Origin of the sequence: Cupriavidus sp. USMAHM13, from assembly GCF_001854285.1 — a bacterium.
GTDB lineage: Bacteria > Pseudomonadota > Gammaproteobacteria > Burkholderiales > Burkholderiaceae > Cupriavidus > Cupriavidus malaysiensis.
Map to the genome: position 1 here is coordinate 2,201,835 of NZ_CP017751.1, position 57,399 is coordinate 2,259,233.

Here is a 57,399-nt window from a genome sequence, read left to right on the forward strand (position 1 = left end):
CAGGATGTGCTGGTCCACGGTGTAGACGTGGAACAGGTCGTGCTGCATCTGGCCGACGATGCGGCGGAAATTGATCAGGTAGCGGCCCAGCACGCTGGTCTGGTTCATCAGGCGCAGCGCGTGGGTGATGCCCTGCGGCTCCTGCACGATGGCGAGGAACTGCCGGCGGTTCTCCGGATCGTTGCGCCAGCGCGCGTCCATCACGGTGCGGGCGTTGTAGAGGCCGCGCAGCGTGCGCGGCGACAGCCCTTTGATGCCGGGCGTGCGCTCGTACAGCAGGAAGGTCTCGAGGATGGCGCGCGGCTCACGCTCGTAGAGATCGTCGCTGGTGATCTCGAGCATGCCCTGGCGCTCCTCGAAGCGCTCGTTGAACACGCGCGTCACCTTCGATTCGCTGGGGAAGAGCAGGGCCTCGATGTTGAGCAGCAGCACGCTGTTGAGCTGGGTGACGGCCTTGGCCGCCCAGTAGTAGCGGCGCATCAGCTGCTCGCTGGCGCGCTTGTTGGCGTTCTGGCGGTAGCCGAAGGCTTCGCCCAGGGCCGTCTGCAGGTCGAACACCAGCACGTCCTGGCGACGGCCTGCGACCAGGTGCAGGCGCGCGCGGATAGTCTTGAGCAGGCGCTCGTTGTGCGACAGCTCCTGGGCTTCGCGCTGCGTCAGCAGACCCTTCTGGAACAGTTCCTTCCAGCTGTCTCCCAGCCCCGCCGCCTTGGTCATCCACAGGATCACCTGCAGGTCGCGCAGGCCGCCCGGGCTTTCCTTGCAGTTGGGCTCGAGCGAGTACGGCGTGTCCTGGTACTTGGCGTGGCGCTGGCGCATCTCCAGCAGCTTGGCCTGGAAGAAGGCCGCCGGATCGAGCTCGGCCAGGTAGTGCTCGCGCAAGACCGTGAACAGCTGGCGGTCCCCGGTCAGCAGCCGCGCCTCCAGCAACGAGGTCTGGATGGTGATGTCCTGGCGCGCTTCGCGCAGGCAGTCCTCCACCGTGCGCACGGAGGAGCCGATCTCGAGGCCGAGGTCCCAGCACAGCCCGATGAAGCGTTCGAGCCGCTCGATGGTATCGGCATCGGGCTCGCGCGACAGCAGCAGCAGCACGTCCACGTCGGAGTGCGGGAACAGCTCGCCGCGCCCGTAGCCGCCGACCGCCACCAGCGCGGCATCCTCGGGCAGCGACAGTTCGCGCCAGGCCGTGACCAGGGCAATGTCGACCGCGCGGCGCAGCTGCGACAGCAGTGTGCCGACCTGGCCGCCCGCGGCGAAGGCATCGAACAACGCCTGCTTGTCGGCCTTCAGCTGGTCGCGGATGCGCGCGCCGAGCTGCGCTTCGGACGAGGCGGACATCGGAGTGGGGAGAGGATGGGCGGACACGGCGGCGGGCGGTGGATGTAAGAAGGGCGCCGATCCGGCGCCCGTTGCAGTGGTCAGACCGCGAGGGACTCGGTGACGAAGGCCGGCGGCGCTTGCGTGCCGGCGGAGACCGTCAGCACGTCGAAGCCGGTCTCCGTGACCAGCACCGTGTGCTCCCACTGCGCCGACAGGCTGCGGTCGCGCGTCTTGACGGTCCAGTGGTCCGGCATGGTGCGGATGTCGCGCTTGCCGGCGTTGATCATGGGCTCCACCGTGAAGATCATGCCGGCCTGGATTTCCATGCCGGTGCCGGGGCGGCCGTAGTGCAGGACCTGCGGATCCTCGTGGAAGTTCTTGCCGATGCCGTGGCCGCAGTACTCGCGCACCACGCTGTAGCCGGCGCCTTCGGCGTGGACCTGGATGGCGTGGCCGATGTCGCCCAGCCGCGCGCCCGGGCGCACCTGGGCGATGCCCTTCCACATGCACTCGAAGGTGACCTGGGCCAGTCGCTTGGCCAGGATCGAGCCCTCGCCGGCGATGAACATGCGGCTGGTGTCGCCGTAGTAGCCTTCCTTGGTGATGACGGTGATGTCGAGGTTGACCGCGTCGCCGCTCTTGAGCACGCGGTCGCCCGGGATGCCGTGGCAGATCACGTCGTTGACCGAGGTGCAGATCGCCGCGGGGAAGGGCGGGTAGCCGGGCGGCGCATAATTCAGCGGCGCCGGCACCGTGCCCTGCACGTCACGCATATAGGCATGGCAGAGCCGATCCAGTTCGCCGGTGGTGACGCCCGGCTTGACGAAGGGGGTGATGTAGTCGAGGACTTCGGATGCGAGGCGGCAGGCCACCCGCATGTGGGCGATGTCTTCGGCCGTTTTCAGATGGATGCTCATGCTGCGGCGGGAAGAAGGTGACGAAAGCGACGGCCGTGGCGTTGCCCCGGGTCGTGCAGTCAGTCGATTCGTAAATGCGAATTATCGCACCTTCGGCGGTGGACCGCAGCCCGGAATGCAGGATCTGGCGCGATTCGTGGCGCGTCCCGGCCTGCCGGCCGTGCGTTGGCCATGTACCGGCTGCGCAGCTCGGTCTGTGTTGCGTGTAAATCTCTTTTCCTGCCCGCATCCGGCATTTGTGCCGGCCTTGTGCCGGCGTGCCGGACTGCCGAACCCCTCTTCTGGGCCCGTGCTTGCACTTGAGCGCGGGCGCCATTGTTGCTACAATCGTTGGCTGTCCTGATCTCGGTTCCAGCTCCTGCGCCGCTTTCCGCTGTGCGTCGTCCGCTGCCGGGGCAGGCAGTTCATTGGTAAGTAAATCGCGAGCCCGTCCTTCCGGGGTGTTCCTGTTGAGGAATGTCTGGGCGGGCTTCAGACCCAACCCTTATGGAGAATCCCATGTCCGTCACGATGCGTGAAATGCTGGAAGCCGGTTGCCACTTTGGCCACCAGACCCGCTTCTGGAACCCGAAGATGGCCCCCTTCATCTTCGGTCATCGCAACAAGATCCACATTATCAACCTCGAAAAGACCCTGCCGATGTTCCAGGACGCGCTGAAGTACGTGCGTCAACTGGCAGCGAACCGCGGCACCGTCCTTTTCGTGGGTACCAAGCGCCAGTCGCGCGAGATCCTGGCTGAGGAAGCCGGCCGCGCCGGTATGCCGTACGTCGACGCCCGCTGGCTCGGCGGCATGATGACCAACTTCAAGACGGTCAAGATCTCGATCAAGCGCCTGAAGGACATGGAAGCCGCCAAGGAAGCCGGCGCGCTGGAAACCATGAGCAAGAAGGAAGCGCTGATGTTCGAGCGCGAGATGGAAAAGCTGGAAAAGTCCATCGGCGGCATCAAGGACATGAACGGCATCCCCGACGCCATCTTCGTGGTCGACGTCGGCTACCACAAGATTGCCGTCACCGAAGCCAACAAGCTGGGCATCCCCGTGATCGGCGTGGTCGATACGAACCACTCGCCGGAAGGCATCGACTATGTGATCCCGGGCAACGACGACTCGAGCAAGGCTGTCGCGCTGTACGTGCGCGGCGTGGCTGACGCCATCCTGGAAGGCCGCGCCAACGCGGTGCAGGAAGTGGTCGAAGCCGTGCGCGAAGGCGACGAGTTCGTCGAGGTCCAGGAAGGCTGAAGCCCTTTCGCCGCGCGGCCCCTGGTGGTGCCGCGCTGCGGCGGGCAATGACGATCGTTTGCTGCCGGCCGCAAGGCTGGCGCACCAGGCAGGCCGGGCAAGGCAGGATGGGCCGGCGGCCGGAGCGCCAGGGTGCGCCCTGAGACAAGGCGACAGGAAAGGGGGCACATTGGCGCCCCCTTTTTTTGAATTGTTGTCATCCGCCTCGTGCAAGATCCGATGCGGATGAAATGCATGCATCCGGACCGGACGTGGCCAGTTCGAAGTGCCTGTCCGGCGAGAACCAATCAAGGAGTGACAAATGGCGGCAATTACCGCAAGCATGGTGGCTGAACTGCGCGCGAAGACCGACGCGCCGATGATGGAATGCAAGAAGGCCCTGACCGAGGCCGAAGGCAACATGGAAAAGGCCGAAGAGCTGCTGCGCGTGAAGCTGGGCAACAAGGCCAGCAAGGCTGCGTCGCGCGTCACGGCCGAAGGCGTGGTCGCCTCCTTCATCGACGGCACCGTCGGTGCCCTGGTCGAGCTGAACTGCGAGACCGATTTCGTATCGAAGAACGACGACTTCCTGGCATTCTCGGCCAAGGTCGCCGAGCTGGTGGCCACGCAGAGCCCGGCCGACGTGGCTGCCCTGTCGGCCCTGGAAATCGACGGCGTGAGCGTCGAGGCAACCCGTACCGCCCTGATCGGCAAGATCGGCGAGAACCTGGCCATCCGCCGCTTCGTGCGCTACGCCGACGGTGGCAAGCTGGTGTCGTACCTGCACGGCACGCGCATCGGCGTGATGGTGGAATTCGACGGTGACGAAGCTGCCGCCAAGGACGTGGCGATGCACGTGGCCGCGATGAAGCCGGTGTCGCTGTCGTCGGCCGACGTGCCGGCCGAGCTGATCGCCAAGGAGCGCAGCATCGCCGAGCAGAAGGCAGCCGAATCGGGCAAGCCCGCCGAGATCGCCGCCAAGATGGTGGAAGGCTCGGTGCAGAAGTACCTGAAGGAAGTCTCGCTGCTGAACCAGCCGTTCGTGAAGAACGACAAGCAGACCGTCGAGCAGATGCTCAAGGCTGCCAACACCAGCGTCAAGGGCTTCACCCTTTACGTGGTGGGCGAGGGCATCGAGAAGAAGCAGGACGACTTCGCTGCGGAAGTGGCTGCCCAGGTAGCCGCGGCGCAGAAGGCCTGATGCCGGACGGGTCACCTGTCTCGGAAGCGAGGCAGGGCGGCCCCGTATAATGCCGAGAGGGGCGCCGCAAGGTGCCCTTCTGCACAAATGTGGTCTGGCAGGCGCATGCGTCTCCGGACTGCGACAGACGGCTTCCGCCGTCGCCTGCGCTCGCGGTACCACCGCGCACGGAGCAGACGACGGCGAAAACCAGTCTTTCCTGCGCGGCGGCGCGCCGATCCGCGCCGCGCGCTTTCAAACATCCGTTCGAACCAGCGTTCCGAACCAGCCCGAGGGTGAACATGCCAGCCTATAAGCGCGTCCTTTTGAAACTGTCCGGTGAGGCCCTGATGGGCGACGATGCCTTTGGCATCAACCGTGCCACCATCGAAGGCATGGTCAACGATATCGCCGAGATCGTGAAACTCGGCGTGCAGGTGGCGGTGGTCATCGGCGGCGGCAATATCTTCCGCGGCGTGGCTGGCGGTGCCGCCGGCATGGACCGCGCGACGGCCGACTACATGGGTATGCTGGCGACCATGATGAATGCCCTGGCCCTGCAGGATGCCATGCGCCACGCCAACATCGAAGGCCGCGTGCAGTCCGCGCTGCGCATGGACCAGGTGGTCGAGCCCTATATCCGCCCGCGTGCCATCCGCCAGCTCGAGGAGGGCAAGGTGGTGATCTTCGCCGCGGGCACCGGCAATCCCTTCTTCACCACCGACACCGCAGCCGCGCTGCGCGGTTCCGAGATCGGCGCGGAGATCGTGCTGAAAGCGACCAAGGTGGACGGCGTCTATACCGCCGACCCGAAGAAGGACCCGAGCGCCACGCGCTACACCACGATCACCTTCGACGAGGCCATCTCGCGCAACCTGCAGGTGATGGACGCCACCGCCTTCGCGCTGTGCCGCGACCAGAAGCTGCCGATCAAGGTGTTCTCCATCGTCAAGCCGGGTGCGCTCAAGCGCGTCATCCTGGGCGAGGACGAAGGTACGCTGGTGCATGTGTAGTAAACGGCCGGCGGGCCGCCGCAGTGGCGCCCGCGCCGGCAAAGAGTAGAATGGTTCATTTTCGGCCCCGCCGTGCGGGGCCACGATTGGCATTTGGAGGTAATGATGAGCGTCGCCGACATCAAGAAGAGCGTCGAGCAGAAGATGCAGAAATCGATCGAGGCATTCAAGGCCGACCTGGCCAAGATCCGCACCGGTCGCGCGCATACCGGTCTGCTCGACCACATCCAGGTCGATTACTACGGCTCCATGGTGCCGGTCAACCAGGTGGCCAACGTCGGCCTGGCCGACGCGCGCACGATTTCGGTGCAGCCGTGGGAAAAGAAGATGGTCGGCGCCGTCGAGAAGGCCATCCGTGACTCGGACCTGGGCCTGAACCCCTCGACCATGGGCGACGTGATCCGCGTGCCGATGCCTGCGCTGACGGAAGAACGCCGCAAGGAACTGACCAAGGTGGTCAAGTCCGAGGGCGAGAGCGCCAAGGTGGCGGTGCGCAACCTGCGCCGCGATGCCAACGAGCAGTTCAAGAAGCTGGTCAAGGACAAGACCATTTCCGAGGACGACGAGCGCCGCGGCCAGGACGAGGTGCAGAAGCTGACCGACAAATACGTGGCGGAAATCGACAAGATGGTCGCGGAAAAGGACAAGGAGATCATGACGGTCTGAGCGGGCGGCCGGCGGCCCGCCGCCGGCACCGCGGACGATCGTCCTACACCATGCAGCACATCAGTTCCACGCTAGGCGTACCCGATACCAGCTACGTGCCCCGGCATGTCGCCATCATCATGGATGGCAACGGCCGCTGGGCGACCCAGCGGCATCTGCCGCGTATCGCCGGCCACACGCGCGGCCTGGAAGCCGTCCGGGCCGTGGTGGAGGCGAGCGCCGCGCGTGGCGTCCAGTACCTGACGCTGTTCGCCTTCAGCTCCGAGAACTGGCGCCGTCCGGTCGAGGAGGTCTCGTTCCTGATGCGGCTGTTCATGTCCGCCTTGCGCCGCGAGGTGGTCAAGATGCACGCCAACAACATCCGGTTGAAGGTGGTGGGCGACCTGAGCCGCTTCAGCGCGCGTATCCAGCAGTTGATCCGCGATGCCGAGGCGCGCACGGCGGGCAACACCGGCCTGACCGTGACCATCGCCGCCAACTACGGCGGCCGCTGGGACCTGCTGCAGGCCATGCGCAAGATGCTGGCGCGATCGCCGATGCTCGACGTGGATAAGATCGAAGAGGGGGAGCTGACGCCCCACCTGGCGATGGCCTACGCGCCGGAGCCGGACTTGTTCATCCGTACCGGCGGCGAGCAGCGCATCAGTAACTTCCTGCTCTGGCAGCTCGCCTATTCCGAGCTGTATTTCACCGACGTCTTCTGGCCCGACTTCGACGCCGCGGAACTGGACAAGGCCTTTGCCTCGTACCGCCAGCGCGAGCGCCGCTTCGGGCGTACCAGTGCGCAGGTGGTGGCACCTTCGGGTCTGTCCGGCACGGCCTGAGGGCCGGGGACCGCCGCCGCGCATCGCACTGCAACCGCTCTTCGGGAACCCGCGGTACATGCTCATCACCCGTGTTATCACCGCGCTGTGCCTGCTGCTGGTGCTCCTGCCCATCCTGTTCCTGGCGCCGCCGGTCGCGCTGGCCGGCCTGGTGGCCGTGATCGTGCTGCTCGGCGGCTGGGAATTCGGCCGGCTGATCGGCTTGCCCGGCGCCTGGGCCTGGGGGTACGGCGCCGCCTGCCTGCTGGCGTTGCTCGGCTGGCAGGCGCTGTCGGATCCGGCACTGCTGGTACGCCTGCTGCAGGCGGCGGTGGTGTGCTGGGGCATCGCGCTGGTGCTGCTGGCGCGCGGCGTGCGGCGTGCCACGCCGGGCTTCACCGCGCTCGGCGCGTTGCTGGGCCTGGTGATGCTGCCCGCGTTCGGTCATGCCACCATGGTGCTGCGCCAGGCGGGCATCGGCGTGCTGCTGTCCGTGGCGGTGCTGGTGTGGGCCGCCGACATCGGTGCCTATTTCGTCGGCAAGGCCGTCGGCCGCCGCAAGCTGGCGCCGACCATCAGTCCCGGCAAATCCTGGGAAGGCGCGCTGGGTGGCTGGCTGCTGGCCTCGCTGATCTCTCTGTGGCTGGCTGCCAGCCACGTGCTGGCGCCGACCTGGTTCTCGCGCGGTGCCGATGCCATGGGCCTGCTGCCGGTGGCGCTGCTGGTGACGCTGCTGGTCGCAGCCAGCGTGATCGGCGACCTGTTCGAATCGCTGCTCAAGCGCCAGGTCGGCATGAAGGACAGCAGCGCGCTGCTGCCGGGCCACGGTGGCGTGCTCGATCGCATCGACGCCCTCCTGCCCGTCTTCCCGCTGGCCGCGCTGCTGGCGACCTTTTTCTAAGTTCAAGCTGATATGCATCGCGTTACCATTCTCGGAGCCACCGGCTCGATCGGCGAGAGCACGCTGGACGTGGTCAGGCGCCACCCCGGCCGCTATTCGGTCCATGCCCTGTCTGCGCACCGCCAGGTGGACAAGCTGGCGGCCCAGTGCCTGGAATTCCGCCCCGAGCGCGCCGTGATGGGCTCGGCCGAGGCCGCGCGCGAACTGGAGGGCCGGCTGCGCGCAGCCGGCCTGAAGACCGTGGTGGAGTGGGGCGAGTCGGCGCTGGAATCGATCGCTGCCGACGGCCCGACCGATGCCGTGATGGCGGCCATCGTCGGTGCGGCCGGGCTGCGGCCGTCGCTGGCGGCGGCGCGCGCCGGCAAGCGCGTGCTGCTGGCCAACAAGGAGGCGCTGGTGATGTCCGGCGCGATCTTCATGGACGCGGTGCGCGAGCACCGCGCGACCCTGCTGCCGATCGACAGCGAGCACAACGCCATCTTCCAGTGCCTGCCCGCCGACGATCCGCGCTGCCAGGGCGGCGTGTCCAGGGTGCTGCTGACCGCCTCGGGCGGGCCCTTCCGCACGCGCGATCCGCATACCCTGCACGATGTCACGCCGGACCAGGCCTGCGCCCATCCGAACTGGTCGATGGGCCGCAAGATCTCCGTCGACTCGGCCACCATGATGAACAAGGGGCTGGAGGTGATCGAGGCGCACTGGCTGTTCGGCGCTCCCGCCGACCGGATCGAGGTGCTGATTCATCCGCAGAGCATCGTGCATTCGATGGTGGCCTATACGGACGGCTCGGTGCTGGCCCAGCTCGGCAACCCCGATATGCGTACGCCGATCGCCTATGGCCTGGCCTACCCGGAGCGGATCGATTCCGGGGTGGCACCGCTCGACCTAGTCAAGGCGGGCAGCCTGGTGTTCGAGCACCCTGATTTCGAGCGCTTTCCCTGTCTGGCGCTGGCCTTCGACGCCCTGCGCGCGGAAGGCGTGGCGCCGGCGGTGCTGAACGCCGCCAACGAGGTGGCCGTCGAGGCGTTCCTGCAGGGCGCGATCCGTTTCACGGACATCGCCCATGTTGTGGCGCGCGTGCTGGAGCTTCCGGCCGAGGGCGACGCCGCCTCGCTGGAGGGTGTGCTGGCGGCCGACGCCGGCGCGCGCCGCCAGGCGCACAAGCTGCTGGGCGCGCAGCCCGCCTGATGCGCGGGTGCGCAGCTGGCTTCTGCCACAATAGCGATGACGACGCCGTGCCGGCGGTGCCCGCCAAGCGCAACCCTGTGACGAGCCGCAGCCCATGCAGACCCTGATCGCTTTCCTTGTCGCCCTGTGCGTGCTGATCTTCGTGCACGAGATGGGGCATTACCTCGCCGCCCGTGCCTGCGGGGTCAAGGTGCTGCGTTTTTCGATCGGCTTCGGCCGGCCGCTGCTGCGCCGGGTTTCCAAGGGGCGCGACCGCACCGAGTGGACACTGGCGGCAATCCCGCTGGGCGGCTACGTCAAGATGCTCGACGAGCGCGAGCTGGAGCCGGGCGAGGCGGCGACCGTCGATCCCGCCGAGCTGCCGCGCGCTTTCAACCGCCAGCCGGTCGGCAAGCGCTTCGTCATCGTGGCGGCCGGGCCGATCGCCAATTTCCTGCTGGCCATCCTGCTGTATTTCCTGTTGTTCGCCGGTGGCATGCGCGAGGCGGCGCCGCTGCTGGCCGCACCGGCGCCCGGCAGCGTGGCCGCCCAGGCCGGCCTGCGCGCCGGCGACCGCGTGCTGTCGCTGAGCGCGAACGGCAGCACGGAAGCGGTGCGTTCCTGGGGCGACCTGCGCATGGCGGTGTTCGCCGAGGGCTTCGGCGGCGCGCGCGCGGTGCTGCGCGTGCGCGGCACCGACGGCGCGGAGCGGGACGCGGTGCTGCCGAAGCTGCCCGATACCGGACGCGACCCTGAACAGGATCCGCTGGCCTTGCTCGGCCTCGCCCTGCAGGGCGGTCCGATCACCATCAGCGAGGTGCTGCCGGATTCCGCGGCCCGGCGCGCCGGCCTGCGCGCCGGCGACCAGGTGGTTGCCCTGCAGGGGCAGGCGCTGACCCAGGCCGGCGAGCTGATCCGCGCGGTACGCGCGCGGCCTGGCCAGGCGGTGACGCTGGGCATCGTGCGTGACGGGCAGCGGCAGGAAGTCGCGGTGACCCTCGACACGGCGCCGGCCACCGGCAGTGCGGCGGCTTCCGGCAAGCTCGGCGCTGCCCTCAGCCAGGCGGTGGAAATGGAGACGGTACGCTACCGGCCGGACCAGGCGCTGCTGCGCGCCGCCGGCCAGGTCTGGTCGACCAGCACGCTGTCGCTGAAGCTGCTGGCCAAGATGCTGGTCGGCCAGGCCTCGCTGCAGAACCTGAGCGGGCCTCTGACCGTGGCGGACTACGCAGGGCGTGCCGCGAGCCTGGGCTGGCAGCCCTTCGTGGGCTTTCTGGCGCTGGTCAGCGTCAGCCTCGGTGTGTTGAATTTGTTACCTATTCCGGTACTGGATGGGGGTCATTTGCTGTATTATTGCGTGGAATTTTTGACCGGCAGGCCAGTACCAGACCATTGGCAGGCAATGCTACAGAGGGTCGGCATCGCCTGCATTCTGCTCCTGACATCGCTCGCCCTGTTCAATGACGTCAGCCGGCTGCTGTTCGGGCGCGGCTAGAACAAGAGGCGGGCGGCGCAGCCGTCGCCGACGATGTCAGGCATGCCGATGCCCAGGCGCAGCCCGGGGGCATCGGAGTCCAATCCTGCATGGAACCAAAGAGGGGATCAAGATTGATCAGACATAAGCGCATCTCGCTGAGCGTTCTGGCTAGCGCCATGATTGCCGCCTGGACGCCAGCGGGTTGGGCCGCGGAGCCCTTTGTCGTCAAGGACATCCGTGTCGAAGGGCTGCAGCGGGTCGAGCCGGGCACCGTGTTCGGCTACCTGCCGGTCCGGGTCGGCGAGACCTTCACCGACGAGAAGGGCGCCGACGCGATCCGCGCGCTCTACAATACCGGCTTCTTCAAGGACGTGCAGATCCGATCCGAGGAAGGCGTGCTGGTGGTCCGCGTCGAGGAGCGACCGGCCATTTCCCAGCTCGAGTTCGTCGGCATCAAGGAATTCGACAAGGACACCCTGCGCCGCTCGCTGCGCGCCGTGGGCGTGGCCGAAGCGCGCTACTACGACAAGGCGCTGATCGACAAGGCCGAGCAGGAACTGAAGCGCCAGTACGTCTCGCGCGGCTACTATGCCGCCGACGTGCAGACCACGGTGACGCCGGTCGATCGCAACCGCGTGTCGGTGGTGTTCAACGTCGACGAAGGTCCGGTGGCCAAGATCCGCCAGATCAATATCGTCGGCAACAAGGCCTTCAAGGAAAGCACGCTGCGCGACGAGATGCAGCTGTCGACGCCGAACTGGCTGTCCTGGTACACCAAGAACGACCTCTATTCGAAGCAGAAGCTGACGGCCGACCTGGAGGCGCTGCGCTCGTTCTACCTGAACCGCGGCTACCTGGAGTTCGCCATCGAGTCGACCCAGGTGTCGATCACGCCGGACAAGAAGGACATCTTCCTGACGCTGAACATCAAGGAAGGCGAGCAGTACAAGGTGTCGGACATCCGCCTGGCCGGCGAGATGCTGGGCAAGCAGGACGAGATGGAGAAGCTGCTGAAGCTTCACAAGGGTGAAGTCTTCTCGTCGGAGAAGCTGACGCAGAGCACCAAGGCCATCACCGACCTGCTGGGTACCTACGGCTACGCCTTCACCACCATCAATCCGCAGCCTCAGATCGATCGCGAGAAGCGCGAGGTGGCGCTGACCCTGATGGTCGATCCGGGCCGCCGCGTCTATGTGCGCCGCGTCAACGTGATCGGCAACAGCAAGACGCGTGACGAGGTGGTGCGCCGCGAGATGCGCCAGATGGAGAGCTCGTGGTTCGACAGCGAGAAGCTGACGCAATCGCAGGCCCGCATCAACCGCACCGGCTATTTCACCGACACCAACATCACCACCGAGGACGTGCCGGGCGCGCCCGACCAGGTCGACGTCAACGTCAACGTGACCGAGAAGCCGACCGGCCAGATCAGCCTCGGCCTGGGCTTCTCGTCGACCGACAAGCTGGTGCTGCAGGCCGGCCTGCGGCAGGACAACGTGTTCGGTTCGGGCACCAGCCTGGGCCTGGACATGAACACCGCCAAGTCCTTCCGCACGATCTCGCTGACGCAGTACGACCCGTACTTCACGGTGGATGGCATCAGCCGCACGACCGACGTCTACTACCGTACCGCACGGCCGCTGTACTACACCGGTGACTCGGACTACAAGATCGTCACCATGGGTGGCAGCTTCAAGTTCGGCGTGCCGTTCTCCGAGGTCGACACGGTGTTCTTCGGGGTGGGCTTCGAGCGAACCCAGGTCTACACCGATGTCAATACGCCCAGCCAGTACGTGACCTGGCTGAACAAGATCGGCAAGGGTAGCGGCGATCCGATCAACAATATCCCGTTCACCATCGGCTGGGCGCGCGACCGCCGTGACAGCGCGCTGGTACCGACCAAGGGCCCCTACACCCAGGCCAACCTGGAAGTCGGCCTGCCGGGCGGCGATACGCAGTACTACCGCGCCAGCGTGCAGCAGCAGTACTTCTACCCGATCTCGAAGTCGTTCACGCTGGCGTTGAACGGCGAGGTCGCCTACGGCCACGGCTACGGCAACACGCCGTTCCCGGTGTTCAAGTACTTCTACGCCGGCGGTATCGGCTCGGTGCGCGGCTACCAGACCAGCACGCTGGGTCCGAAGGACCAGAACGGCAACCCGGTGGGCGGCGCCTCCAAGATGATCGGCAACGCCGAATTCATCTTCCCGCTGCCCGGTTCGGGCGTGGATCGCACGCTGCGCCTGTTCACGTTCTTCGACTTCGGCAACGTCTACCAGGAAGGCGCGCCGCTGAACTTCGGCCAGCTCAAGTACTCGACCGGCTTCGGCATGTCTTGGCTGTCGCCGATCGGCCCGCTGAAGATCAGCATGGGCTTCCCGCTGCGCCTGGCACCGGAAGACAGGACCCAACGCTTCCAATTCCAGATGGGTACGGCATTCTGAGTACGGCATTCTGAAGAAGGGATACAGTTATATGAAAACCACTTCCCCATTGATCAAATCCCTGGGCGCGCTGGCACTGGCCGCCGCTGCCGTCGCCGCAGCACCCGCCTTCGCCCAGGAGGCGCGCATCGCCGCCGTGAACTCCGAGCGCATCCTGCGTGATTCGCAGCCTGCCAAGCAGGCGCAGGTCAAGCTGGAGCAGGAGTTCTCCAAGCGTGACCGCGAGTTGCAGGACATGGCCCAGAAGATCAAGACCATGGCCGACAAGCTCGACAAGGACACGGCCGTGCTGGCCGATACCGACCGTCAGCGCCGTCAGCGCGAGGTGGCCGATCTCGACCGTGAGTTCCAGCGCAAGCAGCGCGAGTTCCGCGAGGACCTGAACCAGCGCCGCAACGAAGAGCTGGCCCAGGTGCTGGAGCGCGCCAACCGCGTGATCCGCCAGCTGGCCGAGCAGCGCAAGTACGACCTGATCGTGCAGGAAGCGGTCTACGTCAACCCGCGCATCGACATCACCGACGACGTGATGAAGGCCCTGAACGCAGGCGGTGCCGCCACGGCCCCGGCCGGTAAGTAAGGCGCTCGCGCCTGCTGTTTTTCCCTCCTGGAAGTACTGCCATGAAGACGCCCACACTGGGTCAGCTCGCCACCGAAAACGGCGCGCAGGTTGTGGGTGATCCCGACCTCGCCGTGCGCGGCCTCGCGCCGCTCGACCAGGCGGGGCCGGACCAGCTCTCCTTCCTTTCCAATCCGCTTTACCTCGCGCAGGCGGCCTCCAGCACCGCCGCGGCGGTGATCGTGTCGCCGGCCGACCTGGAGCGCCTGCGCGCCGAGGGCCACGCCGAGGGCCGCCACTGGATCGTGGCGCGCAACCCTTACGTCGTGTTCGCCCGCATCGCGCAGCGCTTCGACCGCGAGGCCAATGCCGACCTGCGTACCGGTATCGACGCGCGCGCCAGCGTGGCAGCGGATGCGGTGGTGCCGGCGTCCTGTTTCATCGGCCCGAATGTGGTGATCGAGAGCGGGGCCAGGCTGGGCGAGCGCGTGCGCATCCTGGCCAACAGCTTCGTCGGTGCCGGTGCGCAGGTGGGCGACGACACGCTGGTCTACGCCAATGTATCGATCTACCACCGCTGCGTGGTGGGTGCCCGCTGCATCCTGCACAGCGGCGTGGTGATCGGTGCGGACGGCTTCGGTTTCGCGCCGGACATCGGCCCCGCTGGCGTGGAGTACGTCAAGATCCCGCAGACGGGCAGGGCGGTGCTGGGCAATGACGTCGAGGTCGGCGCCAATACCGCCATCGATCGCGGTGCCATGGCGGACACCGTGATCGAGGACGGCTGCAAGCTGGACAACCAGGTGCAGATCGCGCACAACGTGCGTGTCGGCGCCCATACCGTGATCGCGGGCTGCGCCGCCATTGCCGGCAGCACGCACGTGGGCCGCTTCTGCGTGATCGGCGGCTCGGCCAATTTCGCCGGACACCTGAATATCGCCGATCGCACCACGGTATCGGGCGGCACCTCCATCACCAAATCCATTACGAAACCCGGCGGGCACTACACCAGCGTCTTCCCCTTCCTGCCGCACGGCGAATGGGAAAAGAACGCCGCCATCGTGCGCGGGCTCTCCAAGCTGCGTGAGCGCGTCATGCAGATCGAGAAGCGCTTGCGCGGCGAGGGCGCCGGAAACCGCAACACCCAAGAAATCGAAGGGAAATCATCATGACCGCAGCCGACATCGACATCCGCAAGATCCTCAAGCTGCTGCCGCATCGCTATCCCATCCTGCTGGTGGACCGGGTACTCGAGTTCGAGCCGGGCAAGCGCATCAAGACGCTGAAGAACGTCACCATCAACGAGCCCTACTTCATGGGGCATTTCCCCGAGCAGCCGGTGATGCCCGGCGTGCTCATCCTCGAGGCGCTGGCGCAGTCGGCCGGCCTGCTGACGTTCGGCGCGGAACTCGAACGCAAGGAAGGCGCGCTGTACTACTTCGTCGGCATCGACGGCGCTCGCTTCAAGCAGGTCGTCTATCCGGGCGACCAGCTCCACCTGAACGTGACCGTCGAGCGCTACATCCGCGGTATCTGGAAGTTCAAGGCTTTTGCCACCGTCGACGAGAAGGTCGCGTGCGAGGCCGAACTGATGTGTACCGTCAAGCAGGCCGAGGCCTGATGGGCAGGGGTGCCGCCGCGCTCTGTAGCGCCGGCGGACCCTGCATGAATGCGCTTTATCAGACCATAGGACAGGACGCATGACGCAAATCCACCCCACCGCACTGGTCGATCCGAAGGCCGAACTGGCGGACGACGTGAGCGTCGGGCCGTTCTCCATCGTCGGCCCCAACGTACGCGTCGGGCGCGGCACCCGCATCGGAGCCCATACCACCGTCGACGGTCACACCACCGTGGGCGCCGACAACCGTATCGGGCCGTATGCTTCCGTCGGCGGCGCGCCGCAGGACATGAAGTACCGCGACGAGCCGACGCGCCTGGAGATCGGCGACCGCAACACCATCCGCGAGTTCACCACCATCCATACGGGGACCGTGCAGGACCAGGGCCTGACCAGCATCGGCAACGACAACTGGATCATGGCCTACGTGCACATCGCGCACGACTGCCGCGTCGGCAACCATACGGTGTTCTCCAGCAATGCGCAGATCGCCGGCCACGTGCAGGTTGGCGACTGGGCCATCATCGGCGGCATGAGCGGCGTGCACCAGTTCGTGCGCATCGGCGAGCATGCCATGCTGGGCGGAGCCTCGGCGCTGGTGCAGGACGTGCCGCCCTACGTGATCGCGGCCAGCGACAAGAACGGCAACAAGGCGGCGCCGCACGGCGTCAACGTTGAAGGACTGCGCCGGCGCGGCTTCGATGCCGCGCAGATCGCGGCGCTGCGCCAGGCCTACAAGCTGCTCTACAAGTCGGACCTGAGTTTCGACCAGGCTCGCGTGGAGATTGCCGATCTCGCCGCCCAGACCGATGCCGGCACGTCGCAGCCGCTGCACACCTTCCTTGCCTTCATCGCCGCCACGCAGCGCGGCATCGTGCGCTGAGGCGGCCGGGGTGACGGCCGTCGGCGCAAGGCAGGACGCCGGGCAGATGCCCGGCAAGCGGGGCACCATTGGCATGGTGGCGGGCGAGGCGTCGGGCGATCTGCTCGCCGCCCAGTTGCTGGCCGGGCTGAAGTCCCGGCTCGGGGACACGGTCGACTACGCGGGCATCGGCGGCAAGCGTATGATGGCGGAGGGTTTCCGCTCCGACTGGCCGATGGAAACCCTCTCGGTCAACGGCTACGTGGAAGTACTGGGCTCGCTGCGCGAGATCCTGGCGACGCGCCGCGCGGTGCGCGACAAGATGCTCGCCCAGCCGCCGCTGTGCTTCATCGGCGTCGATGCGCCCGATTTCAATTTCGGCCTGGAAGTGCCGCTGCGGCGCGCAGGCATCCCGGTCGTCCATTTCGTCAGCCCGTCGATCTGGGCCTGGCGCGGGGGGCGGATCCGCACCATCGCACGGGCGGTCGACCATATCCTGTGCCTCTTTCCCTTCGAGCCCGAGATCTATGCGCGCGCCGGCATTCCCGCCACCTACGTGGGGCATCCGCTCGCCGATGTGATCCCGATGGTGCCCGATGTCGCGGGCGCGCGCGCCCGGCTCGGCCTGCCTGAAGGACGCCGCGTGGTTGCCGTACTGCCGGGCAGCCGGCGCTCCGAGGTGCGTAACCTGGGCGCCACCTTCTTCGCGGCGATGGCGCGGATGCAGGCGATGGAGCCGGACCTGGTCTTCGTGCTGCCGGCGGCGAGCGCGCCGCTGCGCGCCATCGTCGAGGAACTGCATCGGCAGTATCCGGACCTGGCCCTGACCGTCGTCGACGGGCAGTCGCACCTGGCGATGGAAGCGGCCGACGTGGTGCTGCTCGCCAGCGGTACCGCCACGCTGGAGGCAGCGCTGTACAAGAAGCCTATGGTGATTTCCTACAAGGTGCCCTGGCTGACCGCGCAGATCATGAAGCGCCAGGGCTATCTGCCCTACGTCGGCCTGCCCAATATCTTATCCGGTCGCTTCGTCGTGCCGGAACTGCTGCAGGACGATGCCACGCCCGAGGCGCTGGCGCGCGAGACGCTGCTGCAGCTGAACGACGAGAGCAACACCGCCTTCCTGCGTGAGCATTTCACCCAGATGCACCATTCGCTGCAGCGCAACACCGCCGGACTCGCCAGCGAGGTCGTGGTCCGGCTGATGCACGAGCGGGGGCAGCTCTGATGGTGACCCGCAAGACCAGGGCTGCGGCGGCGCCACAGCTGGAGCTGGGCTGGCAGGCCCCTGCGGGCCTGCTGTGCGGTGTCGATGAGGCGGGCCGCGGTCCGCTGGCCGGTCCGGTCTACGCCGCCGCGGTGGTGCTCGACGCGGCCCGGCCGATCGAAGGGCTGGCCGACTCCAAGGTGCTGACGGCGCGTCGGCGCGAGGCCTTGTTCGATCTCATCCGCGAGCGTGCGCTGGGCTGGCATATCGCGCAGGCCAGCGTCGAGGAGATCGACCGGCTCAACATCCTGCACGCCACCATGCTGGCCATGCAGCGCGCGGTGCAGGGCCTGGCGGCCGGCGGCGTCACGCCGGACCTGGTCCAGGTCGACGGCAACCGCTGCCCGCAGGTGCCGTTCCCGGTGGAGGCCGTGGTCAAGGGCGATGCCAAGGTCCAGGCCATTTCGGCGGCCTCCATCCTGGCCAAGGTGGCGCGCGACCGCGAACTGCTGGCCCTGCACGCGGAATTCCCGCAGTATGGGTTCGACGTCCACGCCGGTTACCCGACGCCGCAGCACCTGGCGGCCCTGGCGCGCCATGGCGCGACCGCGCACCACCGCCGTTCCTTCGCACCCGTGCGCAAGGCGCTCGAAGCCGGCGCCGGCGCCGCCTGATGGATGGCCGGGCGGGCCGAGCGCCTGCCGTGCCCGGCCCGCCGAACTCCGGAGATTCCGCCGTGAAGCATCTCACCTCGCGCGACAACGCGCTCTTCAAGCACCTCAAGGCGCTGACCACCTCCACCCACCAGTTGCGCAAGGCCGGGCAGGCGCTGCTCGACGGCGTCCATCTGGCGCAGGCCTATCTGGACGCGCAGGGCACGCCGCTCCAGTGCGTGGTGTCCGAGCGCCACTTCGACCATGCCGAGGTCGTGCCTTTGCTGCGCCGCGTGCCGGATGATCGGGTGGTGGTGCTGGCGGACGCGCTGTTCGCGCAGATCGCCACCGTGGCCAACGGGATCGACCTGATGCTGGTGATCGATACGCCGCAGGGCAAATTGCCTGCGCGCGTGGACACCGACTGCATCATCCTCGATGGTGTGCAGGATGCCGGCAATGTGGGCTCGATCCTGCGCAGCGCGGCGGCGGCGGGCATTCCCCATGCCTTTCTCGCCACCGGCTGCGCCCTGGCATGGTCGGCCAAGACCCTGCGGGCTGCCATGGGGGCCAATTTCCACCTGAATATCGTCGAACACTGCACGCCGGAACTGCTGCTGCCGCGGCTGGCCGTGCCGCTGCTGGCGACCTCCTCGCATGCCGACGCCGAGCTTTACGACGTGGATCTGCGCGGGCCGGTGGCCTGGGTGGTGGGCAACGAAGGGGCGGGGGTGGGGCCGGCATGGATGGCGGCCGTGACGCGCAAGGTGGGGATTCCGCAACCGGGCGGGCTGGAGTCGCTCAATGTCGGGGCGGCGACGGCGGTGTGCCTGTTCGAGGCAGTCAGGCAGCGGCGCGGGTGAGGCGCGCCGCCGGGCCAGTGCGGATGCCGGGTCCGGCGGCGCCACTCAATAGCAGTTCAATAGCAGTTCAACGGCCTTTCAATAACCGTTGTCCCGCTCCACCTTGATTTCCTGCAGGATGGTGGTGGCGATCTCCTCGATCGATTTGTGCGTCGAGGACAGCCATTTGATGCCTTCGCGACGCATCATCGATTCGGCTTCATTGACCTCATAGCGGCAGTTCTCCAGCGCGGCATACTTGCTGCCCGGACGCCGCTCGTTGCGGATCTCGGTCAGGCGCTGCGGATCGATGGAGAGACCGAAGATCTTGCCCTTGAACGGATAGAGCGCCGACGGCATGCGGCCGCGCTCGAAGTCGTCGGGGATCAGTGGATAGTTGGCTGCCTTCAGGCCGTACTGCATGGCGAGGTAGAGGCTGGTCGGAGTCTTGCCGCTGCGCGACACGCCGACCAGGATCACGTCGGCCTCGGCCAGGTTCTTGTGCGACTGGCCGTCATCGTGTGCCAGCGAGAAGTTGATGGCCTCGATGCGGTTCTTGTAGGCCTCGGTGTCGGCATTCTGGTGGAAGCGGCCGATCGCATGGGTCGACTTGATGCCGAGTTCCTTCTCCAGCGGCTCGATGAAGGTCTGGAACATGTCCAGGATCATGGCCTTGGCGCGGCGCAGTGCCTTGTTCGACTCGGGATTGACCAGCGTGGTGAAGACGATCGGCGGGGCGCCCTCGGCATAGAAGGCCTCGTTGATCTTGCCGACGGCGATATGCGCCTTGTCGGGCGTGTCGACAAAGGGCATGCGCACCTTGCGGAAGCGCATCTCGAACTGGGCCAGGATCGAGTGGCTGAAAGTCTCCGCGGTAATCCCGGTGCCATCGGATACGATGAAGACGGTGCGGACGGCGGGACGCCCGTTGGTAGGCTCGGCGGGCGAGGTCGCTTGCGGCACTTCAGGCTCGGTCATATCTGAACAATATTTTGAGTACGGCTTCCGCGAAAGTGCGGTGCGGCACGGTAGAATAGCGGCGATCTTTTCGCTAAGCAATTCCACAATCCCAGTCGTTGCAATGGTTACGCGGTGGATTGTGCGCAATGTGCGCTGCAGCAAGGGCTGCGGTGGGGTGGCTTAGCCAAGCGATCTGTTCGGGAGCAGAACACTAAGAATATGCCGAACGCGCAACAGGTTTCTTACTTTGTTTTGAGGCTTTTATGACCAACCAGGCTAAAGACGGCGCCTACGTGCTGCCGTTCGAACAGTTGCGCATGGCTGACGTGGAAATCGTCGGCGGCAAGAATTCGTCGCTGGGCGAGATGATCTCCCAGCTGGCGGAAGCCGGCGTGCGCGTGCCCGGTGGCTTTGCCACCACGGCGCTGGCCTTCCGCGATTTCCTCGCCCACAACAACCTGACCGAGCGCATCTCCGAGCGTCTCAAGACGCTGGACGTCGACGACGTCAAGGCGCTCGCCGAGGCCGGCGCGCAGATCCGCGAATGGGTCGCCTCGGCCCCGTTCCAGCCCCGCCTCGAGCAGGAGATCCGCGAGCACTACGCCCGCGTGTCGGCACGCGAAGGTGCTGAAGCCTCCTTCGCCGTGCGTTCGTCGGCCACCGCCGAGGACCTGCCCGACGCTTCGTTCGCCGGCCAGCAGGAGTCCTACCTGAACGTCAGCGGTATCGACGACGTGCTCGACAAGATCAAGCACGTGTTCGCCTCGCTGTACAACGACCGCGCCATCTCCTACCGCGTGCACAAGGGCTTCGCCCACGACGTGGTGGCGCTGTCGGCCGGTGTGCAGCGCATGGTGCGCTCGGACCTGGCCTCCTCGGGTGTGATGTTCACCATCGACACGGAATCGGGCTTCCAGGACGTGGTCTTCATCACCTCCAGCTACGGCCTGGGCGAGACGGTGGTGCAGGGCGCCGTGAACCCGGACGAGTTCTACGTGTTCAAGCCCACGCTGCGCGAGGGCAAGTACCCGATCATCCGCCGCTCGATCGGCTCCAAGCTGATCAAGATGGAGTTCACCGCGCCCGGCGAAGCCGGCCGCGTGAAGACCGTGGACGTGCCCATCGAGCTGCGCAACCGCTACTCGATCACCGACGCCGACGTCGCCGAGCTGGCCCAGTACGCGCTGATCATCGAGAAGCACTACGGCCGCCCGATGGACATCGAGTGGGGCAAGGACGGCAAGGACGGCAAGATCTACATCCTGCAGGCCCGCCCCGAGACGGTGAAGAGCCAGGCCGCCGGCAAGGTGGAGCAGCGCTTCAAGCTCAAGGGTACCGCCCCGGTGCTGACCAGCGGCCGCGCCATCGGCCAGAAGATCGGTACCGGTCCGGTGCGTGTCATCAACGATCCGTCCGAGATGGAACGCGTGCAGCCCGGCGACGTGCTGGTGGCCGACATGACCGACCCGAACTGGGAGCCGGTGATGAAGCGTGCCGCCGCCATCGTGACCAACCGCGGCGGCCGTACCTGCCACGCGGCCATCATCGCGCGCGAGCTGGGCGTGCCGGCCGTGGTCGGTTGCGGTGACGCCACCGACTTGCTGAAGGACGGCACGCTGGTGACCGTGTCCTGCGCCGAAGGCGACGAAGGCCGCATCTACGACGGCCTGCTCGAGACCGAAGTGACCGAGGTCCAGCGCGGCGAGATGCCGGCGATCGACGTCAAGATCATGATGAACGTCGGCAACCCGCAGCTGGCCTTCGACTTCAGCCAGATCCCGAACAACGGCGTGGGCCTGGCCCGCCTCGAGTTCATCATCAACAACAACATCGGCGTGCACCCGAAGGCCATCCTCGACTACCCGCAGGTCGACGCCGATCTGAAGAAGGCAGTGGAAAGCGTGGCCCGGGGCCACGCCAGCCCGCGCGCCTTCTACGTCGACAAGCTGGCCGAAGGCATCGCCACCATCGGCGCGGCCTTCTATCCGAAGCCCGTGATCGTGCGCCTGTCGGACTTCAAGTCCAACGAGTACAAGAAGCTGATCGGTGGCTCGCGCTACGAGCCGGACGAGGAAAACCCGATGCTGGGTTTCCGTGGCGCCTCGCGCTACATCGCCGAAGATTTCGCCGAAGCGTTCGAGATGGAATGCAAGGCCATGAAGCGCGTGCGCGACGAAATGGGCCTGACCAACGTCGAGATCATGGTGCCCTTCGTGCGTACGCTGGGCCAGGCCGAGAAGGTCATCGAGCTGCTGGCCAAGCATGGCCTGAAGCGCGGCGAGAACGGCCTGCGCATCATCATGATGTGCGAAGTGCCGTCGAACGCCATCCTGGCCGAGGAATTCCTGCAGTTCTTCGACGGCTTCTCGATCGGTTCGAACGACCTGACCCAGCTCACCCTGGGCCTGGACCGCGACTCCGGCATGGAGCTGCTGGCCAAGGACTTCGACGAGCGTGATCCGGCCGTGCGCTTCATGCTGTCGCGCGCCATCTCGACCGCGCTGCGCCTGGACAAGTACGTCGGCATCTGCGGCCAGGGTCCTTCCGACCACCCCGACTTCGCTGCCTGGCTGGCCAAGGAAGGCATCAAGTCGATCTCGCTGAACCCGGACTCGGTGGTCGATACCTGGCAACAGCTGGCATCCTGAGGCATTTCGCGTCACAATAGAATCGTTGGACAGTTGCCGGCGCCTCGCGCGCCGGCACGCACCGGCCCTGCGTCAGGTGTGATATGGCCCCCGCAGGCGCCCACGGCGCGGCGGGGGTTTTTTCTTGCGCGAAGAGGGGACGCGATGACGAGCGAGTACGCGTGGTTCGTGGCTGCCGGCCTGCTGGTGATCGCCGAGCTGGCCAGCGGGACCTTCTACCTGCTGATGGTCGCGATCGGCCTGCTGGTGGGCGGGCTCGGCGGACTGGCCGGCCTCGAGCCCGGCGCACAGGCGGTGCTCAGTGCGGTGGTGGCGGTCGCCGGCATCGCCGTGCTGCGGCGCACCCGTTTCGGGCGGCCCAAGCGGCGCACCCCGGGCAGCGATCCCAATGCCAACCTCGACATCGGCCAGGAACTCGACGTGGCCGCCTGGGACCGCTATGGCCTGTCGCGCGCGCCCTACCGGGGCGCGGACTGGTCGGTCCGCCTGGCGCCCGGCCACGCGGCCGTGCCGGGACGCTTCCGCATCATCGAGGTGGACGGCACCACGCTGGTGGTGGTGCCGGCTGCTGCATCAGGCGGATCCGCAGGTGCAGCGGCCTAGCCGCAGCCACAGGGCCAGAACGGGCCGGGCGCCCCCGGCCCGAATCCGTCTCATCCGTGTTTCCCACGTTGCTGCGATGCGGTATCGCAGCCCCTCACTACGTACGGAGTGAATTCATGCTCGATTTCCAGCTCGGCCTGCTGCCCCTGATCATCCTCATCATCGCCGTCGTGCTGATCGCGCAGGCGATCAAGATCGTGCCGCAGCAGCATGCCTGGGTGCTGGAACGGCTCGGGCGCTACCACGCTACGCTGACGCCGGGCCTGTCCATCGTGGTACCGTTCATCGACCGCGTGGCCTACAAGCATGTGCTGAAGGAAATCCCGCTGGACGTGCCCAGCCAGGTCTGCATCACCAAGGACAACACCCAGCTGCAGGTCGACGGGGTGCTGTACTTCCAGGTCACCGATCCGATGAAGGCCTCCTACGGCTCCAGCAACTTCGTGGTCGCCATCACCCAGCTGTCGCAGACCACGCTGCGCTCGGTGATCGGCAAGCTGGAGCTGGACAAGACCTTCGAGGAACGCGAGTTCATCAACCACAGCGTGGTCAACGCGCTCGACGAGGCGGCCTCCAACTGGGGCGTCAAGGTGCTGCGCTACGAGATCAAGGACCTGACGCCGCCCAAGGAGATCCTGCATGCCATGCAGGCGCAGATCACCGCCGAGCGCGAGAAGCGCGCCCTGATCGCGGCCTCGGAAGGCAAGCGGCAGGAACAGATCAACCTGGCCGCAGGCGCGCGCGAGGCCGCCATCCAGAAGTCCGAAGGCGAGCGGCAGGCAGCCATCAACAAGGCGCAGGGCGAGGCCGCGGCCATCCTGGCGGTGGCCGAAGCCAACGCCCAGGCGATCGAGAAGATCGGCCGCGCGATCCGCACCGAAGGCGGCATGGAGGCGGTCAACCTGAAGGTGGCGGAGGAGTACGTAGGCGCCTTCGGCAACCTGGCCAAGCAGGGCAATACCCTGATCGTGCCGGGCAACCTGGGCGAGATGAGCGGGATGATCGCCTCGGCGCTGCAGATCGTGAAGGGGCAGCAGAAGGGCGCATGAGGATGCGTGAGGGTGCGTAAGAGGGGGGGGCGTGAAGGCGTGTGGGCACGCCCCCTGCGGCGGCCTATTCCTTGCCGCCGCCCTTGAGCAGGCGCGCCTTCTCGCGCTGCCAGTCGCGGTTCTTCTCGGTCTCGCGCTTGTCGAACAGCTTCTTGCCCTTGGCGAGGCCGATCTCGCACTTGACCCGGCCGCGTGTGTAGTGCAGGTTCAGCGGCACCAGCGTGTAGCCGCGCTGCTCGACCTTGCCGATCAGCTTCTTGATCTCGTCCGCTTTCAGCAGCAGCTTGCGCGTGCGCACCGGGTCGGGATTGACGTGGGTGGAGGCGCTCTGCAGCGGGCTGATGTGGGCGCCGATCAGGAACATCTCCGCATCGCGCACGACCACATAGCCTTCCTTGATCTGCACGCGTCCCGCGCGGATCGCCTTGACCTCCCAGCCTTCGAGCACGATGCCGGCTTCGTATCGTTCCTCGATGAAGTAGTCAAAGAAGGCTTTCTTGTTGTCTGCGATGGTCATGCGGTTCCGGTCTGAACGGCGGGTGGGCGGCACGGCCGGCGGCGGGATGGCCTGCGCCGGCCCGACGGGATGCCTGGAAGGCGCGCGTCGGCTAAAATCGCAATTCTAACAAACCGGCCCGGCACCGGTTCACGTCCGGCACTGACGCTGCCGGCGTCCGACATGCGCCGGCAGCCCCTGTCTTTCCCCATTCATGGCAGACGTCCATAAATCCGTGCTGCTCGGTTATTCGGCCGCGCAAATGTACGACCTGGTCACGCGCGTCGAAGACTATCCCAAGTTCCTGCCCTGGTGCGGCGGCGTGGAGGTGTTCGAGCAGACCGAGACCCTGCTCGACGCCAAGATTCACATCCATTTCAACGGCATCAAGCAGTATTTCCACACGCGCAATGTGCAGCAGCGCCCGACCCAGATCGACATGACCTTCGCCGACGGTCCCTTCAAGGTGTTCAAGGGTTCATGGCGCTTCACGCCGCTGCGCGAGGATGCCTGCAAGATCGATTTCCACCTGCACTACGAATTCTCCAGCTTCCTGCTGGAGAAGCTCATCGGGCCGGTCTTCAGCATGATTGCCAATACCTTCGTCGATGCCTTCGTCAAGCGTGCCGAGGTGGTCTATGAGGGACAATGACGCCGCCGCGCAGGTGCGAGCCCTGGTCTGCTACGCCCGGCCGGGCGAGGTCTTCCTGCGCGAGGTCGAATTATCGGCCGGCTCCACCATTGCCCAGGCGATCGCCGCGGCGGGCCTGTTGCAGGCCTGCCCGCAGATCGATCCTGCCAGTGCGCGGGTCGGCATCTTCGGCAAGCTGAAAACGATGGAAACCGTGGTGCGCGAAGGCGACCGCGTGGAGGTCTATCGCGGGCTGGTCGCCGATCCGAAGTCGGCGCGCCAGCGGCGGGTGCAGAAGACCCGCGCGGCGGGCTCGCGGGAAGGACACAAGTGGCGGGGCGGCGGCCAGTAGCCAGTAGCCGGTAGCCCGCTACGCGCCCGGCTGGCGCCAGCCGGGCGCGCTCAGATGCAGTTGCGTTCGATGTTGGCGTTGGTGCGTTCCAATTCGGCCTGGCGCTGGTTGCCGTCGAGGCGATTGAGCGAGCCGTCCGGCGCCACGGTGGCGATCCGGATGCCTTGTTGGAGCCCGTTGGCATAGTTGCGCAGCTGGGAGCAGCGGGTCTCGCGCTCCGCTTCCTGGGCTTCCTTCCGGGCCAGTTCGGTTTCCTGCTTCAAGTGTGCTGCGCGGCGCTTCTGGAAGGCCTCTTCCTCGCCTGCCAGTGCCGCTCCCGGCTTGGCCGGCAGTGGGGCCGGCGCGGCCGCCGCCGGCGCGCTGACATCGAGCGCCTGCAGGCTGCCGGCGAAGCGTCCGGGCGCCTTGAGGATGCTGCCGTCCGGCACACCGGGCGGCGGCGGCACATCGCTGTAGACCATGCGGCCGTTGCCGTCGCGCCACTGCCACTGGGGGAACGCGGTGGCCGGCAGCAGCAGGCAGGTGGCGAGCAGGCATAGCGCAGGCGTTCGTTTCATGGCGGGGCAGGGCGTCGGGTTTGGCTGGCGCGGCGGGCTTGGCGGGCCGGCGCGGCGCACGCGCCACACCGGCCGTGGGCGCTAGTTTAGGCAGACTTGTCGTCCGCGTGCAACCGCACCGACCAGGCCACGCCGATGATCAGCAACAGGATGGCGGCCAGCTCCAGCGGGCGTGGCCAGCGGTGGTCGAAGACGAAGCCGTAGGCCAGCGCGAACAGGGTCTCGAAGACGATCATCTGGCCCGACAGCGTCAGCGGCAGGCGCCGGCTCGAGATGTTCCACAGGTTGTTGCCGATCAGCGAGGCGCCCAGCGCGACGGCGGCATTGACCATCCAGAACCAGTGCCAGTCACGTCCGCTGCCGGATCCGCCCGGCGCGCTGCCGGCGAACAGCCAGCCGGCCAGCGCCAGCACCACCGAGGCCGCGCCGGTCGACATGCCATACAGCGCGGACCACTCATTGCCGCTGTACTGGGGATTGCGCTGCAGGTAGCGCGCGTTGTCCACCGCATACAGGGTCCAGCAGACCAGGGCGCCGGCCGCGCACAGCACGCCGGCGACCTTCTCCCACACCGGCCGCACGGCAGCGCCGGCCGCCGCCGCGTGCGCGCTGGCGCCGCCGCCGAACAGATCGATATTGATGCAGGCGATACCGGCCGCGACCACCAGCAGCGGCCAGATCAGCCGCGCCATCGGCACTGCGCCGTGATCGCGTCGTCCCATCACCGTGACCGAGATCGGCAGGATGCCGATGATCAGCGAAGTGGGGCCGACGCCGGCCAGTTGCACGCCGAAGGCCAGCAGCACGTAGTAGAGCAGGTTGCCGGTGAAGGCCTGGCGCAGCAGTGCGACGCAGTCGGCGCGTGTCAGCTTGCGCGCGATGCGGCGCAGCAGCGGCAGGGAGGCGATGGCCGCCACCAGGCCGTAGGCCAGGTAGCGCCCGATCGCCAGTTCCCAGGGGGAAAAGGCGGGCAGCAGCTTGGGGGCGATGAACACCATGCCCCAGAACGCACCGGCCAGCAGACCGCACAGTACCCCGATTCCCATGGCAACGACGCCGCGGCGTCCGTGCTGCGGCTAAAAGGAATCGAGGATAGCAGACGGCGTGCGCCGACACATCTGCGCCGGCGAGGTTCCTGTATAATTCGGTTTTGCGCCTAGAGGAATTGCTATGCGTCTTGTCCAGAAAGCACTCACCTTCGATGATGTGCTGCTCGTCCCGGCCTATTCGGCCGTCCTTCCCCGGGATGTCTCCCTCCGCACCCGCCTGACCCGCTCGATCGACCTGAACATTCCGCTCGTGTCCGCCGCCATGGACACCGTGACGGAAGCGCGCCTGGCGATCGCGATGGCACAGGCCGGCGGCATCGGCATCGTCCACAAGAACCTGAAGCCGGCCGACCAGGCCCGCGAAGTGGCACGCGTCAAGCGCTACGAATCGGGTGTGCTGCGTGATCCGATCACCATTTCGCCGGATATGAAGATCCGCGATGTGATCGCCCTGTCGCATCAGCACGGCATTTCCGGCTTCCCGGTGCTGGAAGGCAAGACGGTGGTCGGCATCATCACCAACCGTGACCTGCGCTTCGAGGAAGAACTGGACGCGCCGGTGCGCGCCAAGATGACACCGCGCGAGAAGCTGGTCACGGTGGCGGAAGGCGCCAGCCTGGAAGAGGCCAAGCGCCTGATGAACCGCCACCGCCTGGAGCGCGTGCTGGTGGTCAACACTGCTTTCGAGCTGCGTGGCCTGATCACGGTGAAGGATATCCAGAAGGCGGTCGAGCACCCGCTGGCCAGCAAGGACGATCACGGCCAACTGCGCGTAGGCGCCGCGGTCGGCGTGGGTCCGGACAATGACGAGCGGGTCGAGCTGCTGGTCAAGGCCGGCGTCGACGTGATCGTGGTCGACACCGCCCACGGCCACAGCCAGGGCGTGCTGGACCGCGTGCGCTGGGTCAAGCAGAACTTCCCGCAGGTGCAGGTCATCGGCGGCAACATCGCTACCGGCGAGGCGGCGCGCGCGCTGGTCGAGCACGGCGCCGACGGCGTCAAGGTCGGCATCGGCCCCGGCTCGATCTGCACCACGCGGATCGTGGCCGGCGTGGGCGTGCCGCAGATCACCGCGGTATCCAATGTGGCCGAGGCGCTCAAGGGCACGGGCGTGCCGCTGGTCGCCGATGGTGGCGTCCGTTACTCGGGCGATATCGCCAAGGCGCTGGCCGCCGGCGCGCATGCCGTGATGATGGGCGGCATGTTCTCGGGCACCGAAGAGGCGCCGGGCGAGGTGTTCCTGTTCCAGGGCCGCTCGTTCAAGAGCTACCGTGGCATGGGTTCGGTGGGCGCGATGAAGGATGGCGCGGCCGACCGCTACTTCCAGGAAGACAACACCGCCAACGTCGACAAGCTGGTGCCGGAAGGCATCGAAGGCCGCGTGCCCTACAAGGGTTCGGTGATGGCCATCATCCACCAGCTGTGCGGCGGCGTGCGCGCCTCGATGGGCTACTGCGGCAGCCAGTCCATCGCCGACTGGCACGAGACCTCGCAGTTCGTGCAGATCACCGCGGCCGGCATGCGCGAGTCGCACGTGCACGACGTGCAGATCACCAAGGAAGCACCGAACTACCACATCGACTGAGCGCCCGGCGGCGCGCCGGCCGGCAACCGCGAGAAGCGGGCCCGGCCGGTGCGCGCAGGCGCACGGCGCGGGCATCCGCGGCCGTCCGGCATCGCCGTCCGTGGCCGCGGCGCGAATTCCGCCCGCCCGGGAAAACCTAGCGGAGGACTTCGGATGAAGGTATTGCTGCGAGGCGTGCTGTTTCTCGACGCGGTGCTCAACCTGCTGCTCGGCCTGTTGCTGCTGCTGTCGCCGTCGGCGACGCTGTACAGCGCGCTGCAACTGCCGCAGCCCCAGCCCGCGTTCTACGGACAGCTGCTGGGCGTGGCCCTGGTCGGCCTGGCCTGGCTGCTGTGGCAGGCCACGCTCAACGGGCAGCTGACGGTGGCGGTGGCGCGCACGGTCGGCCAGGTCAACCTGGCGGGCGCGCTGATCGTCGCGGTCTGGACACTCTTCCTCGACGTACCCCTGCAACCCGCCGGCAAGATCTGGCTGCTCGCCCTCGCGGTGGTGCTTGCCTTCTTCGCGGTGGTGCAGATTCCCGCAGCGAAGAAAGTCAGGCTGCGCGAGCGCGAACAGCGCGATCAACGCGAGCAGGACCAGGAACGGCCGTCCGCCAAGGACGCCAGAAGGAACAACGGCGCGCCCGCCGCGCGCCAGACGCAATCAAACGAACCCCGGCGCGAGCCGGTCATCACGCCGCCGCCTGGCTACGGGCCGGGTACGGAGGTGATGACGGAGAGCGCTCCAGAAGAAACGCCACCGGCACATCATGCACGACAAAATCCTCATCCTTGATTTCGGCTCGCAGGTTACGCAGCTGATCGCCCGCCGCGTCCGCGAGGCGCACGTCTACTGCGAGATTCATCCGAACGATGTGTCGGACGAGTTCGTGCGCCAGTACAACCCCAAGGGCGTGATCCTGTCGGGCAGCCACGCCAGCACCTACGAAGACCACCAGCTGCGCGCGCCGCAGGCGGTGTGGGATCTGGGCGTGCCGGTGCTGGGCATCTGCTACGGCATGCAGACCATGGCCGTGCAGCTGGGCGGCAAGGTGGAGTGGAGCGACCAGCGCGAGTTCGGCTACGCCGAGGTGCGCGCGCACGGCCACACCGCGCTGCTCAAGGACATCCAGGACTTCGCCACGCCCGAGGGCCACGGCATGCTCAAGGTCTGGATGAGCCATGGCGACAAGGTCACCGCGCTGCCGGAAGGCTTCAAGCTGATGGCCTCCACACCGAGCTGCCCGATCGCCGGCATGGCCGACGAGGCGCGCGGCTACTACGGCGTGCAGTTCCATCCCGAGGTCACCCATACCGCGAAGGGCCGCGAGCTGATCGAGCGCTTCGTGCTGGGCATTGCCGGCGCGCGCGCCGACTGGATCATGCGCGACCACATCGCCGAGGCCGTGGCCAGGATCCGCGAGCAGGTCGGCGACGAGGAAGTGATCCTCGGCCTGTCCGGCGGCGTGGACTCCTCCGTGGCCGCCGCGCTGATCCATCGCGCCATCGGCGACCAGCTCACCTGCGTGTTCGTCGACCATGGCCTGCTGCGCCTGGACGAAGGCAAGATGGTGATGGACATGTTCGCCGGCCGCCTGCACGCCAAGGTGGTCCACGTCGACGCCTCCGAACAGTTCCTCGGCCACCTGGCCGGCGTCACCGACCCCGAGCAGAAGCGCAAGATCATCGGTCGCGAATTCGTCGAAGTGTTCCAGGCCGAAGCCAAGAAGCTGAACAAGGCCAAGTGGCTGGCGCAGGGCACCATCTACCCGGACGTGGTGGAGTCGGGCGGCACCAAGACCAAGAAGGCCACCACCATCAAGAGCCACCACAACGTCGGCGGCCTGCCTGAGACGCTGGGCCTGAAGCTGCTGGAACCGCTGCGCGACCTGTTCAAGGACGAAGTGCGCGAGCTCGGCGTGGCGCTGGGACTGCCGCCCGAAATGGTCTACCGCCACCCCTTCCCGGGCCCGGGTCTGGGCGTGCGCATCCTCGGCGAAGTCAAGCGCGACTACGCCGACCTGCTGCGCCGCGCCGATGCGATCTTCATCGAGGAACTGCGCAAGACCCTGGCCACCGAGCAGGACGCCGCCGCCGGCCTGTGCGGCGCCGACCAGGTCGGCAAGAGCTGGTACGACCTGACCAGCCAGGCCTTCGCCGTGTTCCTGCCGGTCAAGTCGGTCGGCGTGATGGGCGACGGCCGCACCTACGACTACGTGGTGGCGCTGCGCGCGGTGCAGACCACGGACTTCATGACCGCGCACTGGGCACACCTGCCGTACGCGCTGCTGGGCCGCACCTCGAACCGTATCATCAACGAGGTACGCGGGCTGAACCGCGTCGTGTACGACGTCTCGGGCAAGCCGCCGGCGACGATCGAGTGGGAATGATTTGAGGTCCTTCGGGGACTATCGCCAGTTATCGAAAAGCTGCCGTAACGTTTTGATTTGTAAAGAAATACGTCGCGGCAGTTATCGGTAGCTATCGCCGGCCAGCAAGAACGGTTGACGGTAGAGCTGACGGTAAGAATTGAGGCGAGATTAAGACACTCTCGTTCACTATTGAGGCTTTTACCGTCTTTGACGGTAAAAGTCTTCTCAGGAAAGCTTGTTTCATGCGGCTTTCCGGGCATCAGCGGGTCTCCTGGTCCCTGACGGTAAAAGCCGTCAAAAAACAGGAGAAAACCTCGATGCTGACCGACACAGCGCTGCGCAATCTGAAGCCTAAGTCATTGACTTATAAGGTTTCTGACCGGGACGGGATGTGCGTGACGGTATCGCCCGCCAATACCGTCACCTTCCGCTACGACTAGCGTCTCAATCGCCGGAAGAACTCGATATGGCAGGTCATTTCAGTTCCGCGACCGTAGGTCAGACTCTCGCGCAGAAAGGTCGGCAGCTTCTTCGTTTTTCGTGTAAAGCCCTCCAGGGCATCTTGGGCCGTGCAGCCGTCCATGCGTGCTGGCCGGCGGCGCCTTCAAGCCTGAAAGAGGTGTCTCTGCCCCACAGCAGAAGGCACGACTTTCTCCTCCCCGAATGCCTCGACGAGCCTGTGAGTCGCACGCCAGCCAGTGCAATGACCAGGCACAAAGCGTTTCAGATTGAACTGCCCTAGATCACTGATGGTCTGCGGAATCAACGTCTCGCTGGCTGAACCACTGAGATGGAAACCTCCCATGACTCCCCATAGCGGTATTGGCGCTAGCTCTTCCTGAGCGCGATGCAGCACGTTGACGACCCCGGCGTGGGAACAGGCGGTAAAGACTATCGCCCCAAGGCCTGCCACGTTTACTGCCATCCATCGCTCATCTTTTATTAATGGATCCGGTAGCCAAGCGCCGTCGTTCGTCTGCGCAAAATGTCCAGGCAGCCCGTTCTCGTATGATGTTCGCCGCGGAATCTCGCCACTCAGATGGAAATGCCCATCAAGCAGGGTGCGTGCGTCATCGCTTGAGACAATCTCGGCTCCGGCCGCGGAAAGCTGCTCTTTGGATGGCACCTCATCGAACGGGAGGAGTTCTCCATCGGCTCCCGGCTTATGCACGGCTCGCGGTACGAACATGCCGTCATTCACGTGTACGGGGATCTTGCGGTCACCATTTGCATCGGTGATCAACTGGATCGCTGTCAACATCCCCCCGACATGGTCCCAGTGGCCATGAGAGAAGACCGCTGCGTCAATATCTCCGAAACGCAGACCAAGCCTCTCGCCGTTTCGTTTGATCGCATAGCCTTCCGGGCCGCTATCAAACAGGACCGTATGCGTTTTGCCGTTGAGCGTAGTCTTGATCACCAGGGAAAGACCCCATTGCGCACAACACAGGCACCGTCCGGTCAATTGGGACGCACCGGCTCTCACAATGTTGGAAACCTCGCCAGTTACACGTTCTGGAAGCGAGGAAAGAAGATCACTGACATTGTCGAGAAGAACAAGAACTTCACAGCTGTCCACTTCTTTGAGTAACACGATACTATCCTTCTTAGATTCCAGCCGGTCGAATTTTTTAGCGTTAAAGACGGAATGTTGCTTAAAACAATCAGCAAAATCGCGCTGACGAATGCATCCATGGCGCATGCCTGCGATACGTTCCGCGATATGTCCGGCCGCTAGATAGGCGAGGCTCTAGTGCCAATAGGTGTCACGAAGATCGCGACTCGGCTCCAAATGCCGGAGGTCACCGGCAATCGCGAGTCGACGTCGCGAACCATGGAGATGGGTTATGCCTGATTTCACACAATTGCTCATGTTCGCTCTTGTGGCGTTGGGAATGGTTTTGACGCCGGGGCCGAACATGGTCTATCTGATTTCCCGCTCAATTTGCCAAGGTAGACGTGCAGGCCTCATTTCGTTGGGGGGTGTTGCGCTGGGCTTTGTATTCTACATGCTCTGTGCGGCATTCGGAATTACGGCCTTTGTATTTGCAGTGCCTTACGCATACGATGCGCTTCGCTTTGGTGGTGCTTTATATCTTTTGTATCTTGCCTGGCAAGCGGTCAGGCCAGGCGGACGATCCGCATTTGCCGTGCGTGACCTGCCGGTCGATACCCCAATGAAGCTCTTTGGCATGGGGTTTATCACTAACCTGGCGAATCCAAAAATCGCCATCATGTATCTGTCGCTGCTGCCCCAGTTCATTACGCCAGGACATGGCAGTGTTCTTGCGCAATCGCTGGCGCTTGGCAGCGTTCAGATTTCGATCAGCCTTGCCGTCAACGCACTGATCGTCGTGACAGCCGGATCGATATCGATCTTCCTGTCGGGACGCCCGTCGTGGCTATTGGTGCAGCGCTGGCTGATGGGAAGCGTTCTGACAGGTCTGGCGGTACGGATGGCATGCGAGTCCAGGAAATAGCGACGCCTCGCATGGGCTGTATGTCGCCCCTGCGTTAAAGAAGGTCTGCGCAACGCGGATCGATGCTGACCTTCCACGCCCCCCAACAGTTGAGGGATCGCCCTGGATAACGCGCTCCGCACACAATCTACCGATGCCCCAGGCAAGCTACAAGACGGAAACCTATTGGAAACAGTACCAATCCTTTTTTCCTGCACATGCGCGAGTCACCACGGCCAGCGGCCCGAATGAAGAGTGGCTCCCCTGGAAAGGAGCATCGATCCATGTTGATCGATTTCCCTGCGCAGCGTCGCCGCTGACCGTGATCGTCGTGCATGGAGGAGGGGGATACGGCCGGTTGTTCGCGCCGATTGGCAAGCTATTGCACAGCGCAGGCTACGAGGTCGTCGCTCCGGATCTACCGGGGTATGGGTTGAGTCAGGCGCCTCCTTCTCTGGTCTCTTATGAGGCGTGGTCCGACTTGCTATGCGATCTGGCAACCATCGAGTACCGGCACACCGGGCGACGCGTGGTCTTGTGCGGCGGAAGCCTTGGTGGCTATCTGGCTTACCTGTGCGCGGCACGGATGGGAGACGGCCCCATTGCTGGCGTGATCGCCACAACCCTTGCGGATCCGCGGACGCCGCTGGTGAAACAGCAGTTTGCGCGCAACGCGCTGGTGCGCCACGTCATGATGCCCCTGTTGCCCTGCTGCGCGCCTCTGATCGGCAGACTGAGGCTGCCCGTGAAGTGGTTTACCAAGATGGACGCGATGTCGAACGATCCATCGCTGAACCGGCTCGTTGCCGAGGATCCCTACGGCGGCGGCGTACGTGTGCCGGTCAATTTCATGCAGTCGATTTTCGCCGTGCGGCCGGAAGTCGAGCCCGAGGACTTCGACCACTGTCCTCTCCTGCTGGCACATCCCGCAAACGATCGCTGGACGGGCTTCGAATCGAGCCGGCAGTTCTTCGACCGCATCAAGGGCGAGAAGAGATTGGTGATGCTGGAAAACTGCGGCCACTTTCCAGTGGAGGCGCCAGGTATCGCGCAACTGGAACAGGCTTCGATCCGATTCCTGCGGGAGATCGCCAGCAACGGACCGCGCGCGTGACCGCGTGAGTTGGTCGCAGGAGTATTGGCGATGCCCAGCCCCGCGCCCGCCAGCAGGCAGAGATGATCGCGTAGGCTGTCAGGCAGGCCAAGTTGCCTTTCTGGGGGCGGGCTCCGTCCATGCCAAGGCGCCGGATAATTGGGAGAGCGGACCCGATACTCCCATGATCTCGGCACGCCTCACGCGCCGGTAGTCAGAATTGATATCGCAAGCCGGCAACGAACTGTCTGCCGAGACCGGGAATGACTGCAAGGTTGCCCCATGAGGCAGGATAGTAGGTCTTGTCGAACAGGTTGTGGATGTCGAGATAGACCTTGGTACGGCGGTCAATCTGCCAGTACGAGACCAGCTTTACGGTTGCGTATGCCGGCAGCGAGTAGGTGTCCGTCGCGTTGCCGGAGCGCGAACCAGCATAGACAACGCCCGCACCAACGCCATAGCGGCCACCGATCCATGGCATGGCGTCTTCGCGGATTGCCAGCAAGCTCGCGCTCACCTTGGGGATGTTGGTAAGGCGTGTCCCAGCTGCGATGGCGTTGTCTTCGGTGACCTTTGCATCAATCAGCGAGAAACTTGTGCTGATGCGCCAGTTCTGGTCCACTTGACCAAAGGCATCGATTTCAACGCCGCGGCTCGTGGCTTCGCCGGCTGCAATGTTGAAGTTCGGGTTGGTCGGGCTGCGGGTGAGCACGTTGCGCTTCTGAATGTCGTACACAGACAGCGTTGCACCGAGCCTGGCATCGCTGGACTGCCATTTCACACCAGCCTCCACTGCACGGCCGTGCTGGGGACTGAAGGCGTTGCCGGATTCGTCCACACCGGTGTTCGGCCGGAACGATTTCCCGAACGACAGGTATGTCGAAATCTCGGCGGTCGGCAGCCAGGTGAGTCCTACGCGTGGCGACACGGCCGTTTGATTCTGACTGCTTGTCTTCGCAGTGATGAGGTTGTCGACTGACTGCTGATAGCTATCAAACCGTACTCCGCCCAGCAGCTTCCACTTCTCCCCAAGCGAGATCTCGTCTTGCATGTATGCACCGAAGTTTCGCTGGTTCTCTCGCGTGGATGTACTCAGAGTTACCAGCGGCTTCGCTTGCCCGTAGACAGGGTTGTAGATATCGATTGCATACCGATTCATCGAGGGATTCGAGTACGCGATGTCCATGCCCATGTACAGCCGTGACACATCGAGACCAACCATCATGCGATGGCCGATTCCGCCGGTGTTGAAGTTACCTTCCACTTCGGCTTGGACAGACGTATCGCGCGACGGCAACGAGCGCCAGCTATTGCGCCGCGTCAGCGTGCGGCCGTCTGCCAGCAGGCTTCCGAACTCGGCTGCGTTGCCTTCGAAACCGGATTCCTTGTAGCTCACGCCGAACCGCGTGCGCCAACCAGGGGCGAGGTCCCGCTCGAGTGTCAGTTGGTGCGTGTTGCTTGAGAGATGGAGGTTAGGGTCGTTCGGCTCTTGCAAGTATCGGTCACGTGGCAGCACGAGTTTGCCGTTCACGTTGATAACGCCGCGGTCCAACGGTGTTTGCACACGCATGAACTCTCCCTCGTACTGGAGCAGCGTGTCATTGTCTATGACCCAGGCCAGCGCAGGGGCGATCAGGTACTTGTGGTTGTCGATGAGCGAACTGCGGCTGGCACCGTCTTCTGCCATCATGTTTAGACGGTAGGCAAACTTGTCGTTGACTGGCCCGGTCGTGTCTACGGTTGCGCGCGCGAAGCCAAGCGTGCCGCCACTGACCTCAGCCGTCGTCGACCGCGTGAACTTCGGCTTCTTGGTGACGATGTTGATCGTTCCTCCGGGCTCACTACTGCCGTACAGCGCCGCTGCCGGACCTTTCAGAAATTCGAAGCGCTCTACAGTGGCCGTATCCCGCATGGGACTATAACCGCGGGATCCTGGAAAACCATTTACCAGGTAGCCCATATCGGTGCTGCTGAAGCCCCGAATGGCATAGTTGTCCCACGTCCCGCCGAAATCGTTTTGCCTGGCGATACCGCTCACATAGTCCACAGTGTCAGACAGGCGGGTTGCGCCAAGGTCTTCGATGAGCGCTGACGTGACCACGCGAACGGACTGCGGCACCTCGCGCAAGGGCGTTTCAGTGCGCGTGGCACCTCCGGCTTCTGTCGGGACGTACTTCGATGCAGCGCTCGCGGCGACCCTTACCTCGGGCAATTCGGAGTCTGGAAGGGCGTCAGCATCGGCGTATGCGAAGTCCGATATGGGAAGAAGAAGCAAGCTGACGTGACAGAAATGGCGTGCAATCAAGCTGCGCGGGTACGGCGGAGTCAAAGACATGTTCAAACTGAGTGTGAGGCTCTATGCACTAATATACCTCAACAAATGCAAATACGTCTCATTTGAATTAATGCCGAGAGGTCTTTGCTTTCGGGCTGATGGATCATGCCCAAGGTCCATGCGCAGAAAGCGCAGCAGTTCCGGTGCGCGTTCCTTGCACGCTTTCGGCTGGGGACACGACATGAGGCTGGAGGCTGCGATCGAACGCGCCATGGAAGGGGCGGCGGCGGCCCGCGAACTTGCGGGCCATGGCCTGCTATGCCCACGCAGAGAAAGCCTTCGCGGACGGCGGCTCCCGCAACGTGATGGCTATGCGTTGCGCTGGTTATACCTGGAGGCCAGCTGTGAGCGACGGCGCCATGCGTCGCGACAGCGCTGAGCGGCGGCCCAACAGAAACGCGCGGAGCAGCATCGGATAGTCCGCGCGTACCGCCTCGACGACCGATGGCCGCATCGCCAAGGCGCGGCGCCAGTTCCGCGCCTTCGGCAAGCCCTCCAGGAAACCGAAGTCGCCGATCGCATCGAATACGTCGAAATACCGGAACACAGGTCCGAAGACCGCATCGACGATGCTGAAGGGCTCGCCTGCGAAGTACGGCCCGTCGCTGAGCGCGGCCTCGATCTGCGCGAAGCGGGCTTGGATTTCGCCCGCGCGCGCGATCAACACGGGTTCGTCAGTGGCGTTGTAGAACGCCCCGATCGAATTCAGCAGCGCCGAGCCGAACTCCATCCACGATCGATGTTGCGCCCGCTGCAGAGCGTTCGTCGGGTGCAGGCGGGGCAGTGCCGTCTCGTCGAGGTACTCGCAGATGACGGCAGACTCGAAGATCGCCTCGTCGCCCACCAGCAGCACCGGTGTCTTGCCCAATGGCGAGATGTTCCTGAACCAGTCCGGCTTGTCCGCCAGGTTGATGTCCCGGCGCTCGAACGCCACGCCCTTTTCCGCCAGCACGATGGCCGCGCGCTGGACGTAGGGACACAAGGCGTGCGACACCAGCACCAGGTCCGGCGCCGCGTGCCGCGCATCGGCGAGGCTTGCGCGCGGTTCCGGGAGGCCGATCTGCGTGGCGGAAGGTACCGATGCGTCCATGGTGTGGTTCGAGGCGGGTGGCAGATGGGACGACTGTAGTCGTGCACTAGCGAAATCAGAATAGGCCGGATGGCAAGCTCCGATTGCAAAAGCGCAATGCGAGATGTGCCCCCGGAAACTTGGAGTGTCGCTCGCGTCAGGCCCGCTTGCCGACCATGCAGAGGTACTGTCGCCGGTTTCGGCCACCTTCGGCTTCGGCTCGTTGACCAGCACGCTATGCGTGGCGCAAGCGCTGTTCCCCTCCGTGCGCATGGGGTGCCCCGTGAAGATTTCCTTCTCGTGGCCGCCTTCCTTGAACAGCCACGAGATCTGCCATCCGCTGCTCGGTGGATCTTCTTCAGGAGACGATTTCCGCTTATATTCGACGCTCGTTTGTCAGCCACTGCGCCGTGCGCGAAGGGAGTCTCGCATGTCCAAGACGAAATACGCCGCCTACAAGCCCGCCGCCCCATACTTCGATCTCGTCCGAGGGGCGCTGGGGGATCTTGTCGATGGCGAGCACTTCTTCGATGTCGTCACCGACGGCACCGTCTACGAGGTGCGCTATGACTTCCCCGGTTGGCCTCGCGTCATTCGGGGGCGGACCGACCTGATGGCAGCGTTCAGGGGCTATGTCGACAACATCGCCCTGCAATCCGCGGACCGGCTGCTTGTCCACCGGACGGAAGGGGCGCGCGTCGTCGTCATCGAATACGAGGTCCACGGGACCATCCTGGCGACCGGCGTGACATACGACAACCGGTTCTGCTCCATCATCGAGATCGAGAACCGGAAGATCGCGCACTGGAGAGACTACATGGACTCCCTGGCGGCGTGGAACGCATTGACCGCGCAGGCTCGCTCCGCGGCGGCTCCGACAGCGGCGTCCTAGTCCTGGCAAGGGGCGAGAGGCGAACCAGATGCGCATCGCGCGCGAAGAGGTCTTCGGGCCCGTGCTGGCCATCATTCCCGATGGGGATGAATTCGGGGCTCGGGCGCGAAATGGGAAAGTGGGGGATAGATAGATGCCTGCCTGGAACCGAAGATCTTGCTGATGGCAGCGGAACCACCCCTCCACTGACGCGCCGGCGTCATGCGGCGGACGGCTGACCCGGGGGGGGGGCGCACGGATGGGCGCTACCCCCGGGCCAGCGCGATCTGCACGAACACCACGATCCGAGCCGGCCCGAACCTGGCGCGAACCGGGCAAGGTGCTCCGCGATCCATCCTGGCCAAGGGTTTTCCCTTGGGGCCGCGAGCGCTTGCCTGCCGTGTCGCCGCACCGCAGCAGAAGAAACCAACCTTTTGTCGGGGTGGTCGTGGCGGGTCCGCCTGCTCAAATTCTCCTGGCGCGCGAGCCGCGCGCGAACAGGAGACAAAGCTATGAACGAGCTGCAGGGCCGAAGAGCCCTAGTGACGGGTGCCGCGCAAGGCCTGGGTTTGGCCATTGCCCGCCTGTTCGTCGAGCGTGGCGCGCAGGTCATGCTTGCCGACATCGACGAAGCCGGAGCCGCCCGGGCCGCGGACGAACTCGGCGCCCATGCCCGCGCGGTGCGCTGCGACGTGACCTGCGCGGCTGACTTCAGCGCCGCCGTCGAGGCCGCCACACAGGCTTTCGGCGGCATGGATACGCTGGTCAACAACGCCGGCATCGAGATCGTCAAGCCGCTGCTCGACCACACCGAGGAAGAGTTCCACCGGATGATGAGTATCAACGTGCTGGGCGTGTTTCTCGGCATGAGGCACTCGCTCGGTGCGCTGGTGGCGTCGGGGCGCGGCTCGGTGGTCAATATCTCTTCACTGGCCGGCATCAATGGCGTGCCCCTGTTCGGCCTCTACGCGGCATCGAAGGCGGCCGTGCTGCAACTCACCCGTACCGCCGCCGCCGAACTCAAGCAGGCTGGCGTGCGCGTCAATGCCGTGTGCCCGGGTTTCGTCAACACCGCCATGGTCGATCGCCTGATCCCCAAGGTCGAGGCTGCCGTGGGGGTTCCGTTCGACGCCCTGGTGGCGGCCAAGCAAGGCCGCCTGGGCACCGCACAGGAGGTTGCCGAGATGACGGCCTTCCTCGCCTCCGACGCCGCCAGCTGGACGACTGGCTCCCACTACATTCTGGACGGCGGCTTGTCCGCTGGATTGCTATGAACAGGAAGCTGCTGCAGGACAAGGTCGCCATCGTCACCGGTGCCGGGCGCGGGCTGGGCGAGGCCGTGGCACGGGCCTATGCGGCGGAGGGCGCCAGGGTGGTGGTTTCCGACATCGATGCGCAGGCGGCGCGCCAGGTGGCCGATTCGCTGGCGGGTGCCGTCGCGGTGCCCTGCGACGTGCGCGTGCCCGCACAGGTGGAGGCGCTGGTGGCGGAAGCCGTGCGGCTGCACGGCCGCCTCGACATCATGGTCCCCAATGCCGGCATTGCCCGGGTCGCGCCGCTGGTCGCCACCAGCTACGCCGACTGGCGCGAGGTCACCTCGGTCAACCTGGACGGCGTGTTCCTGTGCATCCGGTATGCGGCGCCGGCCATCATCGCCGCGGGCGGTGGAAGCATCATCAATATGGCGTCGGTGACGGCCAAGGCGGCCTGCGCGCTGATCGGCAGCTATGCGGCGGCCAAGGCGGGCGTGGTGTCTCTCACGCAGACGGCGGCGGTGGAACTGCGCGCCCACAACGTGCGCGTCAATGCGATCCTGCCCGGCTTCATCGACACCGAGCTGGTGACCTCGCACATCGCCGAATTCGAGGCGCAGCTCAAGCTGCCCGACTTCGGCGCGGTGGTGAGGCAGCGGCAGGGCCGCTACGGCAGGGTGGAGGAGGTGGCCGCTCTGGCGGTCTTCCTTGCCTCGGATCGCTCGAGCTTTTCCAATGGCAGCGGCTTCGTGCTGGACGGCGGCGTCAGCTCGTCGCTGCTCTGAACCATCGCTATCCAGGAGACATTCAATATGAGCAAGAAGCCTGTCGTCGTCTATGGCGCCTCCGGCTACACCGGGCGCCTGGTATGCGAATACCTGCGGGAGTACCAGATACCCTTCATCGCCGCGGGGCGCAGCGCCGAGAAGATCGAGGCGGCCATGAAGTCCCATGTGCCCGGCATCGAGACCGCCAGCTATGAGGTGGCGGAGGTGGCCCATACCGTGCCCGCGCTGACCGAGCTCTTCCGCGGCGCTGCGGTCGTGCTCAACACCGTGGGGCCGTTCGCCAGGTTCGGCACCGAGGTGGTCGAGGCCTGCCTCGCGGCCGGCTGCCACTACACCGACACCACCGGCGAGCAGGACTGGCTGATCACGCTCGACGAGCGCTTCGGCGCCAGGTTCGAGGCCGCCGGCCTGCTGCTCTCGCCCGGCCTGGCGCAGATGTACACCACCGGTGAGATCGCCGCGCAGTTGTGCCTGGAGACGCCGGGACTGGACACGCTCGACATCGCGGTGTTCTGGGGCGGCAGCCCGACCATCGCCTCCACCCAGACCATCCTGGTCAATGCGGCCACCTCCAAGGCCTTCTACCTGGAACAGAACCGGTACGTGGAATGGCAGCCGGATGCGGGCCTGTACCACCTGTCGATCCCCGGCCAGCACGAGGCGGCGCTTGCCCTGCCCTGGGGAGGGACCTCGCATCCGGTGTGGTTCAAGCGCGATCCGCGCGTGGCGAACGTCAAGGTGCTGGGCGGCGTCTTCAACAAGGCCCTGATGCAGGGCGTGCCGCAGATCGTGGCGGCGGCCATCCAGGCCACGGAAGGCATGGCCGACGACGAGCGCCATGCGGCGCTGGTCAAGACCGCCTCCAGCGTGATGAACACCATGCCGCCGCGCGAGAATCCCCGTATCAACAAGTCGGTCGACTCGGTGCATGCTTCCGGTCCGCTGGGGCGTGTGCACTGCGTGATCTTCGGCAACTGCAACTACAAGCAGACCGGCTTGTTGCAGGCCCATGCGGCGGCTTCGCTGCTGCAGCAGGCGCCGCGCCGCGCGGGGCTTGCCTCCGGCTGCCAGGCATTCGGGCACCGCGAGTTGCTTGGTACGCTGCGCAGCTTCGGGCTGGTGCAGGAGCCCGTCATCACGCGCATGGGCTGAGCCATGCGACTGGTCGACTATCTCGACAAGGGCGCCCAGCTGGGCGCCGACGCGCCCTGTCTCACGATGGGGGAGACCGAGCTGAGCTACGCGCAGGTACAGCGCATCAGCTGGCGCGTGGCGCGTGGCCTGCAGCGCGCCGGCATCCGGCCGGGCGACAAGGTGGCGGTGTTGTCCGGCAATGACGCTTACGCCTTCTCGGCGGTGTTCGGCATCTCGCGCGCGGGCTGTGTGTGGTGTCCTGTCAATCCACGCAATGAGGCGGGTGAAAATGCCTTCGTGCTCGATGCCTTCGATTGTGCCTGCCTGGTGTTCCACGGCAGCTATGCCCCCATGGTCGAGCAGATGCGCGCGCAGCTTTCCAAGCTGCGCGTGCTCGTCTGCCTGGACCGGCCACAGCCGTTCGCGCCATCGTTGGGGGAATGGCTGGACGGGCTGGACGAGCAGCCGTTCGACGTCGCGCCGCCGGACGATCTGGCGATGATCGCGGGCACGGGCGGCACCACTGGCCGGCCCAAGGGGGTAATGCTCTCCGGCCGCAACCTGGAGACCATGTCGGCACTCACGCTGATGGGCTATCCCTTCCCGGCGCGGCCGTGCTACCTCGCGCTGGCACCGCTCACCCATGCGGCCGGCGTGCTGTGCCTGCCGGTGATGACACTGGGCGGCCGCATCGTGATCATGCCCAAGCCGGACCTGGGCGAATTCCTGGCGCTGATCGAGCGCTACCGGGTCACGCACACCTTCCTGCCGCCCACGCTGATCTACATGCTGCTGCAGCACGAGAAACTGGCCACTACGCGGCTCGATTCGCTGCAGTGCTTCTGGTATGGCGCGGCGCCCATCGCGGCGGCCCGGCTGGAGGAGGCGCTGGAGAAGATCGGCCCGGTGATGGCCCAGCTGTTCGGCCAGACCGAGGCACCGATGATGATCTCGATGATGCCGCCGCGCGAGCATTTCCACGCGGACGGCACGGTGGCGCGCCGGCGCCTGTCGTCGGCCGGCCGGCCCGGTCCGCTGGTCCAGGTGGCCACGATGAACGACGCCGGCGAGTTGCTGCCTGCGGGCGAGCGCGGCGAGATCGTGGTGCGTTCGTCGCTGGTGATGGCCGGCTACTACAAGGATCCGGCGGCCACGGCGGAGGCGTCCCGCTTCGGCTGGCACCACACCGGCGATATCGGCTACCTGGACGAGGACGGCTACCTCTATATCGTCGATCGCGCCAAGGACATGATCATCACCGGCGGCTTCAACGTCTACTCCGTGGAGGTGGAAGCCGTGCTGATGGAGCACCCGGGGGTGCAGGACAGTGCGGTGATCGGCCTGCCCGACGACAAGTGGGGTGAGCGCGTGGTGGCGGTGCTGCAGCCGCGTCCGGGCTGCACGCTGGCTGCGGAGGAAGTCATCGCCTTCGTCAAATCGCGCATCGGCAGCGTCAAGGCGCCCAAGCAGGTGGAGTTCTGGACCGACCTGCCACGCTCCAAGGTGGGCAAGGTGATCAAGAAGGAGGTACGTGCTACGCTACTCGGCAAGGATGACTAGGTATGGGCGAACCAGCGCGGGGCACGCGGCCGGGCCCGCCGTCCGACCCGGTCCCGGTGGCGCATGCACCGTCATGCCCGCCCGGCCGGATCGCGCCGGGCGCCGAGAAGAAGGCAGCGTGGAGGGCGGAGACAGGGATGGCCAGGTCCAATCGATCGTCGGGCGCCGCCACGGCGCCGGCTGCCGTGCTGGTGGAGTCGCGCCTCGCGCCGCCGCAGCTTTCGGCCGTGCTGCTCGCGCGTCCCGGCTTGTCCGCGCTGCTGCATACCGGCCTGGGAAAACGGCTGTTGAGCGTCACGGCGCCGGCGGGCTACGGCAAGACCACCGCGCTGGCGCAGTTCGTGGCACAAGCCGGGCAGCTCGGCGTCATGGCCGCCTGGCTCAGCCTGGAAGAAGAGGACAACGATCCGCTGATCTTCTTCCGCTATCTTGCTGCCGCGTTGCACCATGCCGATGCGCGGCTGGGCCGAAGCGTGCTGGCGCAGACCGCCGGTGGCAGCCTGGCATCGACCGACGCCATCGTGGCATCCCTGCTCAGCGACCTGGGCGGCGTGGACGGCCGCCTGCTGCTGGTGCTCGACGACTTCCATGTGTTGCGGCATGAGGGTTTGCACCGGCAGGTGGAATGGCTCGTGGCCCATCTCCCGCCCAATATCGGCGTGGCGATCGCGAGCCGTACGCGCCTGCCCTTGTCGCTCAGCTCCTGGCGGGTGCGCAACCAGCTGCTCGAACTCGATGCCGCTCACTTCGGCCTGGGCTTCGACGAGGCTGCCGACTTCGTCGGCCTCGTCAGCGGCGCGCCGCTCGACCGCGCGCAGGTCGAGACGTTGCACAGCCGTACCGAGGGCTGGATCGCGGGCCTGCAGCTGGCCTCGCTGGCGCTGCGCGAAAGCGGCGACCGGGGCGCCTTCCTGCGCGATTTCTCCGGCACCGATCGCGATATCACCGACTACCTGGGCGAGCACGTGCTCGACAGCCTGCAGCCCGGGCTGCGCGACTTCCTGCTCGATACCGCGGGGCTCGAACGCTTCTCCGCCGAGCTGTGCGATGAAGTGCTGTCCCGCAGCGACAGCCGGGCGATGCTGGCCGAGGTGCAGGCCCGCAATCTTTTCCTGTCGGGCCTGGATCGAAGCCGCACCTGGTTTCGCTACCATCACCTGTTCGCCGACTATCTGCGCGGGCGCAGCCGCGAGCGCCCGGCGGAGGGGAACCGCATCATCAGCCTGCGCGCCAGCGCCTGGTTCCAGCGCCATGGGCTGCTGCGCGAGGCGATCCGCTATGCCTTCGATGGCCAGGATCTCGAGCGCGCGGCCGACCTGGTGGCCGCGTTCTCAGCCGAACTGGTGCAGCACCGCGGCGAACACGCGACCCTGCTCGGCTGGCTGGCGCGACTGCCGCAGCAGCTGGTGCATGCGCGGCCGAAGATCCGCGTCGGCCACGCGTGGTCGCTGGTGCTGACGCGCCGCTATCCGGAGGCCGAGTATGAGTTGCGCGCGCTGGAGCATGCCTGCCAGGACAGCGGCGACGACGAACTGCGCAGCATGGTCGACATGATCCGCTGCGTGTACTGGGCCCACGTCGGCGAGCCCTTGCAGGCCAAGGCCAGCAGCGAACTGTGGCTCAAATCCTGGCCGCGCGCGGATGCCTTCTGCACCGGCGTGGTGGCCAATGTGCTTGCCAGCGGCTGTTGCGTCACCGACGCCTTCGATGAGGGCGAGCAGGCCTTGGCCATCGCGCGCCGTTCCTTCGGCGAGACGCAGGCCGACTACGGCCTCGCCTGGGTGGCCGCGCTAGGGGTGATGCTGGCCATGCGGCGCGGCGACTACCACGAGGCGATGGCACGGGCCCGGAGCGGCATGGCCGTGGTCGAGCGCAGCCTGGGGCTGGCTTCCTACGCAGGGTCGATGCTGGCACTGCTGGCGGCCGAGGTCTGCTATGAGCAGGACGACCTGGCTGCTGCCCAGGCCTTCCTGGACGTGGGCCTGCCCTATATCGACGACCACGGACTGATCGAGATGACGACCGCCGGATACCTCACGCGGGCGCGCCTGCTCAGGCTGCGAGGTGAGATGGCGCAGGCCGATGGCTGCCTGCTCGAGGGCGAGTCGCTCGGGCACCGGCTCAAGCTGCCGCGGCTCGCGCTGATGCTTTCCGCCGAGCGCTGCGCGCTGCGCCTGCAGGCCGGTTCGATCGAGGAAGCACAGAAGCTCGCACGTTCCTATGGCCTGCTTGGCTACGGTGCGGGCATGCAGGTCCAGGCGGCACCGAACGAGGAGGACAGCGTCCACCTGGTTCAGCTGCGCCTGCGCATGGCGGCCGCCGAGCCGGGCGGCGGCGCCGCTGTGAGCGGTGCCCTCAACGATGCGCTGCGGCGGGCCCTGCGCGACCATCATCGAGCCCAGGTGGCGCGCCTGCAGGTGCTCAAGGCGGTGAACCAGCAGCGCGCGCAGGAAGGGGCGCAGGCCCTGCGCACGCTGGACGAGGCGCTCGACCATGCCGCGTGCTGCGGCCTGCTGCGCAGCGTGGTCGACGGCGATCCGGTGGTGCTGGACATGATCGAGGCCATCCGGGCCAACCGCGGAGAGCGGCATGTCGAGGGCCGGGGACAAGCGCCCGATGCTTACCTGGAGCGCCTGCTGTCTGCTGGAGGCAGAAGGCTCCAGCCAAGCCTGTCCGGTGCGCCGGGCGCCGGTGCCGAGTCGGCCCAGGCGGAACGGTCGGGCGAGCGCCTGACCGAGCGCGAACTCAGGATCCTGCGCTTGCTCAAGAGCGGTCTGGGCAACCGGGAACTGGCGCAGAGCCTCTTCGTCTCGGAGGCGACCGTGAAATGGCACCTGCACAATATCTTCGCCAAGCTCGGGGTGAAGAACCGCACCAGCGCGCTGGCGCGCGCCCAGCAGAAGTCCCTGCTGTGAGTCGCGCCGGCGTCCGCGCGCCGGGCGCGCCTTAGCGCAGTCACCAGAGCGCAGTCGCAGCCGCCGCGCCGCTTGCGGTCTCAGGCCGCATCGACGCGCGTCTGCCTGACCGTGGACAGCAGGCCGTGCTTGCGGATCTTCTGGTACAGGGTGCTCTTGGCGATGCCGAGCTGGCGGGCCGCCTGCGTCAGGTTGCCGCCGTGGCGCACCAGCGCCAGCCGGATCGAATCGAGCTCGACCGCCTCCAGCGAACCCTGCGCCTGCGCACATGCCGGGATGGGCCCGGCGCCGGCCACCGTACCGGCCACAGCGCTGGCGCGCCCGTCCGCCACCGCGCCGCAGGCGATCTCCGGCGGCAACTGTTCCAGCGTGATCACGCCGTCGCGCGCCATCAGCAGCGAGCTCTCGAGCACATTGCGCAGCTCGCGCACATTGCCCGGCCAGTCGTAGGCGAGCAGGCTGGCATAGGCCGCGTCGTCGAACACCGGCCTGGGCAGGCCGTCGCGCGCGCACAGGCGCGCGAGCCAGTGGTCGATCAGCACCGGCATGTCATCGCGGCGCTCGCGCAGCGGCGGGATGGCCACGGTGGTGACCGCGATGCGGTAGAACAGGTCCATGCGGAAGCGGCCCTGCGCGATCTCGTCGCGCAGGTTGCGGTGCGTGGCCGCCACCAGGCGGAAATCGACCTTGCGCGGCGTGTTCTCGCCGAGACGGTAGATTTCCCCTTCCTCCAGCACGCGCAGCAGGTGCGGCTGGATCTCCAGCGGCATCTCGCCGATCTCGTCGAGGAACAGCGTGCCGCCGTTGGCGGCCTCGATCTTGCCCGCGGCGCCCGACTTGCGCGCCCCGGTGAACGCGCCTTCCGCATAGCCGAACAGCTCGCTGGCGAGCAGGTCGCGCGACAGCCCGCCGCAGTTGAGGGCGACGAAGGGGCCGTTCGCGCGGGGGCTGGCCAGGTGGAGGCCCTGGGCGAACAGTTCCTTGCCGACCCCGGTCTCGCCCGCCAGCAGCACCGGCACGCTCGAGGCCGCGAGCTGGCCGGCCTTGGCCACCGCGGCGCGCAGCGTGGCGCCGCTGCCGACGATGCGCGCGAAGGCGGCGGCGCCACGCGGGCCGCCTGTGCCCGGCACGGTGGCGCCCGCCGCTTCGGCGCGGCCGCCCGCATCCGCCTGCGTGGCGGACATCGTCCTGCGTCCGCCGGCCGCTCCCGCGGCAGGAATCACGACCAGGTAGCCCAGCACCTCGTCGCCGTCGCGCACGGTTTCGATCCGCGTGTGCGCCAGCCAGCCGGGTGCCGCGCTGCCGCCGCGCGCCGCGGTGTCCACGCCGGGCAGCGCGAAGCTGCTCGACAGCGGCGTGCTGACGCCGTGGCGCGCCAGCGCGGCGGCAGCCTGCGGATTGGCCTTGAGCAGGCGGCAGCGCTCGTCGAGCGCCAGCACACCGTCGCTGCGCCCGGGCGCGAAATGAGCCATGCAATGATCGAGCAGCTGGAGGCGCCGCTCCATCGACAGCTTGGCCAGGCGGCTTTCGATGCGGCCGGCCAGGGCCACCGTCAGGGCCAGGCTGTGGCGGCTGTAGGTGGCGGCCAGGCCGGACACGTCGATGACGCCCAGCACCGCACTGTCGACGGGATCGCGGATGACGGTGGCGGAGCAGGTCCAGCGCTTGATGCCGGCGCAGAAGTGCTCGGCGCCATGGATCTGCACCGGCCGGCCGAGCGCCAGCGCGGTGCCGATGGCGTTGGTGCCGCAGTTCAGCTCGGTCCAGTTGTAGCCCGGCATCAGACCGGCCTCGCTGGCCGGCTCGACGATGTGCATATCGCCTTCCTGTTGCAGGATGATGCCCTCGGGATCGGTCAGCAGCAGGATGGTGCCGGTCTGTTCGAGAAAATCGCGCGTCTGCTGCATCAAGGGCAGGCTGGCGCTGACCAGGCGTGCGTTGCAGGAACGCCAGCGCGCCAGGCCGGACTTGTCCAGCGGCGGTGGCGCGCGGTGCGCGGCGGGGTCCACGTGGCCGTCCAGGCAGCGCCGCCACGACTCGTCGATGACGCCGCGCAGGTGGCCTGGCAGGGATTTGCCGCCATCCAGCAGGTGTTCCCAGGCGGACATGATGCGCGCATCCTGTTCCGGACTGGAGAACCAGTCCATCGGCGCCGTGACCTTTTGCATTGGGGTGTCTCCTGTCGTGCCGCTTGGCGCGGTCATCTTTTGCGGCAGGTCGAGCCCCGCCGATCGCCACATCCTAACGCGTCCGGCGCGCAAGGTGGCCAGCCGGCAAGAAGCAAGATGCGCGCCGGCGCGCGCAGGCGGCGCGCGGGAGACATCGGCGGCGCCTGGCGCGGCGCATGCGCCGCTCCGACCGTTCGAAAACGAGACGGCCGTCCGGAATCCGGACGGCCGGAGCGGCGCCGGGGCCGCTCGTCGAACCCCTGCCTTCAGTCCGCCCGTTCCGGCACGGGCAGGCCCAGCCAGTCGCCATAGAAGGCTTCGATGTCCGGCTCGAAGTCATGGATCACCGGGTACCACGGTGTCGGCGCCTCGACGTCGTGCATGGTGCCGCATTCGGGGCAGTAGTACTCGCGGTAAACCTGCCAGTTGGTGTCCGGCGCCATCAGGTGCGGGTAGACCTCGGCCATGGCCTCGGCGCTCTCGCGCACATAGATGTTCGCGTGCAGCTTCCAGTTCTCCCGGTAGTCGCAGAACACATGGCCGCAGTCGCACTGGGTGACCCATTTCCTGGTCTTGGCCTGCTGCACGATGAACATATGAGGGCTCAACGGCAGCACGATGCGGTCCGCCCAGTCCAGCTTGCGCTGGAGGGCCTCCACGTACATCTGGAAGCGCTCGGCGTCCTTGGGCATCGACAGCATGCGCAGCGTGGTGTCCCAGTCGAGCTTGCCGTCGACCAGGTTCTTGATCTGTTCCTTGGTGTAGGTAGACATGATGCGTGTTCCTTTTCGTCGTATCCGTTCGTCGCTTCGGTTCGTGCCGGCGGCGGCCGCCGCCGGCCGCCTTCATTCCTCGACCAGCACCACCGTATTGACGTCGGGCATGCGGGACAGGTCCATGCGGAACTTCGCGCCGTAGGTCGGAACGTTCAGCTCCTCCTCCTTCAGCGTCCACGTTTCGGGCAGGTCCCAGAAGCGGCGGAACTCCTGTTCGAATTTCCGCGACAGGCCGAAGCTGGTGGCGAACATGTGCTGCACCTGGGTGGAGGCGTGCTTGACCAGGATGCGCTCGCGCTCACCCTTCATCCACTCCTGCGTCGGCTGCGAGCGCGCCAGGCGCTGGTTGCGGATCTCGATGCGCAGCAGCGCGGTCTGCTTGGCGTCCACCCTCCAGATGCCGTTGGCGTCGCGCGTGGCCACCGCGCCATACACCCTCTGCGCATACTCAGGCAGCAGCAGTGCGCTGTTGAGGTCGCGCTCGATGGCTTCGGGCTCGCGGTCGAGCGGGTCACCGAAGCCGGGGCCGCCGCGCAGGTAGTTCAGGTACAGGTCGTAGTTGTCGTAGCAGTCCTCGGTGGTCATGCACTGCTGGTCGCGCTTGACCACCGCGCCGGCGTTGAGGTGGTTCTCGTAGTCGGGCACATCCGGGTTGGTGTCGCCGCCCAGCGGCAGGCTTTCGCCCAGCGCGATGCGCTCCTTGAGGCCGGTCTTGTGCGCCTCGAAGCGGTAGCCGGTGGCCGCCGGATAGCCGCCCATCAGGCCCCAGTCGCTGTTCATGTAGCCATTGCCCATGAAGAACATGGTCCAGTCCTGGGCCTTCCACACCATGCGCAGCGTCTCGAAGCCGCAGCCGCCGCGGTACTTGCCGTAGCCGCCGGAGTTGGCCTTGACGTTGCGCCCCAGGTAGAGCAGCGGCTCGGCCATCTCCCAGATCTCGATGTCGCCCATGTCGCCTTCCGGGTTCCAGATCGCGGCGGCATGGTTCAGGCCATCCTTGATGGCGCTGGCGCCGGTGCCGCAGGAGGAGGCCTCGAAGCTGTTGACCGCATGGATCTCGCCTTCCTGGTTGATGCCGCCGCCCTGCAGCCAGTTCGAGGTGTTGGCGTTGCCGGAGTTGACTTCCTCCAGGTAGCCGCGGCTGAAGTAGGCCTGCGACAGTCCGCGCCACATCGCGCTCCATCCCGACACCAGGAAGTGCCAGGCATAGGCATGGCCGGTGCGGCGGTCGTCGGGGTTCATCCACGCCCCCTTGGGCAGGCGGAACTCGGTGCCATAGTAGGCGCCGTCGTTGATCCGCTGCGTCGGCACCAGGGTCTGGGTCATCATCACCCAGATGCCGCTGGTGAACGCGACCTGGTGCGCGTTGTAGGAATGCCAGCCCCAGCGGCTCGCGCCCTCGAAGTCGAGCCGCCACGAGCCGTCCTTGCGGATCTCCATTTCCACCGGCGAGTGCATGATCGAGTCGAGCTTGGCGAAGGCCGACGACGTCTGCACATCCGGGTGGTTGTAGGGGACGTCGACGAAGGCCACCTTGCGGTACTTGCCCGGCAGCGTCATCGCCTTGATGCGCGTCTGCAGCCCGCGCCGGCCTTCCTCGATCACCTCGTAGGCGAACTTCTCGTAGGCCTCCAGGCCCTCTTCCTCGATCACTTCCTCGATCAGGTCGCGGATCATGTGGCAGCCGGCGATGCGGGTGCGCTCGTCGAGGATCCAGTACTTCGGCGTGCGCACCGAGCGCTGGCTCTCGTGCAGCCAGTCGCGCAGGGGCGTGTCGTTCACGCCGGTCTTGCGGCAGGTGATCATGTAGCCGTCGCCGAAGCGCTGCACCTGGCCGGTGGACATCGAGCCCGGCGTGACCGCGCCGGTGTCGATCACGTGCGTCACGCCGCCCACCCAGCCGACGAGCTTGCCGTGCGCGAAGATCGGCACGATGGTGGCGATATCGCAGGGGTGCACGTTACCGATGGCGCAGTCGTTGTTGGTGAACATGTCGCCCGGATGGATGCCGGGGTTGGCCTCCCAGTTGTTCTCCATCATGTACTTGATGGCGGCGCCCATGGTGCCGACGTGGATGATGATGCCGGTCGAGGTCAGCACGCAGTCGCCGGCGGCGTTGTAGAGCGTGAAGCACAGCTCGCCTTCCTGTTCGACGATGGGGCTGGCGGCGATCTTCTTGGCGGTCTCGCGTGCGTGCACCAGTCCGCCACGCAGCTTGGAGAACATCTTCTCGTAGCGGATCGGATCGCTCTCGCGCAGTTCCAGCCGCGTGAGGCCGTTGTAGTGGCCGGTCTGCTGCGTGCGCGCCAGCACGCCGTCGCGGAACTGCTTGAGGGTCTGGCCGGTCTTGAGCAGGTCGGCAAAGCCGAGCTCCTTGTTGGACATCATGTTCATGGCGTGTCTCCTGGTCTGTGCTTATTTCACTTCCTTGAGATGGAAGAGGCGGTGCTTGTCGAGCGTGGTGGCGAAGCCGTCCGGCACCACGAAGGTGGTGGCGTCCGATTCGATGATGGCCGGCCCGTGGATCACGTTGCCGGGCTTGAGCGCTTCCATCTTCCACAGCACCGCTTCATGCCAGGTCTTCTTGCGGTACAGCGGACGCGTGCCGAGCCGCGCTTCCTTCGGCGGCGTCGGGCCGCCCTCGGGATCTTCCGGCAGCACGGGTTTCTGCGTCACCACCATGCCGCGCATGATGGCGCCGGTCACGGAGAAGCCCAGTTCCGGCGAGCGCGCCGAGCTGGCGTAGACGCGCCCGTAGGTCTCCTCGAAGGCTTCGACGATGCGGTCCCAGTCGGCGGCGCTGCTGGCCTGGCCGATCGGCGAGCTGATCTCCAGGTCGTTGAGCTGCCCCATGTACTGCATGCGGTAGCCAGGGCGCAGGATCACGTCCTCGGCCTGGAAGCCGTTGATCTTGAACTCCTCGATGACCTTGGCGCCCAGCTCCGACCAGGCCTTCTGGATGGTCTGCGCCGCCTGCGCCTTGTCCTGCTCGGCGGCGTGCTGCGGCAGCGCCAGGTCCACGCTCTTGTCGTAGCGGTACTCGAAATCGGCGCAGGCGCAGCCGAAGGCCGAGAAGCCTGCAGCCCAGGCCGGCACCACGACGTCCTTGAAGCCGAGGCCCTCGGTGTAGCCATAGGTATGCACCGGCCCCGCGCCGCCGTACGAGAAGCAGACGAACTCGGTCGGGTTGTAGCCCTTGGCACTGACGTTGGCGCGCAGGTACTCGCGCAGTTGCAGGTCGAGCAGTTCGATCACGCCGGCGGCCGCGTCCTCCACCGTCAGCCCGAGCGGGTCGGCGATCTGCGCCTTGATATGGGCGCGGGCGCGCTCCACGTCCAGCTTGATGGCGCCGCCGAGGAAGTTGTCGGGATTCAGGTAGCCCAGCACCACGTGGCAGTCCGACACCGAGACGGTGTCGAGGCCGCTCTGCGGCCAGCAGGTACCGACGCGGTAGCCCGCGCTGTCGGGCCCCAGCTTGATCGCGCCGCTGTAGGGATCGAGGCGCACGAAGCTGCCGGCGCCCGCGCCGACCGAGTCCATGGTCACCAGCGGCAGCGACAGCACCAGGCGCGCCATGTCGGGATCGGCGGCGATGGCGAAGTTGCCGCGGGTGATCAGCGCCATGTCGAAGGAGGTGCCGCCGATGTCGGAGCAGGCGATGTTCTCGTAGCCCAGCGCCTCGCCCAGCAGCTTGGAGCCGATCACGCCGCCGATCGGCCCCGAGACGATGGTGCGCGCCAGTTCCTTGGCTTTCCAGCTGATAGTGCCGCCATGGGTGGCCATCACGCGCAGGTCGAACTTCGCGCCGTGCTTGCGGAAGCGGTCGCTGACCTTCTTCAATGTCTGGCGCGATGGCTCTGCCGCGTAGGCCTCCAGCACCGTGGTGTTCATGCGGTGGCTTTCCTTGCGCTGCGGGTAGTAGTCCACCGAGGCGAACACCGGCACCTCGGCCGCCAGCCGCTTGAGTTCGTCGCGCACGATGTCGCGCGCCTGCTGTTCGCTGGTGCCGTTCTTGTGCGACTGCAGCAGGCAGATCACGATGGCCTTGGCGCCCGCCGCCACCAGTTCGCGCGTGGCCTGGCGCACCTCGGCCTCGCGCAGCGGGATGACGATCTCGCCCTGGACGTCAGTGCGCTCGGTCACGCCGCGCGTGCGCGACAGCGGCACCAGCGGCTCGTCGTAGCGGTGGGTGTTCAGGTGGATGCGCTCCTCCAGCGCATAGCCCAGGTAGCTCTGGATGGCGCGGCCCATCGAGTGCACATGCTCGAAGCCTTTGTTGACCAGCAGGCCGACGTCGAGGCCCTTGCGCTGCACCACGCGGTTGAGCATCGCGGTGCCGGAGTAGACGCAGGTCAGCAGTTCCGGATAGACCTCGTCGACGTCGCGCTGCCAGTGCGCCAGTGCATCCTGCGACGAATTGAAGATGGCCAGCGACTCATCCTCGGGGTTGCTCTGGGCCTTGCCGACGACGAAGCGGCCATCTTCGCGCACGAAGAAGGTATCGGTCATCGTGCCACCGGCATCGATGCCCATCACCTGGACTTTGGATTGGACTTGCATGTCCTTGTCTCCTTCCGATCTTGGTTGGCGACTCGCGGCGCCGTCCGGCGCAGCGGTCGGGGTCGTCAGTCGCAAGCGGCATGCCAGTGCCTGGAGGAATCCCGTCGGAAGGCGCGCAAGCCGCGCGCAGCAAGGCGAAGCGGCGGAATGCAGGGTATGAGGGCAGGGCGGCGCAGCCGCCGTTGCGTCGTGGAATCGAACGGCTGGCGCGTTCGGTTCCACGACGGGGGGGCCTGTGCCGGCGCTGCCGCATCGCGCGGCAGCGTCGCCGCCGCATTTTGCGGCGGTTGGTGGCGGTTGGTGGCGAGGAAGCGGGGGGCGAGGCCCCGGCGGTGGCGGCCCCTGCTCAGCCGAGGCTCTCGAGCGCCAGCGCGATGCCCTGGCCGCCGCCGATGCACAGCGTGACGATGCCGCGCCGGATGCCGTCGGCGCGCATGCTGTGCAGCAGGCGGGTGGCCAGGATGGCGCCGGTCGCGCCGATCGGGTGGCCGTGGGCGATCGCGCCGCCGTCGACGTTGATGAGGTCGTGCGGCAGGCCCAGTTCGGCCGCCACCGCCAGGGGCACGGCGGCGAAGGCTTCGTTGATCTCGAAGCGTTCCACCTCGCCCAGCGACCAGTCCGCGCGTGCCAGCGCCTGCCTGACCGCGGGCACGGGGCCGAGTCCGAACAGGCCCGGCGCCACCGCGCCCAGTCCGTAGGCGACCAGCCTTCCGAGCGGCTGGAGCCCGTTCGCCTCGGCGGCGGCACGGTCGGCCACGATCACGGCGGCCGCGCCGCTGTTGATGCCGGGCGCGTTGCCGGCGGTGATGGTGCCGTCGGCGCGGAAGGCGGGCTTGAGCCTGGCCAGGCCCGCCAGTGTCGTGTCCGGACGATTCGTCTCGTCCTGCGCGAAGGCGGTCGTGCCTCCCTTGCTGGCCAAGGGCACGGGAACGATCTCGGCGGCGAAGCGGCCTTGTGCCTGTGCCCGGGAAAAGGCCTGCTGCGAGCGTTCCGCCCAGCGGTCCTGCGCCTCCCGGTCGAGCCGGTAGCGTGCCGCGAGGTCCTCGGTATGCCAGCCCGAGTGCTGTCCGGAGAAGGCATCGACGAGGCCGTCCATCAGCACGCTGTCGTGCAGCACGCTGTCGCCCATGCGCTGGCCCCAGCGGCCGGACGGCAGCAGGTAGGGGGCGCGGTCCATGTTCTCCATGCCGCCGGCGATGGCGATGTCGACGTAGCCGAGGCGGACCTCGTCGGCGGCGGAGGCGATCGCCTGGGCGCCGGATCCGCACACGCGGTTGACCGTCAGTGCCGGGACGCTGTCGGGAATGCCGGCGTTGAGCGCGGCCTGGCGTGCCGGATTCATGCGGTTGCCGGCCTGGATGACATTGCCGAAGGTGACCGTGCCGACCCGCGCGGGATCGAGCCCGGCGCGCTCGATGGCCGCGCGGATGGCCAGGGTGCCGAGTTCAGTGGCCGGGATGCCCTTCAGGGAGCCGTTGAAGGCGCCGATCGGTGTGCGGACCGGGTGGCAGAGTACGACGTCAGGGTGGCGCATGGTGTCCTCACGGTAGTAGAGGTGCGGAGCGGGAAGCCGGGGTCAGGGCGAGTTCGCTGTCCAGGCGGAGGCCCTGGGCCGGCGCGGGAAGATGGCAGTAGCCGTTGCCGGTGCGCGCGCAGGCGGTGGCGCCGTCGCGCGGCGGCTGGGTGGCGGCGCGGGCCGGCGGCGGTGCGCCGGCCGACGCGAGCGCCATGGCGAAGGCCAGGAAAAGAGAACGATGAGAGCGACGGGAACGATGCGGGCGATGGGTTGCAGGCATGATGGCCTCCATGCACGGTCAATGGGCATCCGCCGACGGTGCCTTCGGCGGCGCGACCTTGTGCATCAGCGGGACCAGCAGGGTCGCGATGACAAAGCACAGGCAGATGGCGAGAAAGGCATCGGAGAAGGTCAAGGTGCGCGCCTCGCGCATGGTCAGGGCCCACAGCTGCCTGGCGGCGGCAGCGTTGTCGTCGAGCACCTGGTCGCCCAGCGTGGCCAGGCGGGCCGCCGATTCGTGCAGGAACCGGGCCATGGCCTCGTTGCCGAGGTTCAGGTGTTCGGCCAGGCGCAGGAAATGCAGGTTGGTGCGGTCGTTGAGGATGGTGGCGCAGGCCGCGATGCCGATCGCGCCGCCGAGGTTGCGCATCAGGTTGAACAGGCCGGAGGCCTGCTTGAGGCGCGAAGGCGGCAGCGCGCCCAGCGTGAGAGTGACCGTCGGCGCCACCGCGAACTGCTGGGCCATGCCGCGCAGGGCCTGCGGCAGCAGCAGTTGCGCGCCGCCCCAGTCGTGGGTGATGGGCGCGAAGTTCCACATCGACAGGGCAAACAGCGCGAGCCCGCCCATCAGCAGCCAGCGCAGGTCGACGCGGTTGGCGAGAAAGGCGTAGAAGGGGATCGACATCACCTGGAACAGGCCGGTGGAGAAGATGGCGAGCCCGGTCTGCAGGGCACTGAAGCCGCGCACCTGTCCGAGGAAGAGTGGCGTCAGGTAGATGGTGGCGAAGATGCCGATGCCGGTGACGAAGGAGAAGAAGCAGCCCAGGGCGAAATTGCGCTCCTTCAGCGCGCGCAGGTCGACCACCGGATTCGCGTAGGTCAGCGAGCGCCACAGGAAGCCGATGCCGGCCAGCCCCGAGATCCACGCCGTGGCCAGGATGGCGCGGTCGCCGAACCAGTCCCAGCGCGGGCCTTCCTCCAGGGTGTATTCGAGGCAGCCGAGGAAGAGCGCCATCAGCACGATGCCGAGGTAGTCGGCACCCTTGAGCAGGGACCAGTCGGGCTGGTCGATCTTGACCAGCAGCGGTACCACGATGGTGACGAAGACGCCGGGCACCAGGTTGATGAAGAACAGCCAGTGCCAGGAGTAGTGGTCGGTGATCCAGCCGCCGACGGTGGGCCCGAGCGTCGGCGCGAGCGAGGCCAGCCCGCCGATGATGGCGGCCGCGGCGACGCGCTGGCGTCCTTCGAAGAAGGCAAAGGCGGTGGTGAAGACCATCGGGATCATCGAGCCGCCGAGGAAGCCCTGGGCGGCGCGGAAGGCGATCATGCTCTGGATGTTCCAGGCGATGCCGCACAGCAGGCTGGTCAGCGTGAAGCCCGCCGCGGACGCGGCGAACAGCCAGCGCGTGGACATGACCCGGGCCAGCCAGCCGGACAGCGGGATGACGATGATCTCGGCGATCAGGTAGGCGGTCTGCACCCACACGGTTTCGTCGGTGCCCGCCGACAGGCCGCCGCCGATGTCGCGCAGCGACGCGGACACGATCTGG

48 protein-coding genes and 2 pseudogenes (2 of these 50 running past the window's edge) are annotated in these 57,399 nt (G+C 66.5%); 33 read left to right on the forward strand and 17 right to left on the reverse strand.

Going from position 1 to position 57,399, the window contains the following annotated elements; all coding sequences use genetic code 11:
* Positions 1 to 1,338 carry the 5' portion of a [protein-PII] uridylyltransferase gene (locus BKK81_RS09725; protein ID WP_071012441.1) on the reverse strand. It extends 1,266 nt beyond the left edge of the window, so the window shows 1,338 of its 2,604 coding nt (coding positions 1–1,338); it begins with the start codon at positions 1,336 to 1,338; its stop codon lies off the left edge, out of view.
* An 80-nt stretch (positions 1,339 to 1,418) separates the two neighbouring features.
* Positions 1,419 to 2,237, reverse strand: a complete 819-nt coding sequence (gene map / locus BKK81_RS09730) for a type I methionyl aminopeptidase (RefSeq protein WP_071012443.1) — start codon at positions 2,235 to 2,237, stop codon at positions 1,419 to 1,421.
* A 498-nt stretch (positions 2,238 to 2,735) separates the two neighbouring features.
* Here map and rpsB point away from each other — a divergent pair, with 498 nt between their 5' ends.
* The 16 genes from rpsB (at position 2,736) to BKK81_RS09810 (ending at position 18,868) form a co-directional block, all read left to right on the forward strand.
* Entirely contained in the window at positions 2,736 to 3,479 is a 744-nt protein-coding gene (gene rpsB / locus BKK81_RS09735; protein WP_071016287.1) for a 30S ribosomal protein S2, read from the forward strand.
* A 301-nt stretch (positions 3,480 to 3,780) separates the two neighbouring features.
* Positions 3,781 to 4,659: a translation elongation factor Ts gene (gene tsf, locus BKK81_RS09740; protein WP_071012445.1), complete on the forward strand. Its 879-nt coding sequence runs from the start codon at positions 3,781 to 3,783 to the stop codon at positions 4,657 to 4,659.
* Between the two features lie 281 nt (positions 4,660 to 4,940).
* Positions 4,941 to 5,651, forward strand: a complete 711-nt coding sequence (gene pyrH, locus BKK81_RS09745; protein WP_066735314.1) for a UMP kinase — start codon at positions 4,941 to 4,943, stop codon at positions 5,649 to 5,651.
* Between the two features lie 105 nt (positions 5,652 to 5,756).
* Positions 5,757 to 6,317 (forward strand): ribosome recycling factor, encoded by a 561-nt coding sequence (gene frr, locus BKK81_RS09750; RefSeq protein ID WP_071012446.1) that lies wholly within the window; start codon positions 5,757 to 5,759, stop codon positions 6,315 to 6,317.
* Between the two features lie 50 nt (positions 6,318 to 6,367).
* Positions 6,368 to 7,141: an isoprenyl transferase gene (locus tag BKK81_RS09755; RefSeq protein ID WP_071012448.1), complete on the forward strand. Its 774-nt coding sequence runs from the start codon at positions 6,368 to 6,370 to the stop codon at positions 7,139 to 7,141.
* Positions 7,142 to 7,199: 58 nt separating this feature from the next.
* A complete protein-coding gene (locus BKK81_RS09760; RefSeq protein WP_071012449.1) occupies positions 7,200 to 8,021 on the forward strand; it encodes a phosphatidate cytidylyltransferase in 822 nt (273 codons plus the stop codon).
* 12 nt (positions 8,022 to 8,033) lie between these two features.
* Entirely contained in the window at positions 8,034 to 9,209 is a 1,176-nt protein-coding gene (gene ispC / locus BKK81_RS09765) for a 1-deoxy-D-xylulose-5-phosphate reductoisomerase (protein ID WP_071012451.1), read from the forward strand.
* A 94-nt stretch (positions 9,210 to 9,303) separates the two neighbouring features.
* Positions 9,304 to 10,683, forward strand: a complete 1,380-nt coding sequence (gene rseP, locus BKK81_RS09770; protein ID WP_071012452.1) for an RIP metalloprotease RseP — start codon at positions 9,304 to 9,306, stop codon at positions 10,681 to 10,683.
* An 89-nt stretch (positions 10,684 to 10,772) separates the two neighbouring features.
* A complete protein-coding gene (gene bamA, locus BKK81_RS09775; RefSeq protein WP_231907891.1) occupies positions 10,773 to 13,106 on the forward strand; it encodes an outer membrane protein assembly factor BamA in 2,334 nt (777 codons plus the stop codon).
* 31 nt (positions 13,107 to 13,137) lie between these two features.
* A complete protein-coding gene (locus tag BKK81_RS09780; RefSeq protein WP_071012456.1) occupies positions 13,138 to 13,683 on the forward strand; it encodes an OmpH family outer membrane protein in 546 nt (181 codons plus the stop codon).
* 41 nt (positions 13,684 to 13,724) lie between these two features.
* Positions 13,725 to 14,834 carry a UDP-3-O-(3-hydroxymyristoyl)glucosamine N-acyltransferase gene (gene lpxD, locus BKK81_RS09785; RefSeq protein WP_071012457.1) on the forward strand — a complete coding sequence of 370 codons (1,110 nt, stop codon included), beginning with the start codon at positions 13,725 to 13,727 and terminating at the stop codon, positions 14,832 to 14,834.
* A complete protein-coding gene (fabZ, locus tag BKK81_RS09790; RefSeq protein ID WP_071012459.1) occupies positions 14,831 to 15,283 on the forward strand; it encodes a 3-hydroxyacyl-ACP dehydratase FabZ in 453 nt (150 codons plus the stop codon). The genes lpxD and fabZ overlap by 4 nt, the downstream gene beginning before the upstream one ends.
* A gap of 79 nt (positions 15,284 to 15,362) precedes the next feature.
* A complete protein-coding gene (gene lpxA / locus BKK81_RS09795) occupies positions 15,363 to 16,166 on the forward strand; it encodes an acyl-ACP--UDP-N-acetylglucosamine O-acyltransferase (protein ID WP_071012461.1) in 804 nt (267 codons plus the stop codon).
* 46 nt (positions 16,167 to 16,212) lie between these two features.
* A complete protein-coding gene (lpxB, locus tag BKK81_RS09800; protein ID WP_071016289.1) occupies positions 16,213 to 17,373 on the forward strand; it encodes a lipid-A-disaccharide synthase in 1,161 nt (386 codons plus the stop codon).
* Positions 17,370 to 18,026, forward strand: coding sequence for a ribonuclease HII (gene rnhB, locus BKK81_RS09805; protein WP_418235895.1), 657 nt, complete (start codon positions 17,370 to 17,372; stop codon positions 18,024 to 18,026). The genes lpxB and rnhB overlap by 4 nt, the downstream gene beginning before the upstream one ends.
* A gap of 62 nt (positions 18,027 to 18,088) precedes the next feature.
* Entirely contained in the window at positions 18,089 to 18,868 is a 780-nt protein-coding gene (locus BKK81_RS09810) for a TrmH family RNA methyltransferase (RefSeq protein ID WP_071012465.1), read from the forward strand.
* Between the two features lie 78 nt (positions 18,869 to 18,946).
* On the opposite strand, the gene ppsR is transcribed toward BKK81_RS09810, so the two are convergent.
* Positions 18,947 to 19,825: a posphoenolpyruvate synthetase regulatory kinase/phosphorylase PpsR gene (ppsR, locus tag BKK81_RS09815; RefSeq protein ID WP_071012468.1), complete on the reverse strand. Its 879-nt coding sequence runs from the start codon at positions 19,823 to 19,825 to the stop codon at positions 18,947 to 18,949.
* Between the two features lie 245 nt (positions 19,826 to 20,070).
* Here ppsR and ppsA point away from each other — a divergent pair, with 245 nt between their 5' ends.
* The 3 genes from ppsA to BKK81_RS09830 all read left to right on the forward strand — a co-directional run bounded on the left by ppsA (position 20,071) and on the right by BKK81_RS09830 (position 24,107).
* Positions 20,071 to 22,455, forward strand: a complete 2,385-nt coding sequence (gene ppsA / locus BKK81_RS09820; RefSeq protein WP_071012469.1) for a phosphoenolpyruvate synthase — start codon at positions 20,071 to 20,073, stop codon at positions 22,453 to 22,455.
* A 144-nt stretch (positions 22,456 to 22,599) separates the two neighbouring features.
* The gene (locus BKK81_RS09825; protein WP_071012471.1) at positions 22,600 to 23,058 is read left to right on the forward strand and encodes an NfeD family protein; all 459 of its coding nucleotides are present in this window, start codon (positions 22,600 to 22,602) and stop codon (positions 23,056 to 23,058) included.
* A 116-nt stretch (positions 23,059 to 23,174) separates the two neighbouring features.
* A complete protein-coding gene (locus tag BKK81_RS09830; RefSeq protein WP_071012473.1) occupies positions 23,175 to 24,107 on the forward strand; it encodes an SPFH domain-containing protein in 933 nt (310 codons plus the stop codon).
* A gap of 64 nt (positions 24,108 to 24,171) precedes the next feature.
* On the opposite strand, the gene smpB is transcribed toward BKK81_RS09830, so the two are convergent.
* Positions 24,172 to 24,624, reverse strand: a complete 453-nt coding sequence (gene smpB, locus BKK81_RS09835; RefSeq protein ID WP_071012475.1) for an SsrA-binding protein SmpB — start codon at positions 24,622 to 24,624, stop codon at positions 24,172 to 24,174.
* A gap of 193 nt (positions 24,625 to 24,817) precedes the next feature.
* Here smpB and BKK81_RS09840 point away from each other — a divergent pair, with 193 nt between their 5' ends.
* Together BKK81_RS09840 and BKK81_RS09845 are read left to right on the forward strand one after the other, a co-directional pair.
* Entirely contained in the window at positions 24,818 to 25,255 is a 438-nt protein-coding gene (locus tag BKK81_RS09840) for a type II toxin-antitoxin system RatA family toxin (protein ID WP_071012477.1), read from the forward strand.
* The gene (locus tag BKK81_RS09845) at positions 25,242 to 25,586 is read left to right on the forward strand and encodes an RnfH family protein (protein WP_071012479.1); all 345 of its coding nucleotides are present in this window, start codon (positions 25,242 to 25,244) and stop codon (positions 25,584 to 25,586) included. The genes BKK81_RS09840 and BKK81_RS09845 overlap by 14 nt, the downstream gene beginning before the upstream one ends.
* A 50-nt stretch (positions 25,587 to 25,636) precedes the next feature.
* On the opposite strand, the gene BKK81_RS09850 is transcribed toward BKK81_RS09845, so the two are convergent.
* Positions 25,637 to 26,143, reverse strand: a complete 507-nt coding sequence (locus BKK81_RS09850) for a DUF4124 domain-containing protein (RefSeq protein ID WP_071012481.1) — start codon at positions 26,141 to 26,143, stop codon at positions 25,637 to 25,639.
* Between the two features lie 86 nt (positions 26,144 to 26,229).
* Positions 26,230 to 27,189 (reverse strand): DMT family transporter, encoded by a 960-nt coding sequence (locus tag BKK81_RS09855; RefSeq protein ID WP_071012483.1) that lies wholly within the window; start codon positions 27,187 to 27,189, stop codon positions 26,230 to 26,232.
* A 124-nt stretch (positions 27,190 to 27,313) separates the two neighbouring features.
* On the opposite strand from BKK81_RS09855, the gene guaB reads away from it, so the two are divergent.
* The 4 genes and pseudogenes from guaB to BKK81_RS35290 all read left to right on the forward strand — a co-directional run.
* On the forward strand, positions 27,314 to 28,777 hold the full coding sequence (gene guaB / locus BKK81_RS09860) for an IMP dehydrogenase (protein WP_071012485.1): 1,464 nt from the start codon (positions 27,314 to 27,316) through the stop codon (positions 28,775 to 28,777).
* Between the two features lie 153 nt (positions 28,778 to 28,930).
* The gene (locus BKK81_RS09865) at positions 28,931 to 29,554 is read left to right on the forward strand and encodes a hypothetical protein (protein ID WP_071012486.1); all 624 of its coding nucleotides are present in this window, start codon (positions 28,931 to 28,933) and stop codon (positions 29,552 to 29,554) included.
* Positions 29,529 to 31,148: a glutamine-hydrolyzing GMP synthase gene (guaA, locus tag BKK81_RS09870; protein ID WP_071012488.1), complete on the forward strand. Its 1,620-nt coding sequence runs from the start codon at positions 29,529 to 29,531 to the stop codon at positions 31,146 to 31,148. The genes BKK81_RS09865 and guaA overlap by 26 nt, the downstream gene beginning before the upstream one ends.
* 299 nt (positions 31,149 to 31,447) lie before the next feature.
* Positions 31,448 to 31,567 (forward strand): annotated as a pseudogene (locus BKK81_RS35290) (Arm DNA-binding domain-containing protein); the annotation flags it as partial.
* A gap of 8 nt (positions 31,568 to 31,575) precedes the next feature.
* Here the strand turns inward: BKK81_RS35290 and BKK81_RS36985 are convergent.
* Positions 31,576 to 31,716: pseudogene (locus BKK81_RS36985) on the reverse strand (IS30 family transposase); the annotation flags it as partial.
* Between the two features lie 18 nt (positions 31,717 to 31,734).
* Entirely contained in the window at positions 31,735 to 32,724 is a 990-nt protein-coding gene (locus tag BKK81_RS34175) for an MBL fold metallo-hydrolase (RefSeq protein WP_197523903.1), read from the reverse strand.
* 253 nt (positions 32,725 to 32,977) lie between these two features.
* Here BKK81_RS34175 and BKK81_RS09880 point away from each other — a divergent pair, with 253 nt between their 5' ends.
* Both BKK81_RS09880 and BKK81_RS09885 read left to right on the forward strand, forming a co-directional pair.
* Entirely contained in the window at positions 32,978 to 33,610 is a 633-nt protein-coding gene (locus BKK81_RS09880) for a LysE family translocator (protein ID WP_071012491.1), read from the forward strand.
* Between the two features lie 133 nt (positions 33,611 to 33,743).
* Positions 33,744 to 34,703, forward strand: a complete 960-nt coding sequence (locus BKK81_RS09885; protein WP_071012492.1) for an alpha/beta hydrolase — start codon at positions 33,744 to 33,746, stop codon at positions 34,701 to 34,703.
* A 193-nt stretch (positions 34,704 to 34,896) separates the two neighbouring features.
* Here the strand turns inward: BKK81_RS09885 and BKK81_RS09890 are convergent, their stop codons facing one another.
* Both BKK81_RS09890 and BKK81_RS09895 read right to left on the reverse strand, forming a co-directional pair.
* Entirely contained in the window at positions 34,897 to 37,017 is a 2,121-nt protein-coding gene (locus BKK81_RS09890; RefSeq protein WP_071012494.1) for a TonB-dependent siderophore receptor, read from the reverse strand.
* Positions 37,018 to 37,342: 325 nt separating this feature from the next.
* Positions 37,343 to 38,107, reverse strand: coding sequence for a glutathione S-transferase family protein (locus BKK81_RS09895; RefSeq protein ID WP_083384033.1), 765 nt, complete (start codon positions 38,105 to 38,107; stop codon positions 37,343 to 37,345).
* A gap of 409 nt (positions 38,108 to 38,516) precedes the next feature.
* Between BKK81_RS09895 and BKK81_RS09900 the strand changes: the two genes are divergently transcribed.
* The 6 genes from BKK81_RS09900 (at position 38,517) to BKK81_RS09925 (ending at position 46,607) form a co-directional block, all read left to right on the forward strand.
* A complete protein-coding gene (locus tag BKK81_RS09900; protein ID WP_071012495.1) occupies positions 38,517 to 38,978 on the forward strand; it encodes a nuclear transport factor 2 family protein in 462 nt (153 codons plus the stop codon).
* A gap of 491 nt (positions 38,979 to 39,469) precedes the next feature.
* On the forward strand, positions 39,470 to 40,231 hold the full coding sequence (locus BKK81_RS09905) for an SDR family NAD(P)-dependent oxidoreductase (RefSeq protein WP_071012497.1): 762 nt from the start codon (positions 39,470 to 39,472) through the stop codon (positions 40,229 to 40,231).
* Complete coding sequence (locus BKK81_RS09910; protein ID WP_071012499.1) at positions 40,228 to 40,995, forward strand: SDR family NAD(P)-dependent oxidoreductase; 768 nt, start codon at positions 40,228 to 40,230, stop codon at positions 40,993 to 40,995. The genes BKK81_RS09905 and BKK81_RS09910 overlap by 4 nt, the downstream gene beginning before the upstream one ends.
* 27 nt (positions 40,996 to 41,022) lie before the next feature.
* Positions 41,023 to 42,150 (forward strand): DUF5938 domain-containing protein, encoded by a 1,128-nt coding sequence (locus tag BKK81_RS09915; protein WP_071012501.1) that lies wholly within the window; start codon positions 41,023 to 41,025, stop codon positions 42,148 to 42,150.
* Between the two features lie 3 nt (positions 42,151 to 42,153).
* Positions 42,154 to 43,692 (forward strand): acyl-CoA synthetase, encoded by a 1,539-nt coding sequence (locus BKK81_RS09920; protein ID WP_071012502.1) that lies wholly within the window; start codon positions 42,154 to 42,156, stop codon positions 43,690 to 43,692.
* A gap of 137 nt (positions 43,693 to 43,829) precedes the next feature.
* Positions 43,830 to 46,607, forward strand: coding sequence for a LuxR C-terminal-related transcriptional regulator (locus tag BKK81_RS09925; protein WP_071012504.1), 2,778 nt, complete (start codon positions 43,830 to 43,832; stop codon positions 46,605 to 46,607).
* 80 nt (positions 46,608 to 46,687) lie between these two features.
* Here the strand turns inward: BKK81_RS09925 and BKK81_RS09930 are convergent, their stop codons facing one another.
* The 7 genes from BKK81_RS09930 to BKK81_RS09955 all read right to left on the reverse strand — a co-directional run.
* A complete protein-coding gene (locus BKK81_RS09930; protein WP_231907892.1) occupies positions 46,688 to 48,775 on the reverse strand; it encodes a sigma-54-dependent Fis family transcriptional regulator in 2,088 nt (695 codons plus the stop codon).
* 266 nt (positions 48,776 to 49,041) lie between these two features.
* Positions 49,042 to 49,548, reverse strand: coding sequence for an acetone carboxylase subunit gamma (locus BKK81_RS09935; protein ID WP_071012505.1), 507 nt, complete (start codon positions 49,546 to 49,548; stop codon positions 49,042 to 49,044).
* A 72-nt stretch (positions 49,549 to 49,620) separates the two neighbouring features.
* Complete coding sequence (locus BKK81_RS09940; protein ID WP_071012507.1) at positions 49,621 to 51,945, reverse strand: hydantoinase B/oxoprolinase family protein; 2,325 nt, start codon at positions 51,943 to 51,945, stop codon at positions 49,621 to 49,623.
* 21 nt (positions 51,946 to 51,966) lie between these two features.
* Entirely contained in the window at positions 51,967 to 54,111 is a 2,145-nt protein-coding gene (locus BKK81_RS09945; RefSeq protein ID WP_071012508.1) for a hydantoinase/oxoprolinase family protein, read from the reverse strand.
* Between the two features lie 346 nt (positions 54,112 to 54,457).
* Positions 54,458 to 55,645: a thiolase family protein gene (locus BKK81_RS09950; protein ID WP_071012510.1), complete on the reverse strand. Its 1,188-nt coding sequence runs from the start codon at positions 55,643 to 55,645 to the stop codon at positions 54,458 to 54,460.
* 7 nt (positions 55,646 to 55,652) lie between these two features.
* On the reverse strand, positions 55,653 to 55,907 hold the full coding sequence (locus BKK81_RS35295; RefSeq protein WP_156811193.1) for a hypothetical protein: 255 nt from the start codon (positions 55,905 to 55,907) through the stop codon (positions 55,653 to 55,655).
* An 18-nt stretch (positions 55,908 to 55,925) separates the two neighbouring features.
* A protein-coding gene (locus BKK81_RS09955; protein WP_083384035.1) for a DHA2 family efflux MFS transporter permease subunit crosses the window boundary here: on the reverse strand, positions 55,926 to 57,399 show its 3' portion. Its footprint extends 182 nt past the window's final position; 1,474 of the gene's 1,656 nt are visible here — the last part of the coding sequence; the start codon falls outside the window, past its right edge — the gene reads right to left on this strand; its stop codon occupies positions 55,926 to 55,928.

Bases quoted from the DNA above. Each gene is read 5' to 3' on its own strand.
- bamA (WP_231907891.1), top strand. From the start codon at position 10,773: ATGGAACCAAAGAGGGGATCAAGATTGATCAGACATAAGCGCATCTCG.
- rseP (WP_071012452.1), top strand. From the start codon at position 9,304: ATGCAGACCCTGATCGCTTTCCTTGTCGCCCTGTGCGTGCTGATCTTC.
- pyrH (WP_066735314.1), top strand. From the start codon at position 4,941: ATGCCAGCCTATAAGCGCGTCCTTTTGAAACTGTCCGGTGAGGCCCTG.
- BKK81_RS09930 (WP_231907892.1), bottom strand. From the start codon at position 48,775: ATGCAAAAGGTCACGGCGCCGATGGACTGGTTCTCCAGTCCGGAACAG.
- BKK81_RS09760 (WP_071012449.1), top strand. From the start codon at position 7,200: ATGCTCATCACCCGTGTTATCACCGCGCTGTGCCTGCTGCTGGTGCTC.
- ispC (WP_071012451.1), top strand. From the start codon at position 8,034: ATGCATCGCGTTACCATTCTCGGAGCCACCGGCTCGATCGGCGAGAGC.
- BKK81_RS09925 (WP_071012504.1), top strand. From the start codon at position 43,830: ATGGCCAGGTCCAATCGATCGTCGGGCGCCGCCACGGCGCCGGCTGCC.
- BKK81_RS09850 (WP_071012481.1), bottom strand. From the start codon at position 26,143: ATGAAACGAACGCCTGCGCTATGCCTGCTCGCCACCTGCCTGCTGCTG.
- ppsR (WP_071012468.1), bottom strand. From the start codon at position 19,825: ATGACCGAGCCTGAAGTGCCGCAAGCGACCTCGCCCGCCGAGCCTACC.
- BKK81_RS09855 (WP_071012483.1), bottom strand. From the start codon at position 27,189: ATGGGAATCGGGGTACTGTGCGGTCTGCTGGCCGGTGCGTTCTGGGGC.
- lpxA (WP_071012461.1), top strand. From the start codon at position 15,363: ATGACGCAAATCCACCCCACCGCACTGGTCGATCCGAAGGCCGAACTG.
- BKK81_RS09845 (WP_071012479.1), top strand. From the start codon at position 25,242: ATGAGGGACAATGACGCCGCCGCGCAGGTGCGAGCCCTGGTCTGCTAC.
- BKK81_RS09840 (WP_071012477.1), top strand. From the start codon at position 24,818: ATGGCAGACGTCCATAAATCCGTGCTGCTCGGTTATTCGGCCGCGCAA.
- ppsA (WP_071012469.1), top strand. From the start codon at position 20,071: ATGACCAACCAGGCTAAAGACGGCGCCTACGTGCTGCCGTTCGAACAG.
- BKK81_RS09915 (WP_071012501.1), top strand. From the start codon at position 41,023: ATGAGCAAGAAGCCTGTCGTCGTCTATGGCGCCTCCGGCTACACCGGG.
- BKK81_RS35295 (WP_156811193.1), bottom strand. From the start codon at position 55,907: ATGCCTGCAACCCATCGCCCGCATCGTTCCCGTCGCTCTCATCGTTCT.
- BKK81_RS09830 (WP_071012473.1), top strand. From the start codon at position 23,175: ATGCTCGATTTCCAGCTCGGCCTGCTGCCCCTGATCATCCTCATCATC.
- BKK81_RS09920 (WP_071012502.1), top strand. From the start codon at position 42,154: ATGCGACTGGTCGACTATCTCGACAAGGGCGCCCAGCTGGGCGCCGAC.
- BKK81_RS09825 (WP_071012471.1), top strand. From the start codon at position 22,600: ATGACGAGCGAGTACGCGTGGTTCGTGGCTGCCGGCCTGCTGGTGATC.
- lpxD (WP_071012457.1), top strand. From the start codon at position 13,725: ATGAAGACGCCCACACTGGGTCAGCTCGCCACCGAAAACGGCGCGCAG.
- frr (WP_071012446.1), top strand. From the start codon at position 5,757: ATGAGCGTCGCCGACATCAAGAAGAGCGTCGAGCAGAAGATGCAGAAA.
- BKK81_RS09940 (WP_071012507.1), bottom strand. From the start codon at position 51,945: ATGAACATGATGTCCAACAAGGAGCTCGGCTTTGCCGACCTGCTCAAG.
- BKK81_RS09885 (WP_071012492.1), top strand. From the start codon at position 33,744: ATGCCCCAGGCAAGCTACAAGACGGAAACCTATTGGAAACAGTACCAA.
- BKK81_RS09895 (WP_083384033.1), bottom strand. From the start codon at position 38,107: ATGGACGCATCGGTACCTTCCGCCACGCAGATCGGCCTCCCGGAACCG.
- BKK81_RS09880 (WP_071012491.1), top strand. From the start codon at position 32,978: ATGCCTGATTTCACACAATTGCTCATGTTCGCTCTTGTGGCGTTGGGA.
- guaB (WP_071012485.1), top strand. From the start codon at position 27,314: ATGCGTCTTGTCCAGAAAGCACTCACCTTCGATGATGTGCTGCTCGTC.
- lpxB (WP_071016289.1), top strand. From the start codon at position 16,213: ATGCCCGGCAAGCGGGGCACCATTGGCATGGTGGCGGGCGAGGCGTCG.
- BKK81_RS09935 (WP_071012505.1), bottom strand. From the start codon at position 49,548: ATGTCTACCTACACCAAGGAACAGATCAAGAACCTGGTCGACGGCAAG.
- BKK81_RS09900 (WP_071012495.1), top strand. From the start codon at position 38,517: ATGTCCAAGACGAAATACGCCGCCTACAAGCCCGCCGCCCCATACTTC.
- BKK81_RS09890 (WP_071012494.1), bottom strand. From the start codon at position 37,017: ATGTCTTTGACTCCGCCGTACCCGCGCAGCTTGATTGCACGCCATTTC.
- tsf (WP_071012445.1), top strand. From the start codon at position 3,781: ATGGCGGCAATTACCGCAAGCATGGTGGCTGAACTGCGCGCGAAGACC.
- BKK81_RS09905 (WP_071012497.1), top strand. From the start codon at position 39,470: ATGAACGAGCTGCAGGGCCGAAGAGCCCTAGTGACGGGTGCCGCGCAA.
- map (WP_071012443.1), bottom strand. From the start codon at position 2,237: ATGAGCATCCATCTGAAAACGGCCGAAGACATCGCCCACATGCGGGTG.
- BKK81_RS09865 (WP_071012486.1), top strand. From the start codon at position 28,931: ATGAAGGTATTGCTGCGAGGCGTGCTGTTTCTCGACGCGGTGCTCAAC.
- BKK81_RS09910 (WP_071012499.1), top strand. From the start codon at position 40,228: ATGAACAGGAAGCTGCTGCAGGACAAGGTCGCCATCGTCACCGGTGCC.
- smpB (WP_071012475.1), bottom strand. From the start codon at position 24,624: ATGACCATCGCAGACAACAAGAAAGCCTTCTTTGACTACTTCATCGAG.
- guaA (WP_071012488.1), top strand. From the start codon at position 29,529: ATGCACGACAAAATCCTCATCCTTGATTTCGGCTCGCAGGTTACGCAG.
- rpsB (WP_071016287.1), top strand. From the start codon at position 2,736: ATGTCCGTCACGATGCGTGAAATGCTGGAAGCCGGTTGCCACTTTGGC.
- BKK81_RS09780 (WP_071012456.1), top strand. From the start codon at position 13,138: ATGAAAACCACTTCCCCATTGATCAAATCCCTGGGCGCGCTGGCACTG.
- BKK81_RS09755 (WP_071012448.1), top strand. From the start codon at position 6,368: ATGCAGCACATCAGTTCCACGCTAGGCGTACCCGATACCAGCTACGTG.
- BKK81_RS09950 (WP_071012510.1), bottom strand. From the start codon at position 55,645: ATGCGCCACCCTGACGTCGTACTCTGCCACCCGGTCCGCACACCGATC.
- fabZ (WP_071012459.1), top strand. From the start codon at position 14,831: ATGACCGCAGCCGACATCGACATCCGCAAGATCCTCAAGCTGCTGCCG.
- BKK81_RS09945 (WP_071012508.1), bottom strand. From the start codon at position 54,111: ATGCAAGTCCAATCCAAAGTCCAGGTGATGGGCATCGATGCCGGTGGC.